Raw genomic sequence first — 57,404 nt, forward strand, 5'->3', positions numbered from 1 at the left:
GCGGAGGTGGTGGTTTCCGGGCTTCCGGATACGGGCGTTGCCGGTACCTACACGGTGACCTATAACGTGAGCGACGAGGCGGGAAACCCGGCCGATCAGAAGAGCAGGGAGGTAATCGTAAGCGAGGCCGCTGACACCACTCCGCCAGAGATTCTCTTGGTGGGGGGTACGGTGAACCTATTGGTGGGGGAGGCCTACGTCGAGCCGGGATATACGGCGACTGACGATGTTGACGGGGACCTAACCGCGGAGGTGGTGGTTTCCGGACTTCCGGATACGGGCGTTGCCGGTACCTACACGGTGACCTATAACGTGAGTGACGAGGCTGGAAACCCGGCCGACCAGAAGAGCAGGGAGGTAATCGTCAATACACCGGGCAATGAGCCTCCGACTGCTGATGTATCTGCCATTCCGACTTCCGGGGCAGCACCCTTAACGGTCCAGTTTATTAATAATTCCTCGGATTCGGAAGGGGCTATCAGCCATTTTTGGGATTTTGGCGATGGTGCTACTTCGAACCAAGTAAGCCCTTCGCATATATTCCCTGCCGCAGGGGTTTATGATGTTGTTTATACAGTCACTGATGATGGTACGCCCCCACTTAGCGATTCTCAAACGATAACGGTTACGGTGGAGAATACGGCTCCTATCGCCGTAGCTTCGGCCCCCAGTACTTCTGCTCCTGGTTCCGTTGTGTCCTTCATAGGGGATGGTTCATACGATCCAAATGGGGATGATTTAACGTATTCGTGGGATTTTGGGGATGGAAGTGGCCTGTCCAATTTGGTCAATCCAACGCATCAATATGTAAATGAGGGAGACTATGAAGTTGTATTGACCGTTGATGACGGGCACGGGGGAACGGACTCCATGACACTGAATATATTGGTAAGGATCCCCACTACCTTCGATCGGTCAACGGGCCGTCTTAACGCCTCTGCCGGATCTACGGTTACAATAAAAATTGTTTCTGCAGGTTCAGGAAAGGGGTCGGCTGAAATAAGCGTGAGTACTGAGCCCAATGGAGCTGGGACCGTATTGTCTGGTCTATCTACTTCTTGGAATGGTTTAAAGGATGAGTATTTTAATGAACAGGATACGGCCAGTTTTACCATGCCGGACAATGGGGAGGTTTATTTTGTAGGAAGGCATTTGGGCCTATTGGGAACATCTGATACCTACCTTACAATTAACGGTCTGGTTTTTTTACTGGATAATGGGAATCCTATTCCGGAATAAGGGATAATTGTTCAGGTATATGCTTTTTTTGGGTATCCACATTCCGAAGCCTTCGAAACTCGGGCTTTGCCCTTGTACGGGCCAGGCCAACTTGCCCCAAAAGAAAAAGCCACCAACTTTCGTTGATGGCTTGCCTTGTAGCGGGGACTGGACTCGAACCAGCGACCTTCGGGTTATGAGCCCGACGAGCTACCTACTGCTCTACCCCGCGATATGGGTTTCTTCCCACTTGTCTTACGACCGCAACCCATGACGTTGCCGAGAAGGCCGCTACTATTTGTAACGGGCGACAAATATACAACGGTTTTATGGTATTATCAAAACTTGTGGGCAGAATCTTTTTGTTGCCACTTTAAATTAAAATCGTTAAAATGCATACCTTCGAAACTTGCTAAGTATTTATGGAGCGAATTAACGATTTTATTGCCAGTGCCTTGCCGTATACCGAGTGGCCTATGTTTCTTTTGCTTATTGGGGGTGGACTTTTTCTAGTGTTCTATTCCAAATTTTTGCCCTATCGGTTTTTTGGCCATGCCATTGCCATTACGGCGGGCAAGTACGACGATAAAAACGCCAAGGGCGATGTCAGCTCGTTTCAGGCCCTATCGGCGGCGGTTGCTGCCACCGTGGGCTTGGGCAATATTTCGGGGGTCGCCATCGCCATACACGATGGTGGGCCGGGCGTTGTTTTTTGGATCTGGGCCACCGCCCTGATCGGTATGTGCATAAAATTCTATTCCTGTAGTCTGGCCGTTATGTTCCGTACTACCGATGCCGACGGAAAACTACAGGGAGGCCCCATGTATTACATTACGCAGGGGCTAGGGCCCAAAGCAAGGCCCTTGGCCACCTTCTTTGCGATTTGCGGCCTTTTTGGCTTCTTGGGCGTGTTTACGGCCAACCAATTCACCGAAACCTTCATGAGCGTGGTCGAACCCGAGGAAACCTTGTTCGCGGCAAGCGAACAGAATTGGAAGTTGGGCATAGGACTTGCATTGGCGGTAATTACCTCCCTGGTTATTTTTGGCGGACTGACCAAGATCGCCAAGGTGGCCTCGGCGATCGTTCCCTTTATGGTATTGGTATACCTTATTGCGGTGATCGTGGTAATGGTATTGAACTCTTCGCAGATCCTTCCCGCCCTTAAAATGATCTTTACCGAGGCCTGGAACTTTAAGACCGTGGTTACCGGAGGCTTTTGGGGCTTGGTGATCATCGGTATACGAAGGGCCATGTTCTCCAACGAAGCGGGCTTGGGTAGTGCGCCTATGTATCACGGACAGTCGAAAACCGATAGTCCCGTCAAAGAGGGACTCGTGGCCATGTTGGGGCCGTTTATAGATACCATATTGGTTTGTACCTTTACGGCAGTGGTTATTATTTTGAGCGGGGCGTATTTAGAAGACTCCAGCGGTATCGTAATGACGCTTTCCGCCTTTGAGACCACCCTGTTCGGTTTGGGCGACGATCTCTTGATGGTCATCGTAACGGCTTTCGCCTTATCGACCCTTTTTACCTATTCGTACTATGGCGTAAAGTGTTTGTCGTTTTTAACGAATGCCAAAATCGGTAAGTTTTACAATTGGTATTTTGTAATTATGATCGTTTTTGCCGCGGTGGCCTCCCTTGAGCTGGTGAAGAACCTGATCGATCTTTCGTACGCATTGATGGTGATACCCAATATGATTGCCGTACTTTTGTTGGCGCCAAAGGTAAACAAGGCTTCGGCCGAATATTTTAAAAAGTTAAAGGATGCAAAAGCATAAAGCAGGTTTTGTAAATATTATAGGTAACCCCAATGTGGGCAAGTCTACCCTTATGAATGCTTTTGTGGGAGAGAAGTTGTCCATTATCACCTCAAAGGCGCAGACCACAAGGCACCGCATCCTGGGCATTGTCAATGGCGACGATTTTCAGGTCGTTCTTTCCGATACCCCGGGCATTATCAAGCCGGCCTATGAGCTGCAGTCGTCGATGATGAACTTTGTAAAATCGGCCTTTGAAGATGCCGACGTACTGCTGTATATGGTAGAGATCGGTGAAAAGGCCCTGAAGGACGAGGCTTTTTTCGAAAAGATAAAGAACAGCAAAATTCCCGTGCTCTTGCTGTTGAACAAGGTCGACACGGCTACGCAGGAATTGCTCGAAGAGCAGGTACAGTACTGGCAGGAAATGCTTCCTACCGTTGAGCTGCATCCTATTTCTGCCCTGTCGAACTTCAACGTCAAGAATGTTTTCGAACGGATTATCGAATTGCTTCCCGAGGCAGCGCCCTATTACCCCAAAGACCAGTTGACCGATAAGCCGGAAAGGTTTTTCGTCAATGAGACCATCCGCGAGAAAATACTGGTACACTACAAAAAGGAAATTCCCTATTCGGTAGAAATAGAGACCGAAGAATTTCATGAAGACGAAGATATCATCCGGATGCGGGCGGTGATCATGGTGGAGCGCGATTCGCAAAAAGGCATTATCATCGGCCATAAGGGAAGTGCCCTAAAAAGGGTAGGGGTAGAGGCCCGTAAAGACCTGGAGAAGTTTTTTGGAAAGCAGGTGTACTTGGAACTTTATGTGAAAGTTAATAAAAACTGGCGAAGCGATGCCCGGCAACTCAAACGCTTTGGGTATAACCAAAACTGATTCATAACCTTAGCTTATTGATTAGGTTACCTTGGGGTCAAGGTGGTTTTTCATTTTTGTTGGAAATAAATAACCATACCAAAAAATGAAAAGATCCTTATTGATGGCACTCGTTGTGGGTGCCACCCTTTCTTCATGTATTAAAGATTATATAGGCACGCCTGGTGGAGGCCCCGATGCTTCCGAGCTTAGGTTTAACAAAATCGGCGGCTTTGCAAACGGCTCCGGTGACGAAGGCTTTGCAGAGATCAGTGCCTTCGATGCCAAGACGCAACGACTGTTCATTGTCAACCCCAACGAAAACGAGGTGTCCGTTTGGAATATCGCCGACCCTTCAAATGCGGTGAAACTATCGGGTATACCCCTCAACGGAACGCCGAACAGTGTGGCCGTACATGGTGGACTCTTGGCCGTGGCCGTTGAGAATGCGAATAAGCAAACAAATGGTGCTATTGCGACCTACGATACCGAGAGTCTTCAGTTGGTCGATTCGTATACCGCCGGGGCCCTTCCCGATATGGTTACCTTTTCCCCCAACGGCAAATACATAGTTGCTGCCAACGAGGGCGAGCCCAATGATGGGTATACCGTAGATCCCGAGGGTTCCATTACCGTCATCGATTTGAAAAAAAGGGAGGTCGGTACCCTGTATTTCTCCAATTTTGATGCCGGCCAGATCGGTAACGGTTTTAGGGTGTTCGGTCCAGGTGCTACTTTAAGCCAAGACGTGGAGCCCGAATACGTGGCCGTATCCGACGACAGCAAGTACGCCTACGTAACCTTGCAAGAGAACAATGGCATAGCGGTAGTAGACCTTAGGGCCATGGCCATATCCGCGGTTTATGGCCTAGGGACCAAGGACCATAGGTTGGGGAACAATACCATGGATGCCAGTAACAAGGATGGCCTTGTCGGCAATTTTCAAAATTGGCCGGTATATGGTTTCTATATGCCCGATGCCATTTCCTTTGCAAAAATCAAGGGAAGCGACTACCTGATTACCGCCAATGAGGGAGATTCCAGGGATTACGACGGCTATTCGGAGGAAGAAAGGGTAAAAGACCTCGATTTGGATCCGACGGCTTTTCCCGACGCCGAAGAATTGCAGCGTGATGAAAACCTGGGCCGCCTAAAAATAACCACCGCCAACGGCGATGTTGACGGGGATGGCGATTACGATAAGATCTATTCGTATGGAGGCCGGTCGTTTTCCATTTGGGATACCCACGGTAGCTTGGTGTATGACAGTGGGGACGATATCGGGAGAAAGACCTTCGAAATGGCCCCCGATTATTTTAACGCCGACGAAGGGGAGCCCGATGGGAGAAGCGATGACAAAGGGGCCGAGCCCGAAGCGGTAACCACGCTCAAAGTGGGGGGCACTACCTTGTTGTTCGTCGGCTTGGAACGAACGGGAGGCGTCTTGGTCTACGATATTACGAACCCGACGGCACCCGCCTTTTTAAATTGGATTTTCGATGTTCAAGACGTGGCGCCGGAAGGCCTGTTGGTAGTGCCGGCGAAGGATAGCCCCACTAAGGAAAACCTATTGGTCGTTACCAACGAGGTGAGCAATACGATTTCCATCTATGAAATAAAATAGTGTACATATAAGCCTTGTCGATAAGGGGTCATTGGGGCAGGATTAGGCCTCGATGACCCTTTTCATAAAATCGTAGAGCTCTTGCATTTGGGGCTTTCCCTTTTGCTTGCCCGCCCTTCCAAAAGCGTATAAAACGAACCAGAGCACGACCATAAAGACCATTAGGCCTAGATGGAGTCCATAGGGTTTGTCCAAAGATGCCCGCGAATAGGCCCAGATACCCAGTATGGTGAATAAAGTGGCTATCCCAAAGTGAAGGAACATAAAAAAGGTCCATAAGGTAGGGTTGGGGCCAAAAAGTCCGTAAACCTTACTTTTGCCATCTTCCATATTCTCCACTTCCAACTGCAATTGGGGCGACCAAAAATGAATATGGCCGGCATTGAACTTTATGAATACATGGTCGTCCAGACGTTTTATGACAAAGGGGGCTCGCCCTGATTTCTCGAAGGCCTGCAAAAGGGTTTCCTTCGCCGTCGCCAGTTCCAACTGAAATCGGGGGCGCAGAACGATGTCGTTGGGCAAGACTTTCATGGTCAATGACTTTTGTTAGAGAATAAGATACGTATTTCGTTAAAATATTAGTGGTACTTTTGTCGTAAAATTAAATGCAAATGAGTGCTATTGTAGCCATTGTGGGAAGACCAAATGTGGGAAAGTCCACTTTTTTTAACCGTTTGATCCAACGTCGTGAAGCCATCGTCGATGCCGTTAGCGGGGTTACCCGCGACCGCCATTACGGAAAAAGTGATTGGAACGGTAAGGAATTCTCCTTGATCGATACGGGAGGTTACGTTTTGGGTAGCGACGATATTTTTGAGCAAGAAATCGATAAGCAGGTCCAACTGGCCATCGATGAGGCCGATGCCATTATTTTTATGGTGGATGTCGAGGCAGGGATTACCGGTATGGATGAGGATGTGGCCAACTTGTTGCGCAGGGTCGACAAACCCGTTTTTTTGGCCGTAAACAAAGTAGACAATGCCAAAAGGGCCGAAGATGCCGTTGAGTTTTACGCCCTGGGGCTAGGGGAGTATTTTACCCTTTCGAGCATAAACGGCAGCGGTACGGGCGATCTATTGGATGCCTTGGTAAAAGTGCTTCCCGAAACCCATGGGGAAGAGACCGAATTGCCCCGTTTTGCCGTAGTGGGAAGGCCCAATGCCGGTAAATCGTCGTTTATCAATGCCCTTATAGGCGAAGAACGGTATATCGTAACGGACATCGCGGGTACCACGCGCGATAGCATCGATACGCGGTACAATCGTTATGGTTTCGAGTTCAACCTCGTCGATACGGCTGGCATTAGGCGAAAGGCCAAGGTAAAGGAAGACCTGGAGTTTTATTCGGTGATGCGCTCGGTAAGGGCCATTGAACATAGCGATGTATGTTTGCTGCTCTTCGATGCCACACGAGGCTTCGACGGACAGGTGGAAAACATATTTTGGTTGGCCCAGCGCAACAACAAGGGGGTCGTTATACTGGTCAACAAATGGGATTTGGTGGAAGATAAGGAGACCAATACCATGAAGCAGTACACCCAGCGCATTAAAAAAGCCATCGAGCCTTTTGTGGATGTGCCGATTATATTTATTTCCGCCTTGACCAAGCAACGTATTTTTAAGGCGATAGAAACGGCGGTAGAGGTGTACAAGAACAGGTCGAAAAAAATAAAGACCCGCAAGCTGAACGACGTTATGCTGCCCATTATTGAGCGTACCCCGCCACCAGCCTATAAAGATAAGTACGTTAAGATCAAGTTTATAACCCAATTGCCGACACCCTATCCGCAATTTGCCTTCTTCTGTAACCTGCCCCAATACGTGCGCGAACCCTACAAACGTTTTTTAGAGAACCAACTTAGGGAGAACTTCGATTTTACCGGGGTGCCCATTACCGTATTCATGCGAAAGAAATAAACGGGAAAGAGGGTGGAAGCTCCCCTTGTTGTGCATTGGTGAACGCTGAAGGCCTTACAGTTACATAAACTTTTGTTAATAGGTAACTAAGGTTTTAGTTGGAATGTTATTTTTGGTCCTTTCCTAGTGATCAAACCACCAAAACCAAAACCAAATGCACAAGATCTTGCCAGTTTTCGTACTGTGCACCTGCTTTTACTACAACGTTTGCGGACAAGAATTCAAAATCTCGGGCACGGTCATCGACGCCGCCTCCGAACAGCCCCTCGAAGCTACCACCATTTATGCCGAATCGCCCAAAGATAGTACCCTCGTGGCCTATACGATTTCCGATGAAAACGGGTATTTCGAGCTCGAAGATCGCTCCGCCTTAAAGAAAATGAACCTATTTTTTTCGTACAACGGCTATAAGACCCTTACCATGCAGGTGGAGGTAAAGCCCGAGGTGAAATTCGGCACCGTACGTTTAGAACCCCAGACCCAAGAACTCGAAGGAGTGGATGTCGTGGGCGAAAGGGTGCCCATAACCATCAAGAAGGACACCATGGAGTTTAACGCCGACTCGTTCAAGACCCGGCCCGATGCCAACGTTGAGGATGTGTTGAAAAAATTACCGGGAGTGGACATCGATAGCGATGGCAAGATAACGGTAAACGGTAAGGAGGTCAGCCAGGTATTGGTCAACGGACAGGTGTTCTTTAGCAACGACCCCAAGGTGGCGACCAAAAGCCTTCCGAAAGAGGTAATCGATAAAATACAGATCACCGATACCAAAACAAAAACCCAGGAGTTTACGGGTGAAGAAGGCGACGGGGAAACCAAGACCATCAACCTCACCATCAAAAAAGACAAGAACAAGGGGGTGCTGGGCCGGGTATCGGCAGGTTACGGTAGCGATGAAAGGTACCAGCTGAACGGCATTCTCAATTACTTTAACGATAGCAAGAGGGCAAGTGCAATTGCTAGCTCGAACAACATCAACAACTCGGGTTTTTCCTTTGATGAAATCTATGATATGGTAGGTAGGTCGAGGGGTGGGTACAATGGCGCAAGGGATGCGGGCCTGTTGAACAATTTCGGAAACGGGATTACGACCTCTTCCAATCTAGGGGCGAGTTACGCCGATGCCCAAAAGGGCAAGTATGAAATCGATGGAAACTATTTCTACGGCTATAGCGATAGCTACAACGACCAAAAGACCAGTCGGGAGAACATTTTGCCCGAGGGTCGGTTTTTTACCGATAGCGAGAACAAGTTTAGGGGCAGCACCAATTCCAACCGCGGGGCGGCCAATCTGGAGTTCGATATCGATAAGACCCTACGCGTAACCCTGGAGCCTTCGATGAGCGTCAACCGCACCGACTCCTACAATACAAACAGCTCGGTGTCTTACGATGGTGAGGGTGCCCAGATCAACCGGAACGAACGCACGACAACGGACGACGGGTTCCAGAGAAACTTCGGCAATCGCTTTAGCATTATTAAAAAGCTCGATACCATCGGAAGGTTCATAAGCCTGTCTTTTAGGAATACCAACAACGAAGACCGCACGCAATCCAACCTGTATTCGGTAAGCGAGGTCTTTGATGCGGATGACGGGACACAGGTGCTCGATCAATTTTCGGAGGTTGTCAATAAAAGAAATTTCTATGAGGTAAGTGGGGAGTATAGGCATCCTATTGCCGAAAAGACCTTTTTGGATCTTGAATATGCCTATAGCTATGACGATAGGGATAACAGGAAGGAAGTGTTCGATAGTGATGAAGACGGGACCTACAGCCTTTTTAACCAAGAGCAGAGTTCCAACTTCAATTTCAAGAATGTACAGCAAACCCCATCCATAGGAATAAGGAGAAATGGCGAAAAGTTTCACTTTAGGGTGGCGGCGGAATACAAGTTTAGTGAATTGGGCAATCAAGACTTTTTACAGAATACCGGTTTTACCAAATCGTATGAAAACCTGTTGTTCAATGCCAGGGTGCGCTATTCCTTTGGTAAAAATAAGCGATTTCGTGCCCGGTACCGAAGTAGTTTGAATTTTCCTTCGGTCAACCAATTACGGCCGGTTCCCAATATCAGCAACCCCCTGCACATCGTTATCGGTAATCCGGAACTATCTCCGGCGGTACGGCACAACATCAGTTTTAACTACAACGATTTTAATTGGAAAGAGCGTACCGGGATGTACGTTTATTTTAATATGGACGTGTACAAAGACAGGGTGTCGGGTATTTCGACTACCGACGAAAACCTGTTGAGAACCACAAGGTATGCGAATGTCGATGGCAACTACAACGGTTGGGCCGGATTCGGCTATTCAAAGGGAATCAAAAAAGACAGTACCCTTACCGCCAAATTCAACTTGCGGCCCGGTATCAATTTTGGCAGGCAGGTGAGTTTTAGCAACGGGGTGCGCCTAGAGGCCCAAAGCCTTGATGTATCGCCCTATATATCGGCCAATATCAACTACAAGGAACTGGTCGAGATCGAACCGGGGTATGGGGTTGCCTTCAACAATACCAACTACAACCTCGATAATTTTGAGGACGTCAGGTTTACCTCGCAGAACGCCAGCCTAAGAACCACCACCTATTGGCCCAAAAACGTAATCTGGGGCAACGATATCCGCTACACCTATAACGGCAACGTAGGAGAGGGGTATAAAAAGGATGCCGTTTTTTGGAACATGAGCTTGGGGCTCGAAATCTTAAAGAAAAAGGCAACGGTAAAGGTGTTGGCCTACGATTTGCTCGATCAGAACATCAATACCCGAAGAACGACCGGCGAAGATTTTATCCAAGATTTTCAGGGCACGGTGCTGACCCGCTATTTTATGGGCAGCTTTACCTATAAGTTTGATCAATTCGGGGGCAAAAAAGGCCCGAAAAACCGATTTAGAAGGTATTGAGCCTATTTTTTATTGACAAGCTTTTTGTGTTCAATTCTTATCTTTAGCCCAAGTTGAAAGCAATGTGGCATACCATTATGGATAACAAACACGAATTTTTTATGCACAGGGCCATTGAAATGGCGGCAAAGGGAATGAACTCGAATGCAGGCGGCCCCTTTGGCGCCGTAGTCGTAAAGAATGGCGAAATTATAGCCGAGGGGCACAATCGTGTCACTTCTACCAACGACCCCACGGCCCATGCCGAAATGGTCGTAATCAGGGAAGCCTGTAAAAAACTAAATACCTTTCAGTTGACCGATTGTGTGATCTATACCTCTTGTGAACCCTGCCCTATGTGCCTGGGCGCCATCTATTGGGCAAGGCCCAAGGCGGTATTCTACGCCTGTACAAAAGAAGATGCGAAGGCCATAGATTTCGACGACCAGTTTATTTATGATGAATTGGACAAGGAAATGGCCGATCGACAAATAAAATTTGTTCAATTGCTGCGAAACGATGCCCTTCCCGTTTTTAAAAGCTGGGAAGAAAAAAACGACAAAACGGAGTACTGAGTACAGTATCACTTTGATCTTGGCATGGACGGAACCTTGAACATAGAAGAAAGAAAACCGATTTGGACCGCGCTATCCGAATTCTATCGCGATACCGAACTTCAGGATGCCGACTTCAGGTATATGGCACGAAAAATTTTGGAAAGTCCCTATTCTTTTGAAGAAGTTAGGGTGATTGATAAATACGAAGTTTTTCCTGTCTTACGGTCGAATTTAATGGACGTTGCCGGGGTATGGGCCGGATTTAAGGAGGAGTGGTTGGTTAACAAGATACGGCAATCGCTATCAAAACGAAGCGCGGTAAAAATAATAGAGATCGAAACTTCTTACCGGGCCTTAAAATGGATGAATAGGGATTACTGGGGAAAACTTGAAAAAGTCTACAATGAAATAAAATCAAATACCCTTTAAAAGGTATTTGACAGAAGAACAAAAAGCACCCTGTTCCGGGGTTGAAACCCAAAAACCATTGCTTCATACGCCCGTAGCCAGAACCCTGGGCAAGGTCAAGAACCAAACATAGGCCTATACAGGTAACAACTCCACCAAAAAGTATACACCATTCGTAAATCTGTATAAGGGGGTATGGGCACCTTGCACCTACCTTTGTCCTGTTATTTGAAAAACAGGAAAAGATGAGTTCTAAAAATCAATTTGGCAAACAAGGGTGGACACCCGATAGAATTGGGTCACTCAAGGGAAAAACCTTTGTGATTACAGGTACAACCAGTGGTACGGGATTTGAGGCGGCCAAAATACTGCTATCGAAGCAAGCAAAAGTGGTGATGTTGAACCGAAACCCCAAGAAAGCGGCCGATACCCTGGCTACCTTGAAACAAGAGCTTGGCAATGCCATTGATGTAACCAATATACAAATGGACCTGGCATCGCTGGCTTCCGTAAGAAAGGCTGCGGAAGGAATAAAGAACACCGTTGCCCGAATCGATGCCCTCATGTGCAATGCGGCCATTGCCCAAGTACCCAAACAGACCTTTACCGTTGATGGTTTTGAAAGTCAGTTGGGCGTAAACCATTATGGTAACTTTTTACTTCAGGCACTGCTTTACCCCCAAATCGAAGCCTCTAACGGACGCATTGTTGTGGTAGGAAGCATGGGGTACAATTTAGGTATTAAAACCATACAGTTCGACGATATGAACTGGGACAAAAATTATAGTCCGAATGGGGTATACAGTCAAAGTAAATTGGCGCAGATCATGTGTGTCTACGAATTGCAAGACCGATTGAAACAGGCAGGCAATACGAAGGTAAAGGCATATGCCTGCCACCCTGGGGCATCTTCAACCTCACTGATCAAGACCAGTGGCAGCCTTTTGACAAGGTTCGTATGGCAAATCATGAAATTGACCCCCATGGTACAATCGGCCGAAAAAGGTGCCTACCCCGAATTGATGTGTGCCACGGAACCCGATTTGGACCAAGAGGGATTCTATGGTCCCACGGGCAAAAATTATTGGACGGGACCCGTTGGGGAATGTAAGCTAGAGCCCCATGCAAAAGACAAACCGGTGTTGGAGAAACTTTGGGAATTATCGGAAAGGGAAACGGGTGTACAGTGGAATTTGTAACTTAGTCAACAAGCTAAAAACTTTGGGGCAAGCCCTTCGGCGAAAACACCCCCACTTAATGGATAAATCAAGAATTCATAAATAATATCAACTATGGATATTTTAAAGGCAGCGACCGATTGGGCAAAGGCCGAACTTTTTTCAACGCCGTTTTTCATGCTCTTCGGAGTCGCGTTCTTGGTGGCTAGCTTGGGCTTTTGGCAACTGGGAAAAACAGAAATGGCCAGGGCCTACATTATTCCTACTTTGGTAGCAGGCACCTTGCTTTTGACCATAGGGCTGGGCTTGTTTTTTACCAACAAAACAAGAATCACCCAATTTGAAAAAGCTTATCAAACGGATGCAGCGGCATTTGTGGCTTCTGAGCTAGAGCGTGCCGACGGCACCTTAAAAGAATACAAGACCATTGTTTTTACGGCCATTCCGATACTTATCGCCACCTGTGCTTTGGTCTTGTTGTTCGTAAATACACCGATTTGGAGGGCAAGTATGATAACCACCATAGCCATGCTGGTCGTTATTCTATTGGTAGACGGTACGGCCTATGCGAGAATCGATGCCTACAACAAACAATTGTTATTAGTGGAAAAAGACTTAAAAAAGTAACATGCAGCATTTTAAAACCTTATCGGCCTATATGGATTATCTGGAACTTCCGCGTCCGGAACACCCGATGCTGAGCGTGTTTTCCGCTTCGGAAGGCGGTTTTTTGCCTTGTCCGAAAGAGAGCTCACCGCCCATCACCAACGATTGCTATTCCATTAGTTTAAAAAAGATTGTAAAAGGTAGCCTAACCTACGGTAGAACCAAATACGATTTCACCAACGGTGCCATGATTTTTCTTGCGCCAAGGCAGGTATTGCAGTGGGACAATAGTGCGGTGTTCGAACAAAAAGGCTTTTCCATCAACTTTCACGAAGATTTTCTGAAAGGGACGGAGTTGGCGCATCAAATCAAAAAATATGGCTTCTTTTCGTATTCGGCCAACGAGGCCCTGCATCTTTCCCCCAAGGAGGAAAAGCAGATAGAATCGATTGTAGGGAATATTGAGATCGAGTATCACAACAATCAGGACGAATTCAGTAAAGACATCATCATCTCGCAATTGAGCACTCTTCTAAAATATGCCAACCGTTTTTACGAAAGGCAATTTTTGCATAGAAAAGAACTTTCCAATAGCCTGTTGGAGCAGTTTAACCTGCAAGTATCCTCATATTTTGAATCGGGCCAATTGCAGGAAAATGGGATTCCTAGTATAGAACATATCGCCAATCAGATGTCGGTTTCACAACGCTACCTTAGCGATACGCTCAAAAAGGAAACCGGTAAGACCACGACCGAACATTTGCAGTTACGTTTGATCGACGAGGCCAAGAATAGGTTATTACAGCCCAATAAAAGTATAGCTGAGGTGGCCTATGAACTGGGCTTTGAATATCCACCCTATTTCTCGCGCCTGTTCAAAAAGAAAGAAGGCATCAGCCCTACGGCCTACCGGGAAAAATATAGCATGAATTAAACCTATGGTGCCAACGCTCATGGTGGCGGTCCTGTTCCGATATTTGATGGGTGACCGGGCGTCAAGTGTCCGCATCGTTCTTCTTGCCCCCGGCCAACAAGCCCAAAAGGGACAATAAGATCAGTAGGCTCACCAGGGCCAGGCTGGGATAGTAGGCGGAAAACATCCCTAGGGAAAACCACGACGCTACCCCCTTGTAAAAAATCAATACTTCGGTAAGGGCAAAGCCTGCGACATAGCCGTAAAAAAAGTTCTTTTTTATGGGTAGAAGTCCGAAAAAATCAAGGAAGACCCATAAGGCTATGCTAACGACACCTAAAAAGGTCAGGTGTAGGTAGCCGATGGTAATGTCCAAATAGGTGACCGCCAACTGGGCAAAATAGGGGATGGCACTCAATAACTGCATGGCCATCTTTATGCCCCATAATACGGCGACCAGTTTTAATAGCTTTTTGTGGAAGTTGGAAAATATAGGGGTGTCCGCGCCCAATAGGCTTCGGGTGGACTTTACTAAAATGTAAAAGGCCGCAAGCTGTAAGGCGGCACCCGATCCACCTAAAATATAGCAGGGGACGGGCGGTTTGGCGAACAAGGTGGATAGGAAGAAAGAAAGGACGATTCCTAAATTGAGCGTCCAGAAGAAGCGGTCGAAGGTCTTTGTGCCCATGTCAAGCCGGTGTTTTTCCAGAATGAAGAGAAAAACGGCCGCCAAGGCCATGATCATCCATCCGTTATACAAAAAATGAAGGTAGAAATAAATGGCCAGGCGGTACCAAACCGATTCGCTTCCAAGCGTAGTCATGATGCCCCCCAAGGCCCACGGGCCCAAGCTGGAGACCAACAAATAGCATAGGGCGGCCTTGGCGCATTTTACGGAGGGGGCCTTTTGAAACCTCGAAGGCAGGTGTTTGTAGAAAAACCAAGCGAACCAATAGGATGCAAATAAAAAAAGCGTCGAGAAAATTATGGAAAAAAGGGCATAGCCCTGAAAGGGAAAAGTAAGCAACATGCCAACCAAGGTAAGTTGCGTAAACCAGAAGATCTTATTGTATTTTTTATCGACCCCGGCCCCACTTAAGTAAAGCTTGTACAGCAATGTGGTGAGTCCCAAATACACCCAGCCCAGCAGGGCTATGTGCGAATGGGCGTGAACCACATACTTATAGGTTATGGGAATGTCGAAGACCCTGAAAAACCGAAGTACACATCCCAAAAGGGCCGCTATGGCAAAATAGAGCAAGGCTGTGCGGGCGTGTTTTTTTAGAGCTAGCATTTACCGGTCGTTTTACGGGTGCTAAGTTAGAAATCTTTCTCCTTGAAAATGCCTATACATGGCCAAATGACCAAATGTAAACCCTAGGTTTCCAACCATGGCCGTTCAGGCAAAAAGCACTAAATTTAACGACTTGGGACTTTTATGGCGAATGGCCCAAGCAAGGTTTACGCACAGGTAACAATCCGGTAGGGCAAACTTCACCATGGATGAAATAAGGGAATACTTTCGACAAATGGTTGACTTGGACGATGCCGACTGGCAAGTGTTTTCCTCGAAACTCAAAAAAAGCGAATACCGAAAAAAAACCATTCTTCTAAAACAAGGGGAGGTAGAGAACCATCTTAGTTTTATTGAAGAAGGTTCCGTGCGATTGTACGTTCCCAAAACAGAAAACGACCTGACCTTTGGCTTTTGCTTTAAGGGCGAGTTTATAAGTGCCTATGACTCGTTTTTGACCCGATCGCCCAGTTCCTACCAGACCGAGACCCTAACAAAGACCATCTTGTGGAGGTTGGATTTTAACGACCTGCAGGATATTTACAAGCGGACTAAAATCGGTAATGCCATTGGTAGAATAACGGCGGAAAGACTTTTTTTGATAAAATCGAGAAGAGAGCAGTCCTTGCTGGACGATACGGCCGAAGAAAGGTATTTGAAATTGTTCGCCGAAAGGCCCCAACTGATCAAGGAAGTGCCCCTAAAATACCTCGCTTCCTATATCGGCGTTACCCCACAGGCCCTGAGCCGCATCAGAAAGCGAATTTCTTAACTTGGGTTCATAGGAATGGCGGGCCGATATCCTGAAATTTGGCACAAAAAAGATGAAACCTCTTATAGTACTGTTGGCAACTTTCGCAATTTCATTGGTCGTGTTGAAATTGAAACGGGGTACCTGCGATTACGCCCTCTCTGCCCGTACGGGCATGACCGTAATGTTACTGTTTACGGCCATGGGGCATTTTATGTTTACGAAGGGAATGGCCCTTATGGTTCCCGATTTCATTCCTTTCAAAACGGAAATGGTCTATTTTACCGGTTTGGTCGAAATACTGGCCGCCTTGGCACTTCAAGTTCCTAGACTTAGGGTGGTTACGGCGTGGTTGCTGATACTCTTCTTTGTACTGATGTTACCTGCCAATATCAAAGCCTCCTTGGAAACCATCGACTATCAAAAAGGCACTTATAACGGAAACGGTCCAATGTATCTATGGTTCAGGATTCCCCTACAGGTATTCTTTGTTTTGTGGGTTTACCTAAGTGCCATAAAAGCTTCCTGGCAATAACGCGCTTTTCGGCCATACTTGGTGTAAAAAGGGAACCCCGGCCAATGATGGGCAAAAATCATCACTCCTCCACGGTTGCGTTTTTATTGGTTTTTTAGCTTGCTAAACAGAGATGTAATCCTTCGCTGAAAGGCGGCTCGATAATTTCTATTTACCCTTTTCGCCTAGAATTCAGTAGGAATATGTAATTTACCAATACCACCAAAAGCCCCAATAGCACTACCGCCGATGAGTGCAAGGCGTTCAATACGATAAGGTTGGTACTCGCCCCCGACAAAAGGGCATACCAGAAAAAGGGACAGAATACCCCTACGAGCGAAATATTCCGTCCTGTCTTCATTCCCTTCCTAAACCTTGTTGCCTTATCGTCGTACTTCAGATCCGTGGTTTTTTTGCCCTTGAATACAGCCCTACATTGTCTTCCCACGAAAGTGTAGGGGCAGGCCTTGATCAATGATTTGATAAAGTGGGTTAAGGTCTTCATACTAGAATAAAAAGTAAAATATAAATCCACCGACAATTGCCATGGCCATTACCGAAACAATGAAGGCTATGATCGCCCTGGTTTTTAACATCGACGAGATAATGGCTATTTCGGGTAAGCTTGCCCCGGTTCCGCCTATGATAAGGGCCATGGCCGCTCCCATGCTCATGCCCTTGGCGATAAGTGCGCTTAGAATGGGAATCGCCATTTCAATTCGCAAATACAGGGGTACCCCGATGAAGGCGGCCAGGGGAATGGCAAGGGGACTGTCGTTGCCCAAATATTCCTGTACCCATGCATCGGGTACGAAGATGGCCGAAATGGCACTGATAAGGGCCCCGAGCAGTACATAGGGGAAAATGCGCTTGAACAAGGCCCAGGCAAATGACAGCGCCTCGTTCAGTTTGGTGTTCGAAGGATGGGTTTGGCTGCATGCGGAAGCCGGCGATCCCGAGGGCATGGAAGAGCAGGATGTTTGATTTGAATCGGCCTTCGATAGCTCTGGGCACGCCGTTGTTGTGGCCCCACAGGTGGTTTCCGGTTGCGGGGTGCAGGGGGCGGAAATTGAGTATATTCGTTTTACTTCATGCTTCAATGATGTTTTTCCCACAAGCGAACCTATCAATACGGAACCTATGAAGACAATAAGGAAATAGGTCAAGGCGATCTGCCAACCAAAAACACCGAAAATAAAGCCTACTACCACAAAATTGGCCAGTGGGGCCGAGAGCAAAAATGAAAAGACCATGGCAAACGGGGCGCCCATTTCGATCATGCCCATGGATACCGGAACCATGGAAGCACTGCAAAATGGGGTTGGTATACCGAGCAAAGCCCCGGTCAAGCCACTGTATTTGCCGGTTTTTGACAGTCTTTTTTGAAGTTTTTCCTGGGGTATAAATGCCCTGACCAAGCCCGTTAGTATCGATACCAGGGCAATAATAAAAATCAATACTCCACCTACGTGTATAAACTCCTGTAGGGCCGAATTCAATTTTTCGTTCATAATTGGAAACTTATTAAAGGTTGATGTTAATTATATGTTTACATGCGCATGTGTGCATATATTGTGATAAAAAAAAGGATTTATGGCTTTCCCGAACCCTATGTGCCAGGGTACGGAATATCGTCGTCCTTCGTCCGCAGGGCCAGTTTCACTTTACACCTGGTCATTTCCTTGGTCATTTCCGTTTCAGGGATGGAGCAGATGGCTTTGTGGACAAACTGTCCAAATTCACCCTCGAGAGGGGAGAGGTGATAGAAAACCCATTTCCCTTCCTTTACTTCATTGATCAACTTGGCATCCTTCAATATCCTTAAATGCCGCGATACGTTGTACTGGTATACCTCCAAAACATCAACAATTTCCGAAACACAGACTTTTTCATCAATATTGAGGAGTAACCACATGATCTTCAATCGGGTCATGTCCGATAGGGCCTTGAAGACTTTGATGTAATCATCCATTTCCTTTTCTATATTATACATATGTGTTTTTGCGCATATGTAGAACGGGAGCGAATTTAAAAATACTTTTTTAAATCCCAAGGTGTTTTTTCGCTTTTTGCGAAAAACGGGGCAGGTAGGTCCAAGAAACTAGTCCTAAAATGTTTGGGGCTTGGTCAAAGGGTTGCGTTATGCGTACGGGTAGGCCCGTTTGATCGTGTCTTAGCGTCTTAAAGGGTCTGCAGTTCCCGATTTTGGAGAATGGGTTGTTACCACCCTCCCGAGGCACCGCCGCCGCCAAAGCCGCCACCTCCGAAGCCACCGCCAAAGCCACCTCCGAAGCCACCACCTGAACTTCCGCCAAAGCCGCCCGACCCGCTGCTGCGGCCCATGTTGCTGAGAATGATCATGTCCCAAATATCGAGACCTCCAGAGCGTTTGCCGCCGTTTCGCCCACCACCTCGCTTATTGCGGTTCGAAAGGATGATAAGGATGACGAAAAAGATGATAAAGGGGAGTAGGGAAGACAGGGGAAACCCTCCACCATCGTCAAAGGTGCGTTCTTCGTCGAACTCACCGTTCAATACTTGAAAAATGGCATCGGCCCCTTGGTCGAGTCCGCCATAGAAATCGCCATTTTTAAACCGGGGCAGGATAATATTTTCAATAATCCGACGCGACATGGCATCGGTTAGGCTGCCTTCTACCCCATACCCGGTGTTGATCGCTATTCGACGATCGTCCTTGGCCAATAAGATCAGCACCCCGTTGTCTTTTCCGGCTTGGCCAATACCCCATTTCTGGCCCCACTGGGCCCCGAGATAGGTAATGTTCTCACCTTTGGTGGAACTGATGATGGCCACTACGATCTGGGTCGAGGTGCTGTCGGAATAACGGACCAATTTTTGTTCCAGGGCCTTTTCCTGTCCGTCCGGCAAAAGGTCTATGTAGTCGTAGACACTGGTTTGTTTGGCAGGTTTTTCGGGTATCTCGAACTGTGCCTGTATAAAGCCGAAGCAAAGGAGAAAAAGGAAAAGTATGCTAGCCTTTTGATATCTCATTGCTCAGTTCGTTTTCATCGTCTTCTTGCCATGGGAAATGGGTGCGGAGTTCTTGTCCGGCCTTTAAAATACCGTCTATTATCCCCTGTTTGAAATTGCCTTGTTTGAATTGTGCCTGAATGGCATCCTTGGTCGTGTTCCAAAAATCGGCAGGTACCACCTTGTCGATGCCACGGTCGCCATAAATGGCGAATTTCCGGTCGTTGACCGCCACGTATATGAGCACGCCGTTGTCGTCTTTGGTATTGTCCATCTTCAGCAAATGGAAAACCTGCTTGGCGCGCTCCATAATATCAAGGCGGGTGTGGGCCTCGATATGGACCCGGATCTCGCCCGAAGTATTTTTTTCGGCTTCAAGTATGGCCTGCACAATTTCTTGTTCCTCTTCGGCCGTTAAAAAATCCTCTACTCGCGACATAGTTTAATTGAACTCGAAGTTGACATCGGGGGCATTCTCGGAACCGGGGTCGGCCTTGTATCGGGCCATTTCCTCAAAACCGAAGAGTCCCGCCAATAACTTGCCCGGAAATTTAGTGGTGTGTATATCGTAAAGGTTCACTTTTTCGTTAAAGCGGTCCCGGGCCACGTTGATGCGGTTTTCGGTACCTTCCAACTGCGACTGTAGTTCGAGAAAGTTCTGGTTGGCCTTGAGGTCGGGATAGCGTTCAACCACGACCATCAACTTGCTTAGGGCCCCGGTCAGTCCGTTCTGTGCTTCTTGGAAGGCCGCTATGTTTTCGGCACTTAGGTTGTTGGCATCAATATTGGTCGAGGTGGCCTTGGCCCTTGCATCGATGACATCCTTGAGGGTACCTCTTTCAAAATCGGCCGCACCCTGTACGGTCTTGACCAAGTTTCCGATAAGGTCGTTTCTCCTTTGGTAGGCGCTCTCTACGTTAGACCATGCGGTCTTGGCATCGGCCTGAAGCTCTACGGCCTTGTTGTTGAAACCAACGGCCCACTGGTAAATACCGATTGCAATAACACCGAGTACAATAAGTGCGATTAATCCTTTTTTCATTGTTGCGTGTTTTAGTGAATATGTGCTATGTAGTTATGGTTCTTGATCGATAAAGGCAACTTTGTCCTATGGGACGGGAATAGAGCCGATTCGTTACAGCTGTTCCTTGATTTTTACGAGTTCTGCCTTGATTCGCTCCAGTTTGTCGATGATCTCGAATTTATCGAGGGTCTTCTGGCGGTTTTCTTTCAGGTGGATCTTGGCCCCCTCCAGGGTAAAACCGCGTTCTTTGACCAAATGGTAGATCAATTTTAGGTTGTTGATGTCCTGTGGAGTGAACTTGCGATTGCCTTTGGCATTTTTCTTAGGTTTAAGGGCATCGAACTCCTTTTCCCAAAAACGGATGAGGGAGGTGTTTACACCAAAGGCCTTGGCCACTTCGCCAATACCGTAATACCTTTTTTCTGGGAGCTCTATTTGCATTAATCTAAAGATTGATTTTCCTGTGCGGCGTATTTGAGCATGTTCTCAAATTCCTTGGCCGTTAAACTACCGTAGTAGAAATTGATGGGATTGATCCTTTCGCCGTCCTTCCATACTTCGTAATGAAGGTGGGGTGCTTCGGAACGCCCTGTGTTGCCTACAAAGCCGATAAGGTCGCCCCTCTTCACGCTTTGTCCTTTTTTTACATTGTACTTGCTCAAATGGCCGTACAGGGTTTTATAGCCATAGCCATGGTCTATGCGGATGTGCTTTCCGTAGCCCGAAGATCCGTTGTCGGCACGGATTACCTTTCCGTTTCCCGTAGCGTAGACCGGTGTGCCCTTAGGGGCCGAAAAGTCCATGCCGCGATGCATTTTACGCGCTTTGGTAAATGGATCCGAACGCCAGCCGTAACCCGAGGCCATTCGTTTGAGGTCCTCGTTCTTTACCGGTTGGATGGCCGGGATGGCCATTAACAGTTTTTCCTTTTCCTCGGCCAGTTTGGTAATCTCGTCCAACGACTTTGACTGAATGGCCATCTGCTTTTTGATGATGTCGAGCCTTTTGGTGGTGGCCTTGATCATTTCCGAATTGTTGAAACCCTCCAAGGATTTGTATCGGTTGACCCCTCCGAAACCGGCGCGCCTTTGCTCTTCCGGTATGGGATTGGCTTCAAAATAGAGACGGTAGATATTGTTGTCACGGTCTTCGATATTGGCCAAAACCTCTTCCATTTGCTGCATCTTGCGATTGAGAAGCTCAAACTGGAGTTCGTAGTTCTTTACCTCCCGCTGTAGGGAAAGCTCCCTAGGGGTGTTGATCAGGTTGGTGTTCATCAAAAGCACCAAGGCCAGTAATCCAAAGAGAAAGGAACCTAAAAAGAAAAAGGCGATATTACGATAGCGCCTCGTTTTCTTGGGCTCAATTTTTCGATACGACAGGGTATCGGGATCGTAATAGTACTTTACCTTAGACATGAATCTATTTTATCCTATTTTTGTGGCGTTTTAACGTAACAAACAAATATAAAAATAGTTTTGTTTATAACGTTAAAATTTATAAAACCTTATAACTTTCTATGACTTCCAAAGACATCCGAAAACAATTCTTGAGTTTTTTTGGGGACAAGGGACATAAAATCGTTCCCTCGGCACCCATGGTTATCAAAGACGACCCGACCTTACTGTTTACCAATGCGGGAATGAACCAGTTCAAGGAGTTTTTCCTGGGCAACAGTACCATCAAGAACCCGAGGGTGGTCGATACCCAAAAATGCCTTCGGGTGAGCGGTAAGCACAACGATTTGGAAGAGGTGGGCAAAGATACCTACCACCATACCATGTTCGAGATGTTGGGCAATTGGAGCTTTGGCGATTATTTTAAGGAAGAGGCCATCAAATGGGCATGGGAGCTGTTGACCGAGGTGTTCAAGATCGACAAGGACAGCCTATACGTCTCGGTTTTTGAGGGAAGCGACGACGCCGACCAATTGGGAATCGACCAAGAGGCCTATGATCTGTGGAAGGCCATCGTGCCCGAAGATCGGATCATAATGGGCAATAAAAAGGACAATTTTTGGGAAATGGGCGATCAGGGACCCTGTGGACCCTGTTCCGAAATTCATGTAGATCTCCGATCTGCCGAGGAAAAAGCCCGGGTCTCCGGTGCTTCCCTCGTCAATGCCGACCATCCCTTGGTGGTCGAGATATGGAACCTCGTTTTTATGCAGTACAACCGCAAGGCCGATGGAAAGCTCGAATCCCTTCCCGCCAAACACGTCGATACGGGTATGGGCTTTGAGCGCCTCTGTATGGTGCTGCAAGGGGTGAAATCGAACTACGATACCGATGTCTTTAAACCCATTATTCGCGAGATAGAGGCAATTACCCACAAAAAATACGGGGCCGACGAAAAGACCGATATTGCCATACGGGTTATTGCCGACCACATTAGGGCGGTTTCGTTTTCCATTGCCGACGGACAATTGCCGAGCAATACGGGGGCGGGTTATGTAATTCGTAGAATTTTGCGCCGCGCCATTCGCTATGGCTTTACCTTTTTAGATACCAAAGGGCCCTTTATGTACCGCTTGGTGAACATCCTTACCAATACCATGGGCGAGGCCTTCCCCGAGCTGAAGGAGCAGAAACAGTTGATCGAAAACGTGATCAAGGAAGAGGAGCATTCCTTTTTGAACACCCTGGAACAGGGCTTGGTACTTTTAGATCAGGTAATAGCCGGTACCAAGGGCACCGAAATCGACGGCAGAAAGGCCTTTGAGCTGTACGATACCTATGGTTTCCCTATCGACCTGACCGCCTTGATCCTCTCGGAAAAAGGCTATAGTTTGGATGAAGCGGGCTTTGAAAAGGCCATGCAGGAACAAAAGAACCGTTCGAAGTCGGCTTCCGAGGTTTCCAAGGAAGACTGGGTCGTGCTTGCCGATGATGTAGAGCAGGAGTTTGTGGGCTACGATATGCTCGAAGCCAACGTAAAATTGGTCAAGTATCGAAAGGTGACCTCAAAGAAGGCGGGCGAACAATACCAATTGGTGTTCAACCTTACCCCGTTCTATGCCGAAGGCGGAGGTCAAGTGGGCGACAAGGGCTATTTGGAGGCGCCCAATGGCGATGTGATCTATATTCTCGATACCAAAAAGGAGAATAATGAAATCATCCATTTTGCCAAAAACCTGCCCAAAAACCTGAACGAGACCTTTAAGGCGGTCGTCGATAAAAAACAGCGCCGGCGAACCGAGGCCAACCATACGGCCACACACTTGCTGCACCAGGCCTTGCGACAGGTGTTGGGTACCCATGTAGAGCAAAAGGGCTCTGCCGTGCATTCGAAATACCTGCGTTTTGATTTTTCACATTTCGCCAAATTGACGGCCGAGCAATTAAATGAGGTAGAGAATTTTGTGAACGCCCGAATAGAGGGCAGGCTGCCCTTTGAGGAAAACCGCAAGGTGCCCATGAAGGAGGCGCTAGAGCAAGGGGCCATGGCCCTGTTCGGCGAAAAATACGGCGACACGGTGCGCACGGTGCGCTTCGGCCAATCGATCGAACTGTGCGGGGGTACACACGTTAAGAATACGGCCGATATCTGGCATTTTAAGATCAAATCGGAAAGTGCCGTGGCGGCCGGTATACGCAGGATCGAGGCCATTACCTCGGATGCCGTAAAAGATTTTTTTGAAGAGAACAACAAAACCCTACAGGGCATTAAAGAGGTACTCCACAATGCCCAAGACCCGATAAAGGCGGTATCGTCGCTCCAAGAAGAGAATGCCCGGCTAAAAAAGGAAGTGGAGAACTTGCTGAAGGAAAAGGCCAAAAACCTGAAAGGGGAACTGAAGAACGAACTGGAAGAGGTGAACGGGGTGAAATTTTTGGCCAAGAAGGTCGATTTGGACGCCGGCGGCATCAAAGACCTTTCCTTTGAGATGGGCAATAACGAAGACAACCTCTTTTTGCTGTTCGGTACCGAACAGAACGGAAAGGCCCTGCTTTCGTGCTATATCTCCAAAAACCTGGTGGCCGAAAGGGAATTGAATGCGGGCGTTATAGTCCGTGAACTGGGTAAATACATCCAAGGCGGCGGGGGCGGCCAGCCCTTCTTTGCCACGGCCGGGGGTAAAAAACCCGAAGGAATCGATGAGGCCTTGGCCAAGGCTAAAGATTATATAAAGTAAATTATAACAACGCTTCGCTCATTTAGGCGAGGCGTTTTTCTTTTTATTTGGTGTTGGAACGGAAACCTAAGCGTATCGAATGGGTCGGGAGCATGTGGTAAAAATAAAGTAACTTACTATAAGCAATCATAATAGCAAACATAATCAGCCGTCCGACTACCATACCTGAAGTGCTCCGTCAATTGGATGTTATAATTGATACCGCCATTGCGACCAACAGCCGCATGGGCTTGTTCGCCTATGTGTACAGAAGGACAACGGCCCAAATACTAAAAGAGGTCGAGCTCGGAAATTTCGAGGATAATGACCGAATGGTAAAATTCGACGTCGAATTCGCCAATTTCTATCTCGACGCCTACCACGCTTATTCAAATGGCCTCGAGGTAAGCAGGTCGTGGGATTTTGCCTTTAAAAACGCAAAAGAGCCCTTGACCATTCTACAGCACGTTATGCTCGGAATCAATACGCATATCAATCTTGATCTGGCCATGGCGGTAAGTACCGTTATGAGGGAAAGGGAGTTGGCGGAAATAGAAAACGACTATAACACGGTAAACCGTATCCTTTCCGATATTGTCAATGAAATGCAAGACAGGCTTGGCCGTGTGTCCCCTTTACTTTTTATGTTGGATTGGGCAGGGAAAAATTCAGACGAGAAGATTATCGATTTTAGTATGGCCAAGGCCCGGGAGGTATCGTGGGGCAATGCGAACTTACTTTGGGGCTTGGGAATTGAACATCAAGGGGAAGCGATTAAAAATATCGATGGGGTAGTGCTGAAATTGAGTGAATTCATTAAGGCGCCCCAATCTAAGATTATCGGTTTTTTGCTCAGCCTCATAGGCCGGTTCGAGGAAAGGAATATCGGTAAGGTCATCGCAACCTTACGGGAAGACTGAATGGATTTGCCCTTGGTTTCGGGAGAAAAGAATAAGAATTAGGTATATGGTTTGCACGATTTTATCCTTGTTTTTGGCCTTTGTCTTCTTTGTGTTGGGAGGCTTTCATGTCTATTGGCTCTTTGGGGGTGTTTGGGCTGTGGAAAGAGTAATTCCGACAAAAGCGGGCGGGGAAGACTTGCCGGCGATTCCGAGAACGGCAACATTGATTGTGGGCCTTGTCCTAATTCTGTTTGCTTGGATGTACCTCATGAAATCGGGACTTGTCCCTGTCCAAGTTCCCAAGGGGATCATGAATTATGGATATTGGTTTATTCCTTCTATTTTTATTTTACGGGCCGTAGGCGATTTTAATTATGTGGGCTTTTTTAAGAAAATAAAACATACCGCATTCGCTAAGGCGGACTCAAAGGTATTTATTCCGTTATGTTTGGCCATTGGTATAATGGGAATACTGATTCAATTAATGGATTAAAAACAATAAGGAAGCGTAGAAATGAGGTAAGTCGCTATTTTTGAATGCGAGCCGGAAAATAAATGATAATGAAACTCCAAACACAAATACCTTTACAAAAGGCCGAAAAGCAAATCGATTATGAAAGTCGCTTGGTTTTTCTGGGGTCTTGTTTTTCGGAAAATATCGGGGAAAAGTTCACTTACTTCAAGTTTCGGTCGCTCCGGAACCCCTTCGGTATTTTGTTTCATCCCTTGGCCATTGAAAATTTGGTATCGCGGGCCCTTCGGAAGAAGCGGTATACCCAAGACGATATATTTTACCATAACGAACGCTGGCAGTGTTACGACGCCCATTCCGATTTAAGTGCCCTTTCCCAAGAAACCCTATTGGGGGCGCTCAATAATGGACTGGAAAAGACGGCGGAACATTTGGCAACCGCTACCCATATCGGTATCACTCTGGGAACGGCATGGGTGTATCGCCACTTGGAAACCGATACGGTGGTGGCCAACTGCCATAAAGTCCCGCAGAGGCAATTCTCAAAGGAGCTGTTGGGCATTGCGGAAATGATGGTGGCCCTGAATACCATTATGGACTCCGTTCGTTCGATAAACCCGAAGGCGCAGTTTATTTTAACCGTATCGCCCGTACGGCATCTAAAGGACGGTTTTGTGGAGAACCAGAGAAGTAAGGCACGTTTGATTTCGGCGGTCCACGCGGTTTTGCAAGAGGGGGTGTCTTATTTTCCTTCGTACGAGATCCAAATGGATGAGCTTAGGGATTACCGCTTCTACAAGGAGGATATGGTGCACCCCAATCGGTTGGCAGTTGAATACATCTGGGAAAAATTTAGTGCCGTCTGGATTGTCGAAAAGGCAAGGCCGGTCATGGATCGGGTGGATGCGGTTCAAAGGGGACTCTTGCACCGGCCGTTCTATCCGGATTCCGAACAACATCGGAAATTTTCAGAAAACCTGGAAAAAAAGATGGAAAACCTGCGGGAAGAGTTTCCGTTTATGGATTTTTAGCGGATATGGGCCAACCTTGGACCCCAAGACGGTTTTCGAATCTGATTTTCTGTTGTAACTTGTTCCTATGAAAAGAGTTCTTTTGGGGGCGGTCATTACCTTGGCCGCGGTATTGGTCTTTCGGTCCTGTGCGAAGGAAAAGGAAGCGCAATCGATTTTGACAGAAAATTCAATGCTCATACAGCAGCAAATCGAAAATGTCTCCAAATTGGTGGTTACCGAAGGACATTTTGCCGAAGTCTACAATTACAAGGACTCCAAAATGCTTTTCGGACCCTTTATCTCTGCCGAAAAGAAGGCCCTGGTCGTGGTCAACGCGGATGTTACCGTGGCCTATGACCTCGGGCAAATTGAGTTCGAGGTCGATGCAGCAAGCAAAACCCTCCGCATAAAAAGCATTCCCGAGCCGGAGGTAAAGATCAGCCCCGATTTTGAATATTACGATGTAAGTTCGGATTACTTGAACATGTTCGAAGCTTCCGACTACAACAAGATCAAGAAAAACGTGACCGCCTCGCTAATGAAGAAGGTAGAAGCGTCATCGTTGAAAAAGAACGCGCAAAACAGGTTGTTGAGCGAGTTGCAAAAGTTCTATATCCTTACCCGTTCGATGGGGTGGACCCTGGTCTATAGGGATGAGGTTGTGGAACAAGGCCTGCCCGAGGCCCTGTTCAACGACTGAACCTTTTTATGCCCCGGCCCCTTGCTATTTAACAAAGGTTTTCGCCCAGGTGATGTATTGCTCCCAATCGTAGTCGGTTACGTCGTGTTTGCCGCTGCGTATGTGGTAGGCCACCGTATTCTGCAAGGGTTGGTCAATGGCCGGCATTTCGGGGGAGTCGATTCCCTGCTTGCCGTAAAGGGCGTAAACCTTGGAAGCGTGATAGGCGGAAAGAAATTCGCCCTTGGGATCGGCCCATCGGTCTTCGGCCGCGCTGGCAACGTAAAGGGGCCTGGGGGCGACCAGGGCCAAGAGTTGGTGCTGGTCTACGGGCAGGGTACGCTCGTTGTTGCCGTATTTTTTGAAACTGCCCGCAAACCAATGCGGAAAGGAGTTGTTGATGCGGGCGACGGTCTCCCCGAATTTTCTCTTGGATAGGGCCGCACCCCCACATCCCGAGTTATTGCTAATGACCCCCGCGAATCGTTTATCGGTGGCTCCGGCCCACAGCGCGGCCTTGCCCAAACGCGAATGGCCGAATACGATGACGTCGCTAATATTGGTGTCGTTTTCGAGGTAATCCATGGCCTTGCTCAGGCCGAAGGCCCATGCCGCTATACTGCCCCATTCGTTCGTTTTTGGCTTTACTTGGCCGTCTTTGTAGAATAGTTGGTGTAACCCGTCGGAAAAATCATTTTTGTCGGGGTCGACCTCGCCATAATGGATGGTAGCCAATCCGTAGCCGTTGTCGAGCATTTTTTCAATGGCCCACCGGTGTTTTCTTACCCCTCTGGTAGCTTCGGTCGCCTTATGGTCGGTTATGCCGAAGCTTTCGTTGTTCGATACCCAAGCCTTGGTGATGGGCACCTTGGGGTCGTCGGTGACCGTATGGTTTCCGTAGAAATTATAGCCTAGAAAAACGGGGGCCTTAGGATTGCCTTTTGGAAGGTATATCAATAGGTTGTAGGTTATGGTACGTTTGTTCTTGGTCAGGCTTATGGCCACTTGTTTGCGGCGTGCCTTGCCGCCATAGGCATCATCGCTTTCTTCCCATAGTTTAAAGGAATACTCGTCGAGTCGGTCGGGAACCTTGCCGTAGACCTGCCGCTCAAAAAATTGGAAAATTTCGAACCTACGGTTTTCTTCCCATTGTGTTTTGTTCGCTATGGGATTTCCGCTAAAGGTGGTCAACGGATCCGGAAGTGGGAACTTGGGAACCTTTGATTCGTCGTAATTGGCTTCGGGTTGGGCAAAGATCATAGGACTAAGAAGTAAAATGGCGATCGTAATGAGGTTTTTCATGGTGTTCAATTTGGTTGTTGGGCGTAGGGTTAAAAGCGGTCGGTTGGGCGTCATTCCAATTGCTGGGATTGAAATGCCTTGTCGACGAGTTGAAGACCGTCATCGATCAAACGGCCGAATTTAGGGTTGTTTTGTTTTACGGTTTCCAAATGGTCGGCGATTTCTTGGGCGAAATCGCTGTCGCCGTTGGTCTGGGCCAATTCGTACAGTTCAACGGACAGAAGCCAGTCGTCGGGGAACTGGGCCCTTAGCGCCTCGAAGACCTTATGGCGCGAAATGGTTGTGTTGTTGCCTTCGCGAAAATTCCGGATCTGCCCATAGAATTGTTCGAGTTGTGCCTTTTCATCGGGCTTGTTCGTTTTTACGGGGGTAGGTGAGATCGAATGTGAAACCAGGTCAAAACTGTTGAGGTCGGCGACCCCATGATAGGCCGAAACCACTTTTTGGCCTACGGCCATACTATAAAGCCCATCGCCTTTCGAGGCGAATAGTACACTGTCTTTGTGTTTGACCACGCAGTTCTTAAAGGTTACCAAAAGTATTTGCCCTTGAAGGTTTCGGGTGCCCGTAATTATTTCGCCCGAAATTCTAATGTCTCCCTCAAATTCCAATGTTACCGTGCGGCCTTCATAGATATTGTAGGCCTTCAGGTCTCTCGGGCCCATATCCTCTATGGCGATATTGATGCCCTTAAGCTTCCCCAAGGGGGAACCGAAGCCGTTGGCATGGCGTTGCGTACCGTGGCCTACCAGTTCCTTTTCGCGAAAGGCCAAGGCCGTTTTTCCCTTGGTCTTTACGTATACGGGGCGGCCCTCGTGTTCGATTACACTTTCAAAGTTGCCCGAAATTTGCAATCCGGTACTCAGTTCTATGGTTCCGATTTCCTTTGACTCAATTAGTTTTTTTATTCCTTGCAAACCACCGGTCCGTAGTGCCATGGTATTGGCAAAATCCTCCAAAACCTGACTTAAAAAGGCAAAATCGGGCGTGACGAAGAGTTGGGGTTGGGGTTGGGTAATATCGAAGGGTGTGTAGGCCGCCTCTATGCTGTAGGGGACCTTTTTTACCTGATCGGTCATGCACCACGCACTTTCCCCGATCGACGATAAAAGTCCGGCACCGTAGATCTTGGGGTTTTCCAGGCTACCTATTAGGCCGTATTCGACCGTCCACCAATGCAGGTTGCGGATCAAGGCCATCTCACTGGGCTCGCCCATGTTTTTTTGTAGCTCGTCGATGCGTTTTTCGGCCGTTTCGATTTCGGTTTTGGGTGTGTCGGCGGCTTCCTTTATGATCGACAGGTGCCTTACCGCCTCGTAGAGTTCGAAATCTTTGGCATTGGAAATGGCCTTGCATCCTATTTCCCCGAACCTTCTTAAATACTCGGCGTACTCGGGGTTGGCGATGATAGGGGCATGGCCGGCACCTTCGTGTATGATATCGGGTGCGGGGGTATATTCGATATGTTCGAGCTGCCTGATATCGGAAGCTATGACCAAGACATTGTAGGCCTGAAACTCCATAAAGGCCGAAGGGGGTATGAACCCGTCGACGGCGACGGCCGCCCAACCGATTTCCTTAAGAATGCGGTTCATGCCGTACATGTCCGGGATATGGTCGACCGAAAGCCCCGTTTTTTTTAGCCCTTCAAGGTAGGATCCGTGGGCCACCTCGCTGAGGTAATCGACGTTTTTTCGCATCACATAGCGCCATACCGCCTGGTCTATTGCCGTGTAGTCGGCATAATTCTGCGGTTTGATGTACTGCCTTAAATGTTGGGGCAATTTGTCTAAAACAGGATTGCTTTGGTACGACATGGCATAGGGTGTTTACACAAAGTTACAAAAAGCCTAAAATAAGATAAGTTGTTCGTATCAAGGTGCTTCCGTATTTAAAAAAAGCCCTCCTTTGTCTTGAAAGAGGGCTTTATGTCGTTTTTTTGAATACATTGGCGATTATCGGGCCGCAACCTTGTTGGGGGGGTATTGCATAAGAATTTCGGATACGAACTCTTGAATACGGGCCTCCTTCTTTTCGATGTTGTTGATGTTGCCCAAATTGCCTACACCTTTGCCCTGCCAGACGAGTTCCTTGCTTTTGGCGTCGATAAGGTCTATGTACAAGGATCCCTCGGTTCGGGTGCTTACATTGTTTCCGCCCCATCCCGGACCCCAGTAATAAGGGCTCCAGCCCCAGCCGTACGGGCCGCCCCAATAGTTGTTGTAAATGTCGACCTGTTGTTTTTCCTTGGTAAAGATGCTTACCAAAATATCGGGGTTTTCAGACTTTGTAAAACCGCGTTTAGACATTTCCGACTCGATGGCACGGAGGATCCGTTTTTTGTCCAAATCCGAAATCTGGGCCTTATCGATACCGGTTTTGTAAAAGGCATAGGTGTTGTATGAATTAAAGTCGGCTTCCTTATCATAGTCGGAAAGTACTTGGACCGAGGAACATGAGCTCAAGAACAGCAGAATGAGCATCGGAACCACCAAAAATGTATTCTTTTTCATAATGTTTCAATATTTGCAGTTAACGAAATGTATAAACCAAGTCTCAAAAATCATGCCGAAGACCCTTGTTTATCGAGGTCCTTTCTTTATGTCAAATCCGTAAGGGCAGTGCCTACAGCCACTTTCGCAACAATACCCCCTTTTTTGTAAATACTGGGCCGTAAAAACCCTGTACCCTTCTTTCGAATAATAATAGTCGCCCGCTTCGAGGGGTATTATTTTCTTCATTTAAAGCTCTTTTTTAATCACCTTCGTTCGAGCCTGGTGCAATGGGCGATATGAAATTGTCCCGAAAAGCAAGATCCAGATTCCTTAAGTTACAAATTAATGGCAACGAACAATCAAATTTAAATCCAAAATCGTATATTTTATGGGTATTTGGCGTTATTTTAACGCGTATAGGCAACCGACGGCGACCTTGTTCCGTTATCGAAAACCGGGGTCGACCTACAATTAACGCTGTTTTCGGCCGTTTAACCTTCGATTATGATCTTAGTTTTTAAACATCTCTTTTACAAGAACTATGTCGGACTTTCACTTTGGCCGTTTATCATCCTTAAGGACGATACGCTTAAAAACGATATTGTTTTGATCAATCACGAGCGTATTCACCTAAGGCAACAGCAAGAGTTGCTGATTGTTTTTTTCTACATTTTTTATATTTCCGAATGGCTTGTTCGAACCATGTGCTATTTGGATAGTTACAAGGCCTACCAGAACATTAGTTTTGAACGTGAGGCCTATGCCAATGAGAAGAACCTCGAATATATTGCCGCCCGTAGGCCTTTGGCCTTTATTAAATATCTTTGGCGCACAGAATAGCCCTTGTGAACGCCCTTACCCAATACATACAGCTCCCCCTTTTGACCGAAAAGAAGGTCGATCTGGCCATTAAACGGGAAGATTTGCTGCATTTGCATATATCGGGCAATAAGTACCGTAAGCTCTTCTACAACCTGAAGGAGGCCCGGGAACAGGGGCATCATACCTTGCTGACCTTCGGGGGCGCCTATTCGAACCATATTGCGGCCACCGCCTATGCGGGCAAAAAATATGGTTATAAGACCATTGGGGTCATTCGGGGAGAGGAACTGGCCGATAAATGGCGGCATAACCCGACTTTGCAATTGGCCCATGACCATGGTATGCATTTCACGTTTGTGTCCAGGGACGAATACCGCAGCAAGGACGATCCGTCGTTCATCGCGCGCCTGGTGACGGAATGGGGCGCGTTCTACCTGCTTCCCGAAGGAGGAACCAATACCTTGGCCATTAAGGGATGTGAGGCTATATTGAACGATGGGGATCGCGGTTTTGATCATATCGCTTGTGCGGTCGGAACAGGGGGGACCATTGCCGGAATAAGCAATTCGGCCCGCAAGGGACAACAGGTTTTGGGCTTTCCTGCCCTAAAGGGCGATTTTTTAAAGGAAGATATTCGTAAATTTGCCCTAAAGGAAAACTGGAGCTTGTTTTCGGACTATCATTTTGGGGGCTATGCCAAGGTGAATGCCGACTTGGTCCACTTTATCAATTGGTTTAAGGAAAACACCGGAATTCCTTTAGATCCGATTTATACCGGCAAGATGATGTTCGGTATCTTTGATTTGATAAAACGGGATTATTTCCTTCCCGGCTCCAAGATTTTGGCCGTTCACACGGGGGGTCTACAGGGCATAAAAGGAATGAACGAGAACTTGAAAAAGAAAAACCTTCCATTGCTATGCGTGTAATACGTAAACTTCTATTGCTGTCCGTTCTGGGTGTATTTTTTATAGGGTGCAAGGCCAAACGTACCGTTTCACAAACCCGACACCACGAGCGGGCCAAGACCGAAACCGTCAGGGTCGTGAAAGAGAAGAGGAAAGCCGATGACGGACTTTATCCCATGCCGGAAGATACGGGGAAATTTGTACGGTTCAATATCGACTCCCCCGAAGAGTATATCGAAACATTTTCGGAAATAGCACAGATGGAAATGAAGGCCTTTGGAATACCGGCCAGCATCACCTTGGCACAAGGCCTTTTGGAAAGCGGCTTCGGCAAGGGAGCCCTGGCCCTTAAGACGAACAACCATTTTGGTATCAAATGCCATACGGGTTGGGATGGGGACTACGATTTTCACGATGATGACGAAAAGGGGGAGTGCTTCAGAAAATACAACCACCCCATGTACTCCTATCGAGACCACAGCCTTTTTTTAAAGAACAGGTCGCGCTACGCCTTTCTGTTCGATTATCCTTCCGACGATTACAAACGCTGGGCCAAGGGCTTAAGGCAGGCCGGCTATGCTACGGATAAGCGCTATCCCCAAAAGTTGATTTCACTTATCGAACGGCATCAATTGTACCGTTATGACAAAGCGGTGCTGGGCGATGCCTATGGTAGGCGAAGCCAGCAGGCGGTGGCAGTGAATACGGCCCCTAGCTTTCATGTGGTACAGCCGGGCGATACCCTGTATTCGCTGTCAAAACGATACTCGGTTTCGGTAGACGAGCTGATGCGCTGGAACTACATGTACGATACCAACCTTTCCGTAGGGCAAAAACTTACCGTTAAGACCGAGAATTATAACAAGTAGTCTTCGTAGGGGGGACCCCGGTCTATGAAAACCATAAGTCAAAACAAAAATTTCATTTATGATCTATAAAAGAAGTAGTGCCCTTTTTGCCGAGGCCCAAAAGTATATACCCGGAGGTGTCAATTCCCCTGTAAGGGCCTTTAAGGCCGTTGGCGGGGATCCCATTTTTGTAAAAGAGGCCAAGGGGGCCTACCTCTACGACGAAGATGGCAACCGTTTGATCGATTATATCGCTTCGTGGGGTCCGCTTATTTTGGGCCATGCCTACGGGCCGGTAATCGAGGCGGTCATCGATAAGGCGAAAAAAGGGACCTCGTTCGGAATGCCTACGCAAATAGAGACCGAATTGGCCCGATTGGCCGTTTCGATGGTGCCCAACATAGACAAGATACGCTTCGTAAATAGTGGCACCGAGGCCTGTATGAGCGCCATTCGCCTGGCGAGGGGCTATACCAAAAGGGATAAAATCATCAAGTTTGCGGGCTGTTACCACGGCCATTCCGATTCGTTTTTGATCCAGGCAGGAAGCGGGGCGGTTACCTTTGGTAGTCCGAACAGCCCAGGGGTAACCCAGGGTACGGCCAAGGATACCCTATTGGCCAAGTACAACGATTTGGAAAGTGTTCGCGAATTGATCAGGGCCAACCAAGGTGAAATAGCCGCAGTTATAATCGAGCCCATAGCGGGAAATATGGGGTGTATCGTTCCTTCGGAAGATTTTATCAAGGGACTCAGAAAGCTTTGTACCGAAGAGGGCGTTCTATTGATTTTCGATGAGGTAATGACCGGTTTCCGATTGGGAAGGGGAGGTGCCCAGGAAGCCTTGGGCATCGATGCCGATATCCTTTGTTTTGGAAAGGTTATCGGGGGAGGCCTGCCCGTCGGGGCCTTTGCCGCCAGGGCTGAAATTATGTCCTATTTGGCTCCCGAAGGTCCCGTATACCAAGCAGGGACCTTGAGTGGGAACCCCTTGGCGATGGCCGCTGGCCTGGCCATGTTGACCGAACTGAACAACAGGCCCGAAGTATTCAAAAGCTTGGAAGACAAGACGGCCTACCTACATGAGGGGTTTGACAAGGTGTTAAAGGACAAAGGGGTACCTTACCGGATAAACCGATATGGCAGTATGATGTCCGTTCATTTTACCGAAGGACCCGTGGTCGATTTTGAAACCTCTGCCAAGGGCAATAACGAAACCTTTAAGAAATTCTTCCACGGTATGTTGGATCAAGGGGTCTATTTACCGCCCAGCGCATTTGAAAGCTACTTTTTGAACGATGCCCTAAGCTATTCGGATTTGGACGCCACCATTGAGGCCCTCGATAAGATCGACCTGTAACCCTAAGCCCTTTACGGGCGTATGTTCAAATAATCCATAACCGCTTCGTTGCCCATTAAGGCCGATTTGGGCATGGGGTTGTTCGGGGTAAAGACTTTGAGGTCGTCGGGAGGCAAAATCGTTACAAAATCTTCTTGATATCCCTCGTCGTAAGGCACGTTGCCCATGCTTAAATCTAAATGGTGGCCAAAGAAATTGTAGGCGGACGTTCGTTTTGAATAACCGTAATCGTGCTTTTCGGTCGGTAGGTGAACGTTTTCCACTTTGTGTTCCGCATCGTACAGGGCATATACTTTTTGCACATAGGGATATTCGACCCTGGGCGTGTTTCTCGTCCAATCGGCGCCATCCGATACCATCAACATGGGGCGCGGCGCGCATAGGGCCGCGATTTCGACATTGTTCGTCTGGTGGTCCTCGCTTTTGTGAATGGGCATTCCGCTTTCGCAAACACAACCTCCGAAGAAATGTGCCGAAACCTGTACCACGGGGGCCGATGCCTTGATCCGGTCATCGATGGCCGTCAGTACAAAGGTTTGGGTGCCTCCGCCCGAACCTCCCGTCATACCGATTCGCTCAGGGTCTACATCGGGTCTGGACAATAGATACTCCAGCACCCTCTTGCTGTTATAGGTTTGCAGTACGAGTGCAATGGGTATTTTGTGCTCGACCTGCTTGCTTTCCCCGTAGCCTACCATGTCGTAGGCGAAAACAATAGCCCCCATTCGCGCCAAAACGGCGGCTCTTTTTTGAATGTAGTGCGTAAAGCGTTTATCGGCAAGGTGACCGTGCGGGGAAAGAATACCGGCGTATTTTTCCCTTTTCAGGGTTGGGCGGTAGAGGTTTCCGGTTATGTAGAAGCCCGGAAAACTTTCAATGGCAATATTCTCTACAATGTAACCGTCCATCTCCCTTGTGTTGCGGATTATAGCATTGAAGTTGCCGTTTGATTTTGGCATTTTGTTCAATTGCATCCCCTCGATTATCCCTTGTTTTATTCGTTCGGATCGGGCCTCCCAGCTTGGCAGGTCGTTCCATTCGGAGGCAAATTTTTTAAGCATAAGGTTGCCTTGGTCTTCCGACCAATAACGACCTACGCATAACATGTTGTCTTGGGCTTGAAAACTGCTGATAAAGAGTAAAAAAGCGGAAAGGGTCAAAAATGTCTTGCGTTTCATAATTTGGTTATTCTATTTTGGTGTTACTTATAAAGGCTATATGCTTGCTATCGGGCGACCAACTCGGTACGTTGATCGTTCCCTGCCCTCCGTATAGGTAGGCCACTACCTTTATTCGTCCCCCGTTTACGGGCATGGTTCTCAAGTATACTTGTTTGTAAAAAGGATGTGCACCGGGGTCGACCTCGGGGGCGTACGATAGAAAAACCAGGGTTTGTCCATCAGGTGAAATATGCGGAAACCAATTCTGGAAGCGATCGTTGGTAAGCTGTTCTTGTTGGCTCCCGTCAGGTTTCATACGCCAAAGTTCCATTGAGCCCGTTCTGGCGGAGTTAAAATAAATATATTTTCCGTCGGGACTGTACTCCGATCCATCGTCCAAGGTGGGTTGGTTCGTCAATTGTATTTCCTTGCCGCTACCGTCGGAAGCGATCTTGTAAATATCGTAGATGTTGTTGCGGCCGCCGGTATAGGTCAGCCACTTGCCATCGGGAGACCACCCGTGCAGGTAACTCGGGCCGGTTGAGGTAATCCTCTTCGGTTTTCCTCCGCTGACCGGAAGGGTGTATATCAGGGATCCGTATTCCTCTTCCCCGCTGGCACTGCTAATGCCCAACATCTGGCCATCGAATGAAAGTACGTGGTCGTTGTTATTGTTCTGAACGAAATCGGTGTCGAGTTGGGCTATCTTTCCCGTGGCCAAATCGTAATGGTAGATAAGGCCCTCGCTGTTGTAGATAAGGCTTTTGTTGTTCGGTGTCCAGTTCGGAGCCTGAATCGAATTGGTCGAGGTATGGAGAATTTTCCGTTTACCGGTGGCTACCTCCATTCGCTCCAAGTGGCTGCCGATGTATTCTTTGTAGGGCACTAAATTTTTGGGCGCGGGCAATACAATTCGCACGTTTTCAAAATCGGCGCTCTCTATCACATCGGCGTTGTGCGAGCATACAAAAAGCCCCGTAAAAAGTTCTTCCGGGAATTCGAAATGCGGAAGTTCAACGGTCCAGAATGGATCGCCATATTTGGCAACGCTTAACAGAAAGCTTCCGTTGCGTCTTTCGAGCTGAATTATATCGGGCCCTGTAACGGGCGATTTAATTTCTTCTGCATCGGCCCCGTGCTTTTTTCGGTATTGGAAGGAGGTGAGTCCGTCGCCATGAACCGTTGCACAGACCATTGGCGATCCGGTGTCCAGACCGGTACGCACCATCCAACCCAATTTGCGGTGCGGGTCTATTCCTTCGCCAATAAATTTAGCGCGGGTACGAACGATAAAATCACCGGTGAGTTTTTTGTACGCAAAATGAAATTCATCTTTGTCGAACCAGATGTTTCCTCCTGCCCCCGAAAGCCTGTAGGTTTGCGACCCACTGTCGTATACCGTTTTTCCTTTGTGTATTACGGCCCCTACATCATCGGCGTTCTCGAATAGGCCCACTGGGTTTTGTGCATGAGCTAAGAGGGTCATGCAACAGACGAGTAGCACGGGCATAATTTTTTTAGTATCCATTTTTCAATAGTTAAGCCGGTGGGCCCTAAAATGCCTTAGGGCAAAGTGCTGTTTTTGAGGGAATAACTAAAGATAAGGGATTGTATTTAAAGTTCGGATAAAAAAATGGGGGCGATTTTGATTTCGCCCGAGGGAGTAAGGAAAACTTGGGTTTTTTGGATAAAGCAAGGCAGGGCATGTTTTAAACATGCCCTGCCTTGTCAAATGGTTAGTGCAAGTACACAAGCCTATTGAGCCACGGTTTTTTTATAGTATTTCTTTCTTGCCCATAGGGCTACTTTTACGAGTAGGATCAAGGCCGGCACCTCGATCAGGGGGCCTATGACGCCCGTAAAGGCCTGCCCTGAGTTCAACCCGAAAACGGCAATGGCAACGGCAATGGCCAGTTCAAAATTGTTTCCGGCAGCCGTAAAGGCTACCGCCGTCGTCTTGTCGTATTCGGCACCCGTTGCCTTGGTGACAAAGAAGCCGATAAGGAACATAAGGGCGAAATAAATCAACAAGGGTACGGCAATGATGAGTACATCCATAGGGATCTGAACGATCAGTTCGCCCTTTAACGAGAACATGATCACTATGGTGAACAAGAGGGCGATCAGGGTAAGGGGCGAGATGGTAGGAATGAATTTTTTGCTATACCATTCCTCTCCCTTTAACCGTACCAATACGGATCGGCTTAGAATACCCAATAGAAAGGGAATACCCAGATAGATGGCTACGCTCTCGGCTATGGTCCCGATGCTGATATCGACGATGGCCCCCTCGAAACCGAAATAGGGGGGCAGTACGGTAATGAAAATCCACGCGTAGAAACTATAGGCGAAAACCTGAAAGATACTGTTCAGGGCCACGAGTCCGGCACCGTATTCACTGCTTCCCTCGGCCAGGTCGTTCCACACCAATACCATGGCAATGCAGCGGGCCAGGCCGATCAAGATCAGTCCGACCATGTACTCCGGGTAGTCGCGAAGAAAGATGATGGCCAAAAAAAACATGAGTACGGGCCCTACGATCCAATTCAAGAGCAATGAAATGGAGAGTATTTTGACATTCTTGAAGACCTTGGGCAGAAGGGCGTAGTTTACTTTGGCCAAGGGCGGGTACATCATCAGGATCAGCCCAATGGCAATGGGTATGTTGGTGGCCCCACTGCTCATTGAATTGACAAGGTTCGGAAACGTAGGGAAAAAATAACCTATGCCTACTCCTAGGAGCATGGCGACAAAAATCCATAAGGTCAGGTTTCTATCGAGAAAACCCAGTTTTTTTCCAGCCATAATCAGGGTTTGATTTGAGAGAAAACGTAAAACAATTCCGTAGCGATCTGCATACTCCTTTCCTGGTACTTTTCGGCCTGTTGCGGGGTGTTGTCGAATGCTTTCGGGTCTTCGAAAGTGATCGGGATACGCTTTTCCGCCCCTGCGATAAACGGACAACCATTATCGGCCTGCGAGCAGGTCATTACAGCCGCAAAATGGGATTTTGGGTTAAATTCACTATCCAGCTTTTTGGAAAATCCGATAATGGGATGCTCGTTTTCGTCGTATTTGATGCTATAGACCGGGTTGTCGTCGGTTTCGGAGATTTTAAAGACCTTGAAACCAGCCTGCTTCAGGGTTTCGGCCACCATGGGAAAGAGCGCCGTACTTTCGGTGCCCCCCGAATAGCAGGATACATTGCCTATGTTGAAATAGGAGGCAAGGGCCTGGGCCCAAACTTGGGACAAATGGCTTCTACGCGAGTTGTGGGTACAGATAAAATTAATACGTACGGTCTCTTTGCGGTCTACTTTTCCCTGTATGAATTCAACCAGGGGTCTTAAGGTATTTTTACGGGCCTCCGCGATACTTTCAACGTTGAGACGCGATAGGGTCTCCTCTATTTTCTTGTACAAGGGTATGGGTTTTTCAAGTGAAACTTAGGTTAGCAGCATCCGCTTTGGGGAGAGCAACATCCGCCGCTCGATTGTAGTTCCGATAATTTGACCTTGGGTTTTTCCTCTGGGATACCACACTTGTCCTTGGCCAGGCAATCGGTCTGCTTGGTGGTAAGCAGGAAGTGGGTACCGTCGAAGTCCAAACCGAATTTTTCGATTGTGCGGCCTTGGTATTCCACCTCGATTTCCAAGTCGTCCAAATCCAAGGTCTTTTGTGAAAGTTCGATGATGTGGGTCAGTTTTTCGGGGTGTAGTCGATGGTCGTAGTCATTGGCGTCCCACAGTTGAAAGTTGGCCACTTCCTCTTTTCGCACCGTACCGCCACAGTCGATAAAATGCTTGGTTACCCTACCTACCTCGGTTACGTGAAAATGCCTGGGCACCAGTTCGCCGTTGGGCAATTGGAAGGCAATTTGATCTAGTTTTGACAAATGTTCCTTGATTTCTGAAAGTTTCATAACTATCCTTCTTTTATTGTAATGTTACGATTAAATAGGTTAAAATTTTTTTAACAGCAATCTTCTTTTTTTGAGATGTCTTGGTTGAGGAACTCGAGCATGGTTTCCTTCATACCTGTCCAGCTTTCATTATCGATGCAATAACAAACACTGGTTCCCTCGACGTTGCCTTTTATCAGCCCGAGCTGCTTGAGTTCTTTAAGATGTTGTGAAATTGTGGGTTGGGCCAAACCGATTTCATCGACCAAGTCTCCGCAGATACAGGCATTGATCTTAAAAAGATGCTGTAATATGGCTACCCGTGCCGGATGGCCGAAGGCCTTGGCGAACAGTGCAATCTGGTTTTGACGATCGGTAAATATCTCAGTTTTTGCTAAGCCCATATTCCATATTGTTATATTGCAATATTACGATTAATAATCGAAGTACCCAAAAATATCGACTTTATTTGAGTGCTCTGCGGGGGCATCGGGGCTTCCATGAAGCATGGAGGTATGTTCAAATGCCCGACCTGGGTCATGGGGCGCTTATTTGAGCGCCTTATTGATGTCGCCCCAGGTAATCAGTTGTATTTGGTTTTTGTCGATTAGGCCCTTGTTCCGGTCATTGGTAAAAAAATCAAGGTCTATCTGCCTCCATTCCGACCCAAAGTTAGGGTGGTCGACCGTAATGCCCTTCATTTCCTTATCGTCAAATGCCGGGTGAATCAATAAGAGGTTAAGGCCACAGGGCAGGTTTTCCATTATATCCCTGTAGTGTTCTGAGAGCCGGCCGTTTTCAAAATGCTCGAAATTGCCAAAGTGGGCGTTGTCGATGGTAAAATCATGTAGTTCCAAATTCGATTTTGGGTCGAGTTGGACCATTTTCATCAGTTGCCCGTTCATCAGAACCGGAAGGCCGAACTTCTGGCCCATGCTCCGGTAGACCTTGAAAAAGTCGGGGTGGGCGCCCACGCTGTACATATGGGAATCGAGATGGGTGGGATGGAGCCCGAAGGCAAGGGCCTTTTCGATTTGGGCCTGTAGCTCCTTGGCCACATCGTCGGGTGAGGCCTTTCTTCGAAGCTCTTCGCGTGTTTTGTAAAAATAGCCGTTTTCGTCGACCAGGCTGGGCACTTCGGAAACGGGCAGTACGGGGCCGAATTTGTATTTCGCCCATTCGCAGGTCAGGGTCAGGTGGATTCCGTAATCGTATTGCGGGTTTTGTTTGGCATATAAGGCTATTTCATAAAACCACGGGCAAGGTACCATAATGCTGTACGAATTGACAAAGCCCTTTTCGAGGGCCTGGATCGTTGCCCGGTTTTCGGAATGGGAAAGTCCGGCATCGTCGGCATGTATGATCAATAACTTCGCATTCTGGGCAAACCCCAGTTTTTGTATGATATCCATAAGAAAGATAAGATTTGTGTTCGTATGGGATTTAAGGGCGAAGTTAACAAATTGTATGGGCTATGGCCTCCTTGTTTCCGTTGAGGTAGGGGGCAATAAAAAGGCCGCCCGATCGGGCGGCCTTAAAAATGCTTTTAAGAAAGGAATTACCTTCTCGAATGACGTTCCTTCCCTCTTCGGTCTCCATCCTTTTTCTTTCTGTTATGGGCCATTTTCTGCCATTTTTGATATTGCTCCTCGGATAGGATCTTCTTCATTTCGGCCTTGTGGGCGATCATTTTGTCCAAACGCTCGTTTTGCATGGCGTATCGCTCTTCCGCAGTGGGTTTCTTGGCCTCTCCTTTTTCCCTGGCGGCTTTGCGTTCTTCCATCTTGGCTTTTCTTTCCTTGGCCTGTTCTAGGTTAATGGCCTGTATTTTTGCTTGCTGCTCTTGGGTGAGGTCGAGGGCCAAGGTCATTTTTTTGGTCTGTAGCGTGGCTACTTGTTCCGGACTCAGGTCTTTCATGCCCCTGTTTCCTCTTTCTCCTTTCTGGGCCATCGCTGTCAGGCCCACCATGCACAATACTATAACAAATACTTTCTTCATTTTTTTATGTTTTAGAAATTACACCTATATGACGGCCCCAATGGGTTTTGGTTTAATGCATCCTCTAAAATTATAAATTGTTTAACAGGTGGTACCGAGACTTTTGGGCATAAAAAAAGAGTGTGAAATCACACCCTTGCCTAGTAGGTTTTGGTAATATATGTCTTTAGTCCCCTGCCTTATCGGTGGCAACGTGTTCGATATCGGCCGATGCCATTTCCGGACCTTGGGAAGCCTCTTCGGTGTTCGTTTCGCTATAGTAGAGTATGGATGCTAAAATGAATGCGGCTAAGTAAAGGGAACTTTTGAATCTTTCTGACATGGGACGTGTTTTTTTGATTTCTGATACTAAAGTAGACAAAAGTGGTGCACGAAATTGTAAGTTGTTGTGTAGGCCGCTTGGTATGTGGTCAAAAAGCCTAAAAATGTGGTATGCATGGTTCGTACATCGATGAATTATGTATTTCGTCGGCAAATCCGACATTTGATAGGGAGCAAAGATCGACTGCAAAGTACGGTAGTTGAACCTTGTGGTTTATCGGTTATGCAAAACCCGTTATTTGGGGTTTAGAATCAAGTCTATTCGGTGTTCGATATCCTGAAGGTGGTATTTGCTCATGCTGTCGGAAGTCCTGCCGATGGCATTCTTTACCATACGCTCCAAGGCGACGAGTTCGGCCCGGGCCACCGAACGGATGTCCGATTGGCTGGTATTGACTACGGTAGATTTTTGATAGCCATCGTATTTGGGCTGCTTCGTCTGGTTTTCGGCCGTCATCAAGTAGGCCAGGCGGTCTACGTGGGCCTTTTGCAGGTTGCGTCGGTAAGTGTCGATGGACTTCCCGGTCTTCAATTCGGCCCATATCCCGTTGCGCAAATCTTCCATCAAACGGGTAAAGCGATAGGCCTGGTCACCGTTGGCGGTCTCGTTCTCTATGATCCGTTGCAGTTTGCCCAGGCTTAAGATGTTGTTCAAGACGCGGACCTGCATGGTGCGTACCTGTTCCAGGAAACCGGAGTATTGGATCTTGTTGAAAATATTTTGGTCCAACAACCATTCGGGGGTTTCAAAAAGTTGTTCCTGTATAAACTGCACACAGTTTTCTTGATGTTCCTTGGCGACAGGTGTATATACGGCCCCTTCTTGGTCGTAGGTTTTGTACCGTTCGTATACGCCCCCGATATTGTTTGACACGTGGCCCATATACCGGTTGAACTGGCTGATAACCTGTTCGTACAACTTGCCCAGGTCTTCATAGTTCTTTCCCTTTTCCTGTGTCCATGTAATCAGGTTGGGCACGATGCGCTTGAGGTTTTCGATGCCGTAGTAACTGGCCTTGATGGCGTCGTCGCCCAGGTCTTCGGTTTGTGAGCTGGGATCGACGACATCGCCCACTTGTTGATGTCCAAAACGGTACAATGGGTCATCGGCATGCTCGAGGATCCATTGGTCCAATACCGGTTTTTCTTCTTCGGCGGTCTTGTCGGGAATCGGTCGGTAGCCCCACCTTATGGCATACTTATCGTAAATACCTATGTTGGGCATTAGGGCGACGTCCCCATCTTCGGGTTGTGCGATGTAGTTGAACCGGGCATAGTCCATAATCGAAGGGGCCGTGCCGTACTTTTTGGTAAACGATGCCGAGCGTAGCGAGTCTACCGGATAGGCGGCACTACTGCCCATATTGTGCGGGAGGCCCAAGGTATGGCCCACTTCATGGGAAGAAACAAAGCGGATCAGGCGGCCCATGATTTCATCCTTGAATTCGGTTCCGCGGGCTTCGGGGTTTATGGCCGCTGTTTGTACAAAGAACCAGTTGCGGAGCAGGGTCATTACGTTGTGATACCAGTTGATGTCCGATTCCAAGATTTCGCCACTTCGCGGGTCGCTCACATGCGGTCCGTTGGCATTGGGTATGGGGGAGGCCAGATAGCGCACCACGGAATAGCGTACATCTTCGGGCGACCAATCGGGGTCTTCCTCGGGGCTCGGCGGGTCTTTGGCGATAATGGCGTTTTTAAAACCGGCTGCCTCAAAGGCTACCTGCCAATCTTCTATTCCTTGCTTTATATAGGGAATCCATTTTTTTGGCGTGGCCCTATCTATGTAGTAAACGATGGGCTTTTTGGGCTCGACCAGTTCGCCGCGTTTAAATTTCTCCATATCCTCTTCCTTTACCTCCAGACGCCAACGATCTAAATATTTCACGGTCTTACTTTCCTGTACATCGAGTCCGTAATCGGTCTGTCCACTGGTAAACCAGCCGACGCGCTCGTCAAAGTACCTTCGTTTCATCGGCGTTTCGGGAAGCAGTACCATAGAATTGTTGATTTCTACCGATATAGACCCCAGGCTTCCGTTGCTGGGCGGTTCTTTGGCCAAATACGTTTTAACGTGTCTGTTTTCAACGTTCATCGGAAAGCTCTTAATACTTTCTATATAGCTGCGGGACTCGTCGAGGCGCGAAACTTTATGGCGTTCGCGGTACCGCTCGGGCAGGCCCATAGCCATTACGTCCTTTTCGAGAAAGTCGTTGACCTGTATCACCGTTGAGGGGTTCAGCGAATCTTTTTTGACCGCCTTGATATCGAAAGCCTGCAGTATGGGCTCAAAATTGGAATTGACCACGGCCTCATGTATCGGTAGGGAGTCGGCGGCGTAAATATTGTAGCTGACCACGCGCAGCAGCACCTTGGTCGGTTTTCTCTCCCAGCGCAATACCTGGGTGTTGATCTTGCCACCGCCAAAACCGATGCCCGTTGCGGTTTTCGAGATACGGCTGACCATCAACATTTCCTTGTTGAAAAGCGAATCGGGTATTTCGTAGAAATAGTCTTCGTCTACGATATGAACGTCAAAAAGGCCCTTGTCGGTCTTGGCATCCTTGGTAATGACCTTGCCGTAGGGCTTTATCTTGTCTTTTTTACCGTCTTTCTTGTTTTCGGAGGTTTCAGGCTTGTTCTTTTTGAAGATTTGTGCCTCGGCATGGGCCGTGTTCAGGACAAACAATAACAGGGCAAGTCTTAAAAAGGTCGTCTTCGGCATGTTTTGATGGTTGGGTCGATTCTTAAAAAGGATAAACGAAAGACCAAAGAACTGAAAAAAAAACATATGATTTTGTTAATCAAATCATAAGCTGTTCCCTGCCCAACAAGGCGGTTTTGTCTTCGCTTTTTAAAATACTGTGGCAAGAAGGGAGCCACTTTGGGTCTTTGGGTACTGCCGTCCGTTTATGAAATGATGGCACGGGATCAGGGGTAGGGAAAGACAACCGCAGTGCCGTGCTATGCGTTGAATGTCCTAAAAAAACCGGTAAACGGTTGAAGTGTAATTTGTTGTGTGCCACCGAATGAAAAAATATCAAAAAAAATGGGCTTAAAAATACAGTCCTTTTTCTGTTAAGATGCCATTTGCTGAAATGGGAAAGTGCGAAGTTGGCATATTTACGGGCCGCAGAATGCGAATTTGCTGTTTTTGCGAAGATTGCCCCATCGGGGGCGCAATGATAAAATGCAATATTGAAATAATACGGCGTTATATAGACTCATGTGACAAACCTACAAATGTTATGAACAAAAAGAATATTAAGGTAAGTGTATTAATGGCGTTGGTCTTTGCCAACGGAGTATTTGCATCGGGCCCTAAAAGTGAGCGGGACGATTTGGTAATCAACTCCGTTTCCTATATCGAAGACGATACCGATTATGATTTGGGCTTCGATACGGCCGATTATCTTCCGGAAGATTTTGATCCCTATAAGTTATATGTCGATTTGGATGCGATCGATTTCATCGAAGATGAAGAGAACTTGGGCATCGATACGAAAAAATACCTTCCCAAAGGTTTTGACGCCTATGCCTTTCCGAAGCACGTGGCCGATTTCAACTATATAGATGAAAATGACTACGAAGTCATAAATTTTGATACCAAAGAACATCTACCGGAGGGTTTTGATCCGTATATAAGGAAGAATTAGTAAGTTCTTTATATTTGAGTAAGCTAGCCAAAACCCCTGTATTTAATGCAGGGGTTTTGCTTTTTATACGGTTTTTGCAGGGTTAGAAAAGTAGGGGGATCACAAACTGGAACATCGCTATCAGTATAACAATGGCAATACAGTTCAGAACGATGCCCACCCGTGCCATTTCGCCTACCTTGACATAGCCGCTGGCAAAAACTATGGCGTTCGGCGGTGTGGCCATGGGAAGCATAAAGGCACAGCTACTGGCTATGGTGACCGGAATAAGGAGGTACAGTATGGGCAGTTCAAGGCCGATGGCGATGCCCGCGACCACGGGTGCGAGTACAGCGATAAGGGCCACGTTGCTCATCAATTCCGTCATAAAGAGGATCAGGGTCGTCAAAAGTATGGCGGTGAACAGGATGCCTATGTCGCTTTCGGCAATGGCGCCCGAGACGACGTCTACGATACCGCTTACCGACATGCCCTTGGCGAGGGCCAGTCCGCCCCCAAAAAGAATTAGAATGCCCCAGGCCAGTTTTTGGGTATCCTTCCAGGTGAGTATAAAATCCCCTTTCCTTAAATTATAAGGGATGGCGAATATGGCTATGGCAGCCGTTATACTGATCATGGTGTCGTTGAGTTTCAAGGCCGGGAAAATACCGTTGATCACCGTCCTGAAAATCCAAAGAAAAACGGTAACCCCAAAAATGGCCAGCACCATTTTTTCCTTGCCGTCCATCGGGCCCAATTTTTCGAGCTCTTGGTCAATTACCTCTTTGGAGGCGTTGAATTTTAGCTGTTTGTTCGGATACATCCATTTGACGAGCACTAGGTAACTGATTCCTATCATTAGGGCCGAAAAAGGTAGGCCCAGAACCATCCATTTTAAGAACGATATCTCGATGTTGTATTCGTTTTCCAAAAGGCCGATCATCACCGAGTTGGGCGGCGTTCCGATGACAGTGGCAACACCCCCGGCATTGGCCGAAAAGGCAATGCCCAGCATTACGCTGAGCGCAAAGTTACGGTCGTTCTTCGTAAAGCCGTCGGCATCGTTGACCAAGAGGCCGATGACCGACATGGCGATGGGGAGCATCACTACGGTCGTGGCGGTATTGCTGATCCACATGCTCAGTGAGGCCGTGGCGATCATAAAGCCGAGGACCACCTTGTTGGGAGTGGTTCCCGTGATTTTTATGATGTTGAGGGCAATGCGTTTATGGAGGTTTACTTTTTCGAGGGCCAAGGCCAGTACGAATCCTCCGAAAAAGAGAAAGATGATGGGACTCCCGTAATTGGCGCCTACCTCGCCGATATCCATAATCTTTAAAATCGGGAGCAGGAGCAGGGGGAGAAGGGCCGTGACCGATATACTAACGGCTTCGGTAATCCACCAAGTCACCATCCAAACGGCGACGGCAATCACACTGTCGCCTTGTTCGGAGACGATTTCAAAGGGTAGGCCTAGAATGATGAAAAATAAAAGGGGGCCTAAAAAAAGGCCTGCTTTTTTGCTTGGTTCCATGGGTAGTTATTGTTTGCCCTAAGCTATGTTATTTCTTTTGGTTTTAAAAGAGGAGTGTTCTTTTGAACCCGATTTTTGTCAATAAACGATTGAATCGGAAGGAATGGGGGGCAATTCATAATTGCCGAAATCAATACTTATTTCTCCCCCTTTTAGACTGCGAACCCCGTTGAAATTCGTTTTTGTCTTATATAAAAAGACCTTTTTCAAGTTTTTGAAGTCTGAAAACACCTGAATGTCAGCTTGAAAATCACTTCCTGTCAGATTGATTGTCCTTAAATGCCGTAGGTCTTTCAATGCCCCAATGTTCTTGCCTGTAATTTTAGTGTGGTCTAACTTTAAAACCGTAAGGTTGGGAAGGGATCTCAGTTGTTCAACAATGGCATCGGTAACCTGCGTGCCTCCCAGATCTAGTCGTGAAATTTGGTTCTTGATAGGTAGCAGTAGGCCAAGGTCGGTATCGACAAAATTGGGTTGGTTGATACAGGATACACTTAGAAAGTTGGTCGTTGCGCTTATGGGGTCTACATAGATCCCTGTTTCTTTTATGGCCTTGATGCTGTCTTGTGAAGCGGCCGTAATCTCGATATCGGGATGGTCGGTATCGTGTTTTTTCGGGAAAAACGGAATGAACAATTCTTTCTTCAGGCCTATTTCGCCTACGGTTCCCTCAAACGGATGTCCTGCCGCTATCCATGCCTCGATCAATTGTATTTCTTCCTTGGTGGGCTGGGTCTTTCCCTCGGGGGGCATATGGTCGTCGTCGTCCATGGGCAGGGTCATACGGGAAAAAATCTCGCTTTTGGAAGCATCGTGGGCTATAACAACCTGCCCGCTCTCGCCACCTTTAAGAATGCCTTCCTGGGAATGGAGCAACAAATCGCCTTTGTTCTTTTTGGGGTTGTGGCAACTGACACATTTGTTGTTCAGAATGGGCATTATTACATCTTCGTACAATAAGGCACTCTGCCAATTCCCTTCGGTGAGGCTTATTTGTTTTTCTTCGAAGGTATCGTAGCCCAAGGCCGATTTGATCGAATTTGGCAAGGGCTCGACCAAGTAATCTTCGCCATGGGTTATGTTGCCCCCTTGGTGGCCCGTAAACGAAATGAGGGCTAAAACGAAAAATGAGGAAAGGGCCATAGGCACTTTGGAAAGAAAAGCGGCTTTTAGTTTTCCGTACATTAAAAAAGAAAATACGGCCGTGGCAATACCCGACCACAAATGCCGTTCCACGGTTTCAAAGGAATAGCCCTCGCCCATATATTGAAGGTAGCCCGTAATACAGGCCAAAGTTGCCGTGATGCCGGCCCACAGGTATACGAAGGCAATTATTTGTGCATACTGGCCTTGTTTGCGATCGTACCATTGTAAAAGCAATCCCATCATTATAAATCCTATGGGAAGGTGTACGACCAAGGGGTGAAGTCGCCCTAAAAGTTGTTGTAGAACATCCATGGTTTGCTATTCAATATTCAAACGTTCCCTTAAAGCTTTCATCATATAGGTGTTGGCCTTCCATTGATCGGAAACCGGTACCCGGGTATAGGGCAGCGTGGGCATATAATCTGGCGGGCCAAATTCCGTAGTAACGGTAAAGAAATCTTGGGTCTCCCATTTTTTTCTAATGATTTTTTCCCAGATATCGAGGTGGCGTCCGACCGCTTTTTTCCATTCGGGAGCTTCCGGGTCGCTTACTTGAGGTCCTTCGGCATGACCGACCCTGGCATGTATGTGCGAAGATCTATCGATGATCTCATTTAATTCGGAATCTTGTGATTGCAGTAGGGATTCGTGGACCACCATCCAGTGACTGATATCTAAAGTGAGTTTTAGTTCGGGAATGGCGGACAAGTACTTTTGGGTGTCGGGAAGGTTAAAGCTGAATCGGCCCCTATGGGTCTCATGATAGATCCTGACCTTGTTTTTCCTTGCTATTTTGTTCGCGGCATCGATAAAGGCCTTGTTTTGTTCAAAGCTAAAGAAATCGCTTCCCGTATGACAATTGATATAGGCCGGTTTCCAAGCAATGATGTTCTTGAAGTTCTCGGTATAGGCCCTTAGGCTTTCCTCGAACGGAACGGATTTGTCGGTTCCGTTCAAGAAACCCACCTGTAAGTCGTATTTGTTCAATGCCTCCCGTAGTTCCTCAGCTTCCCTTTCATCTTTGGGAAACCAGGTTTCAAGTCCGTCATAACCGGCGGCTTTGGTTTTTTCGCAGAAGGCATCCCAAGAGGTCGAGCGTCCCCAATCCGTTTGAAAGAATAAGAGTTTTTTCTCTTGCGAATAAACATTAAAAGTGGTGAGCAACACCGCAAAAAAGGTGTGTAAATGGTATTTTTTCATATGGGTTGGTTTGGACAATCTATACTAGGCCAAAATCTCTTTAATGATTTCGCCTTCTACATCGGTTAAACGAAACGGTCTTCCCTGAAATTCATAGGTGAATTTTTCGTGGTCGAAGCCCAATAGGTGCAAAATGGTGGCGTGTACATCGTGAACCGATACCCGACCATCGACCCCAGAGAACCCGATGTCGTCTGTTTGGCCGTGCGAAGCGCCTTTTTTTATACCGCCTCCGGCCATCCACATGGTAAAGGCGTCCCCGTGGTGGTCGCGGCCCTTATAGGCCATTTCCTTATTGCCCCGGTTTTCTTGCATGGGGGTCCGGCCAAATTCGCCTCCCCAAACAATTAAGGTGTCTTCCAATAGCCCCCGTTGTTTTAAATCTAGGATCAAGGCGGTGATGGGCCGGTCTATTTCCCGGCATTTATTGCGGAGGCCCATATCTATTGAACCTTCCCGTACGTTTCCGTGGGTGTCCCAGCCCCAATCGAACAGTTGGACGAACCGTACCCCGTCCTCGACCAATTTTCGGGCAAGGAGGCAATTATTGGCGAACGACTCCTTCCCTGGTTCGACCCCGTACATTTGTTTTATATGTTCCGGTTCGTTGTTGATGTTCATGACCTCCGGTACGGCAATTTGCATTCGGTAGGCCATTTCGTACTGGTTGATCCGGGCCAGGATTTCGGGATCGGCGTATTTGGCGTATTCCTCTTTGTTGATTTTGTTGATGGCATCGATGGTACGCTTTTTCAGGTTGCGCGACATGCCGTCGGGATCTTCGATATAAAGTACGGGATCTCCTTTTGAGCGGCATTGCACACCTTGGTAAACCGAGGGCAAAAAGCCGCTTCCCCAAACACTTTTTCCGGCATCGGGGGTATTGCCCCCTGAGGTAAGTACAACAAAACCGGGAAGGTTCTGGTTTTCGGACCCGAGACCATAGGTTGCCCAAGACCCTATGCTGGGCCTTCCTAGCCGCGGGCTACCGGTATGCATGAACAATTGGGCAGGCCCGTGATTGAATTGATCGGTGTGTACCGCTTTCAAAAAAGCCACTTCATCGACTACTTTTTTAAAGTGGGGCAGAAAATTGGAGACCCAATTTCCCGATTCACCTTCTTGCTTGAATTCCGCCTGCGGTCCCATCAGCTTTGGGGTTCCTTTGATGAAAGCGAATTTTTTGCCTTCGAGAAGCGATTGCGGGCAGTCTTGGCCGTCGTATTTATGGAGTTGCGGCTTGTAGTCGAACATCTCCAATTGCGAAGGCGCCCCGGCCATGTGCAAGTAAATGACCGATTTGACCTTTGGGCTGTAATGTGGGGGTAGGGTAGATAAGGGGTTGAGGTCTCTTTCGGTCAATCCGTTCGCCGTTCGAACCTTGGGTTTGCCCAAGGGGTCGCATCCCATAAAGATGGAACTAAGGGCAAGGCCTCCCATACCTTGGGCACAACTTTTAATAAAATGACGGCGGGTTCTGGCCTGGGTCTCACGTTCGAGTTTTTCCCTGAGCAAGCGATTTACTATATCTGAATGGTGTTTCACGTCTTTGTTTTTATGCTTTCGTTAGAAATTCATCCAAATTCATAATGGCATTCGCTACGACGGTCAATGCACTCAGTTCTGGTGAGGGCCTATTGTCGAAGTGGAGGAATAATTCCGAAGATTCAGGATTGTCCGTGAATTCTTGTAACGAATTTTTATAAAGTTCCTTCAAGGTCTCAAGCGCTTTTGGCTGAATTTTTTTAAGGGTGGCCCTTGAATAGGCATTGGCAATGCTTTGGTCGATATCCGAAGCGACCCTGGTATTCTTGGCCAGCCAGTACGATGCCTCTAGGAAAACCGGGTCGTTGAGGGTGACCAAAGCCTGCAAAGGGGTATTGGTTACGGTTCTTCGAATGGTACAGACCTCACGGCTTCCTGCGTCGAAGGTCAGGAACGAAGGGTAGGGGCTTGTGCGTTTCAAATAGGTGTAAATACCTCTTCGATATCGGTCCTCTCCTTTGCTCTCAACCCATTTGGCACCGTTGTAGACAGTTTGCCAAACCCCTTCGGGTTGGGGAGGCATTACGCCAGGGCCGTACATTTTGTAGCTCAAGAGACCGGAAACGGCCAAGGCTTGGTCCCTGATCTGTTCTGCCCCTAGCCTGACCCTGGGCCCGCGGGCATAGAGTTTGTTCTCGGGGTCTAGGCGGTACATTTCGGGGGTGCTCTCGGAGCTTTGGCGATAGGTTCCTGAAAGCACGATTTCCTTGATCAGGGCTTTAATGCTCCAGTCCATCTCGTTCATAAAACGAAGGGAGAGCCAATCCAACAGGGCCGGATGTGAGGGAGGCTCCGACTGTGACCCAATGTCCTCTACGGTAGAAACGATTCCCCTGCCAAAAATTTGGTGCCATACCCGATTGACCAAGGTTCTGGCCGTTAATGGGTTTTTCTTGTCCACTATCCATTTGGAAAGTCCCAACCTGTTGTCGGGCCAATTTTCGTTCCAGTCATTCAGTATTTCCGGAATACCCGGCTCTACCGTATCGGTTTTCGTCAACCAACTTCCCCGGTCGAACAATTGGGTAGTGCGTTTCATGTACACAGGATTCTCTGCCATGATCGGAACGGTAATGGGCCTCGTGTTAAGGGCTTCCATCAGGGCCGTGTTTACCGCGGTCCAACCGGGGAGGTCCTTTTTCGGTAAATCCGGGATAAAGCCTACCCAGTATAGGTTCAGTAGGTTTACCTCCCGCGCCACGGCGTTGTTTTGGGTTTCGATATAGATATCGGTTTTTTCCGTAATTTTTTTGATGGGAAATTTAACAATGCTGTTTTCCTTGGATTTATTGATGGTAAACTGTCCTAGAATTTCACCATCGGCATTTTTTTTGCGAATGGTCATTTGGGTGCCCCTGTAATGCGAACGATAGTTGAGGTATACATAGCTGGCCCCATCGGTATAGGCATTTTCAATGATGCAGTTTCCATCGTCCCAAAACACTACCGAGGCATGGTCGTCGTAAACGCTGTTCTCAAAATTTTTAAAAAAGTGTGATTTGTATACCGGTTCCGTAAATAAGAGAAAGTCCTTATACTTTTTGACCAACTTTTCATCCCCGTACTTGCTCGCCCATTCGATTACCCTATCGACATTCTTTTGTTGTGCGGGAGTGTATAATTTAAGTATGGGCGATTCGTCGGGAGTATCTTCATCGCGCGTATTGTTAAAAAAGGCCATTAGATTGTAATATTCTTTATGCCTAAAAGGGTCGTAGGGGTGGCTGTGGCACTGTACACAACCGATTGTGGTACTCTGCCATACCTCAAAAGTGGTGTTCACCCGATCAATGACCGTGGCAACGCGGTATTCCTCGTCATCGGTGCCCCCTTCGTCGTTGTTCATCGTGTTCCTATGAAAGGCCGTGGCAATCAATTGGTCGATGGAGGGTTGGGGCAATAGGTCTCCTGCCAGCTGTTCAATGGTAAATTGGTCGTATGGCATATCGGAGTTAAAGGCATCGATTACCCAGTCGCGGTATTTCCAAATTTCGCGTCCCATGTCCTTTTCATAGCCTTTTGAGTCGGCGTAGCGGGCCAGGTCAAGCCACCAGGTTGCCCATTTTTCACCGTAGGTGTTTTGCGACAAAAGGGAGTCTACCAGGTTCTCATAGGATATTTTACCGGCCTCGAAACGGTTGAGCAATTCGGGCGAAGGGGGCAGGCCGACAATATCCATGGCCAACCTTCGGGCAATTATGTTCTTTTTAGCAGGGGAATTGGGCCTTACGTCCTCATCGATAAGCTTTGTGAGTATAAAATTATCGATGCCGTTCTTTAAAAAACCTGTTGTGTTGTCGGCGGCAAAGCCCGCTTCGGAATTAATCGGGGGAACCCCTACCTTTTCGGGGAGGGAATAGGCCCAATGTTCGCCCCATTCGGCCCCTTGGTCTATCCATCGGGTCAGAAGGTCGATTTCCTCGTCGGACAGTTTGGGTGCCTCATAGGGCATGCGGAGTTCGGGGTCTTCTTCATGCAATCGTTTGATCATCTCACTGGCCGATGCGTCGCCCCTAATGATGGCGGGTTTGCCCGATTTGGTGTTGGCAAAGGCTTCCTCTTCGAAGAGCAAACTAAAGTCTCCGCTTTTCTTTATGCCCCCATGGCACGAGATGCACCTTTTGTTTAGGATAGGTTTTATCTGTGTGCTGAAGTCAACAGGGGGAGTAGACTGGCACCCGCTTAACAATAAGACGGCTAAAATTAAAAGATGCCAAAAACCACGATTCATTGTCCTCTTGTTCATACTTAGGTCCTGTGTTTCCTTATAAATCAATCTTCAATATAGAAAATTCGAAAAGTTGAAAACCCAAAAATCTATGCAACATGTGCAACAGCGTTTTTTGGGGATATTTAAAAAAAACAAAGGTGATATTGTCAAATTTGTTGCCACTTTCCTTTTAAAGGTAATGAATATCATTGGAAAATAATTAGGCCACTTGATTATAGAAGGAAGGAATGGTAGGCCCAGGGGCAGTGGCTGGATAGCTTCCCCAAGAATACAACAGAGAAGGACGAAGATCTGGGCTAGGGTATTTGCTCTCGGATGAAAGGAAAGGAGGTGCAATTTTCCCCAAAAAGAAAGAACCAATTCATTGTACTGTGAATTGGCTCTTTGTATTGGCGTATGTACTGTTTTGCTAATTTAGGGTAACGGTTTTGTTGTCACCCGCTACATTTACTTTTACCAGTCCGTGCTTCGACAAGGCCTTCATCGATTTGTCCCATTTTTTACCGCTGAGTCCGGCCTGGGATTTAAGCTCGCCCAACTCCATGCTTCCGGTAGGTTTGAGCAGGTCTACGATAACTTTCTCTTCCTGGGTGAGTTCTACCTGTTTTTTCTCGGGTCTCATTTGCGGAAAGAACAGTACTTCCTGAATGGAGGAGTTATTGGTCATTAGCATCACCAAGCGGTCGATACCGATACCGATACCCGATGTCGGGGGCATACCGTATTCAAGGGCACGCAAGAAATCTTGGTCGATGAACATGGCTTCGTCATCGCCTTTTTCAGAGAGTTTCAATTGCTCTTCGAAACGCTCGCGCTGGTCGATGGGGTCGTTCAGCTCCGAATAGGCGTTGGCCAATTCCTTACCGTTTACCATCAACTCAAAACGCTCGGTAAGCCGCGGGTTGTCGCGGTGTTCCTTGGTCAAGGGACTCATTTCCTTGGGGTAGTCGGTAATAAAGGTGGGCTGTATGTAGTGGTGCTCGCACTTTTCGCCGAATATCTCATCGATCAATTTGCCGACGCCCATGGTCTCGTCGACCTCGATACCCAGGTCGAGGGCCGTTTTGCGAAGCTCCTCCTCGTCCATTCCCGAAACGTCGATCCCGGTATGGATTTTTATGGCTTCCAAAATGGGGACCCTGGGGTAGGGGGCCTTAAATTCTATTTCGTGGTCCCCTACGGTAACCTTTGTGCTTCCCGTGGCCTCGATCGCTATTTTTTCCAATAGCTGTTCGGTGGTATCCATCATCCAGTGGTAATCCTTATAGGCCACATAAAGCTCCATTACCGTAAACTCGGGGTTGTGGGTGCGGTCCATTCCCTCGTTGCGGAAGTCCTTGGCAAACTCATAGACACCGTCAAAACCGCCTACGATGAGCCGTTTTAGATAGAGTTCGTTGGCAATGCGCAGGTACAGGGGTATGTTCAGCGCATTGTGGTGGGTTAAAAACGGACGAGCCGCAGCACCTCCGGGTATGGGCTGTAAAATGGGCGTCTCTACCTCTAGATATCCTTTTTCGTTATAAAACTGGCGTATGGTATTGGTGATCTTGGTGCGCTTGATAAAGGTTTCCTTTACCTTTGGGTTGACTACCAGGTCGACGTAGCGTTGGCGGTAACGCTGTTCGGGGTCGTTGAATTCGTCGTACACATTGCCTTCGGCATCTTTCTTGGGCAGGGGCAGGGGCCTTAGCGATTTGCTCAAGAGCGTAAAATTTTTCACCATAACGGTTATCTCGCCTACCTTGGTGGTAAACAGCTCGCCTTCTATACCGATGATGTCCCCGATGTCGAGCAGCTTTTTATAAACCTCGTTGTACAGGGTTTTGTCGTCGCCCGGGCAGATCTCGTCCCGGTTAAAATAAACCTGAATGCGGCCTTCGCTATCCTGGAGTTCGGCGAAGGAGGCCTTGCCCTGTATCCTTCGCGACATCAACCTTCCGGAAAGAACTACCTTTCGCCCTTCGGCATAGTCTTGTTTGGCATTCTTTGAGGTAGTGTCTACAGGGTAGAGTGCAGCGGGATAGGGGTCGATGCCCAGGTCCCTTAATTTGTTCAATTTTTCCCTTCTAATTAATTCTTGTTCCGAAAGTTGCATGTGCGTCTGAATTGAGCCTGCAAATATAGGTACAATACGCTAATTTTTCAATGGGGAAGCGATTATTGGCCACGTGGCTCTAACCCAGGTTTTGTGGGCCCTGTCAAAAGGGAGCAAACGGACGGCGGACATGGGCTTGTTTTCTCTTTTTGCCTAGGCCTGCCGATAATGGGAACCTAATAGTGGGACATGTAGGTAGGCCTTAACGGGGGCGTATTCCGACCCTTTTGGTTATTTGGGGGGTATTTGTAACAAAACCGGAACGTTTACGTCTAATAGGTGGCCCGTAATGGTATGGGACATCAATCAAAATCAATCGCATTGTTATGAGTTTTTTTAGAGTACTGTTGGCTATTTTGTTTCCACCCCTGTCGGTCATCGGAAAAGGTTGTGGTTCGTTTTTAATTGTTCTACTTTTGACCTTTTGCGGCTGGGTGCCCGGAGTCATTGCCGCATTGATCATATTGAACAACCCTAACTAGATATCGAGTTTTATGAAATTTTTTAAAGTCTTGGCTGCAGTTGCTACTGTAGCCCTTTTTGTTGCCTGTAACTTTACCGAAGAAATCTATTTTAACGAGGATGGAACGGGAAGGATGAACATTGGTATGGATGGGAGCGAAATGCTTCAAATGCTTCCCCCTTCCGATTCTACCCAAATGGAGGAAGTTATAGATTCGACCCTTGTTTTTAAG

The 57,404-nt window shown here is 47.7% G+C and carries 55 protein-coding genes and 1 tRNA gene (1 of these 56 running past the window's edge); 25 read left to right on the top strand and 31 right to left on the bottom strand.

The window, feature by feature from the left end; all coding sequences use genetic code 11:
• Positions 1-1,239 (top strand): PKD domain-containing protein (locus tag BUB37_RS19265; protein ID WP_139278145.1); only part of this gene is annotated, 1,239 nt, incomplete at its 5' end.
• A 138-nt stretch (positions 1,240-1,377) separates the two neighbouring features.
• Here the strand turns inward: BUB37_RS19265 and BUB37_RS19270 are convergent.
• Positions 1,378-1,450 (bottom strand) — tRNA-Met (locus BUB37_RS19270).
• A gap of 190 nt (positions 1,451-1,640) precedes the next feature.
• On the opposite strand from BUB37_RS19270, the gene BUB37_RS19275 reads away from it, so the two are divergent.
• The 3 genes from BUB37_RS19275 (at position 1,641) to BUB37_RS19285 (ending at position 5,482) form a co-directional block, all read left to right on the top strand.
• The gene (locus BUB37_RS19275; RefSeq protein WP_072995474.1) at positions 1,641-3,005 is read left to right on the top strand and encodes an alanine/glycine:cation symporter family protein; all 1,365 of its coding nucleotides are present in this window, start codon (positions 1,641-1,643) and stop codon (positions 3,003-3,005) included.
• Complete coding sequence (gene era, locus BUB37_RS19280) at positions 2,992-3,879, top strand: GTPase Era (protein WP_072995475.1); 888 nt, start codon at positions 2,992-2,994, stop codon at positions 3,877-3,879. The genes BUB37_RS19275 and era overlap by 14 nt, the downstream gene beginning before the upstream one ends.
• An 85-nt stretch (positions 3,880-3,964) precedes the next feature.
• Complete coding sequence (locus BUB37_RS19285) at positions 3,965-5,482, top strand: choice-of-anchor I family protein (RefSeq protein ID WP_072995476.1); 1,518 nt, start codon at positions 3,965-3,967, stop codon at positions 5,480-5,482.
• Between the two features lie 42 nt (positions 5,483-5,524).
• Here the strand turns inward: BUB37_RS19285 and BUB37_RS19290 are convergent, their stop codons facing one another.
• A complete protein-coding gene (locus BUB37_RS19290; RefSeq protein WP_072995536.1) occupies positions 5,525-6,016 on the bottom strand; it encodes a GTP-binding protein in 492 nt (163 codons plus the stop codon).
• Positions 6,017-6,096: 80 nt separating this feature from the next.
• On the opposite strand from BUB37_RS19290, the gene der reads away from it, so the two are divergent.
• From der to BUB37_RS19325, 7 genes are all read left to right on the top strand, one after another.
• Positions 6,097-7,401, top strand: coding sequence for a ribosome biogenesis GTPase Der (gene der, locus BUB37_RS19295; protein WP_072995477.1), 1,305 nt, complete (start codon positions 6,097-6,099; stop codon positions 7,399-7,401).
• Positions 7,402-7,555: 154 nt separating this feature from the next.
• On the top strand, positions 7,556-10,309 hold the full coding sequence (locus BUB37_RS19300) for an outer membrane beta-barrel protein (protein ID WP_072995478.1): 2,754 nt from the start codon (positions 7,556-7,558) through the stop codon (positions 10,307-10,309).
• A 77-nt stretch (positions 10,310-10,386) separates the two neighbouring features.
• Positions 10,387-10,863: a nucleoside deaminase gene (locus tag BUB37_RS19305; RefSeq protein WP_047245513.1), complete on the top strand. Its 477-nt coding sequence runs from the start codon at positions 10,387-10,389 to the stop codon at positions 10,861-10,863.
• A 36-nt stretch (positions 10,864-10,899) separates the two neighbouring features.
• Complete coding sequence (locus BUB37_RS19310) at positions 10,900-11,274, top strand: DUF7079 family protein (protein WP_139278146.1); 375 nt, start codon at positions 10,900-10,902, stop codon at positions 11,272-11,274.
• 224 nt (positions 11,275-11,498) lie between these two features.
• Positions 11,499-12,452, top strand: coding sequence for an SDR family oxidoreductase (locus BUB37_RS19315; protein ID WP_072995480.1), 954 nt, complete (start codon positions 11,499-11,501; stop codon positions 12,450-12,452).
• Positions 12,453-12,545: 93 nt separating this feature from the next.
• Positions 12,546-13,058 (top strand): hypothetical protein, encoded by a 513-nt coding sequence (locus BUB37_RS19320; protein ID WP_072995481.1) that lies wholly within the window; start codon positions 12,546-12,548, stop codon positions 13,056-13,058.
• A 1-nt stretch (position 13,059) separates the two neighbouring features.
• The gene (locus BUB37_RS19325; protein ID WP_072995482.1) at positions 13,060-13,971 is read left to right on the top strand and encodes a helix-turn-helix domain-containing protein; all 912 of its coding nucleotides are present in this window, start codon (positions 13,060-13,062) and stop codon (positions 13,969-13,971) included.
• Between the two features lie 61 nt (positions 13,972-14,032).
• On the opposite strand, the gene BUB37_RS19330 is transcribed toward BUB37_RS19325, so the two are convergent.
• Entirely contained in the window at positions 14,033-15,244 is a 1,212-nt protein-coding gene (locus BUB37_RS19330; RefSeq protein WP_072995483.1) for a hypothetical protein, read from the bottom strand.
• Between the two features lie 205 nt (positions 15,245-15,449).
• Between BUB37_RS19330 and BUB37_RS19335 the strand changes: the two genes are divergently transcribed.
• Both BUB37_RS19335 and BUB37_RS19340 read left to right on the top strand, forming a co-directional pair.
• A complete protein-coding gene (locus tag BUB37_RS19335; RefSeq protein ID WP_072995484.1) occupies positions 15,450-16,016 on the top strand; it encodes a Crp/Fnr family transcriptional regulator in 567 nt (188 codons plus the stop codon).
• Between the two features lie 52 nt (positions 16,017-16,068).
• The gene (locus tag BUB37_RS19340; protein WP_072995485.1) at positions 16,069-16,530 is read left to right on the top strand and encodes a DoxX family protein; all 462 of its coding nucleotides are present in this window, start codon (positions 16,069-16,071) and stop codon (positions 16,528-16,530) included.
• Positions 16,531-16,681: 151 nt separating this feature from the next.
• On the opposite strand, the gene BUB37_RS19345 is transcribed toward BUB37_RS19340, so the two are convergent.
• The 8 genes from BUB37_RS19345 to BUB37_RS19380 all read right to left on the bottom strand — a co-directional run bounded on the left by BUB37_RS19345 (position 16,682) and on the right by BUB37_RS19380 (position 21,942).
• Complete coding sequence (locus tag BUB37_RS19345) at positions 16,682-17,014, bottom strand: hypothetical protein (RefSeq protein WP_072995486.1); 333 nt, start codon at positions 17,012-17,014, stop codon at positions 16,682-16,684.
• Between the two features lies 1 nt (position 17,015).
• Positions 17,016-18,020 (bottom strand): permease, encoded by a 1,005-nt coding sequence (locus tag BUB37_RS19350; protein ID WP_072995487.1) that lies wholly within the window; start codon positions 18,018-18,020, stop codon positions 17,016-17,018.
• A gap of 98 nt (positions 18,021-18,118) precedes the next feature.
• Positions 18,119-18,502, bottom strand: a complete 384-nt coding sequence (locus BUB37_RS19355; protein ID WP_212635331.1) for an ArsR/SmtB family transcription factor — start codon at positions 18,500-18,502, stop codon at positions 18,119-18,121.
• Positions 18,503-18,729: 227 nt separating this feature from the next.
• Positions 18,730-19,521, bottom strand: a complete 792-nt coding sequence (locus tag BUB37_RS19360; protein WP_072995488.1) for a TPM domain-containing protein — start codon at positions 19,519-19,521, stop codon at positions 18,730-18,732.
• On the bottom strand, positions 19,502-19,939 hold the full coding sequence (locus tag BUB37_RS19365; RefSeq protein ID WP_072995489.1) for a TPM domain-containing protein: 438 nt from the start codon (positions 19,937-19,939) through the stop codon (positions 19,502-19,504). Before BUB37_RS19365 ends, BUB37_RS19360 begins: the two co-directional genes overlap by 20 nt.
• 3 nt (positions 19,940-19,942) lie before the next feature.
• Positions 19,943-20,542, bottom strand: a complete 600-nt coding sequence (locus tag BUB37_RS19370) for a LemA family protein (RefSeq protein ID WP_072995490.1) — start codon at positions 20,540-20,542, stop codon at positions 19,943-19,945.
• Between the two features lie 93 nt (positions 20,543-20,635).
• Positions 20,636-20,965, bottom strand: coding sequence for a MerR family transcriptional regulator (locus BUB37_RS19375; protein ID WP_072995491.1), 330 nt, complete (start codon positions 20,963-20,965; stop codon positions 20,636-20,638).
• Positions 20,965-21,942 carry a M23 family metallopeptidase gene (locus BUB37_RS19380; RefSeq protein WP_072995492.1) on the bottom strand — a complete coding sequence of 326 codons (978 nt, stop codon included), beginning with the start codon at positions 21,940-21,942 and terminating at the stop codon, positions 20,965-20,967. The genes BUB37_RS19375 and BUB37_RS19380 overlap by 1 nt, the downstream gene beginning before the upstream one ends.
• Before the next feature lie 101 nt (positions 21,943-22,043).
• Between BUB37_RS19380 and alaS the strand changes: the two genes are divergently transcribed.
• The 5 genes from alaS to BUB37_RS19405 all read left to right on the top strand — a co-directional run bounded on the left by alaS (position 22,044) and on the right by BUB37_RS19405 (position 27,725).
• Entirely contained in the window at positions 22,044-24,659 is a 2,616-nt protein-coding gene (gene alaS, locus BUB37_RS19385; RefSeq protein WP_072995493.1) for an alanine--tRNA ligase, read from the top strand.
• 170 nt (positions 24,660-24,829) lie between these two features.
• Positions 24,830-25,558 carry a DUF5995 family protein gene (locus BUB37_RS19390; RefSeq protein ID WP_262987432.1) on the top strand — a complete coding sequence of 243 codons (729 nt, stop codon included), beginning with the start codon at positions 24,830-24,832 and terminating at the stop codon, positions 25,556-25,558.
• 73 nt (positions 25,559-25,631) lie between these two features.
• Complete coding sequence (locus tag BUB37_RS19395; RefSeq protein ID WP_170863195.1) at positions 25,632-26,033, top strand: DUF3995 domain-containing protein; 402 nt, start codon at positions 25,632-25,634, stop codon at positions 26,031-26,033.
• Between the two features lie 68 nt (positions 26,034-26,101).
• Positions 26,102-27,043, top strand: coding sequence for a GSCFA domain-containing protein (locus tag BUB37_RS19400; RefSeq protein ID WP_072995496.1), 942 nt, complete (start codon positions 26,102-26,104; stop codon positions 27,041-27,043).
• 67 nt (positions 27,044-27,110) lie between these two features.
• Complete coding sequence (locus BUB37_RS19405) at positions 27,111-27,725, top strand: DUF4230 domain-containing protein (protein ID WP_072995497.1); 615 nt, start codon at positions 27,111-27,113, stop codon at positions 27,723-27,725.
• A gap of 24 nt (positions 27,726-27,749) precedes the next feature.
• On the opposite strand, the gene BUB37_RS19410 is transcribed toward BUB37_RS19405, so the two are convergent.
• The 4 genes from BUB37_RS19410 to BUB37_RS21715 form a co-directional block, all read right to left on the bottom strand.
• Entirely contained in the window at positions 27,750-29,006 is a 1,257-nt protein-coding gene (locus BUB37_RS19410; RefSeq protein WP_072995498.1) for a glucuronyl esterase domain-containing protein, read from the bottom strand.
• Between the two features lie 50 nt (positions 29,007-29,056).
• Positions 29,057-30,823 (bottom strand): aromatic amino acid hydroxylase, encoded by a 1,767-nt coding sequence (locus BUB37_RS19415; RefSeq protein ID WP_072995499.1) that lies wholly within the window; start codon positions 30,821-30,823, stop codon positions 29,057-29,059.
• A gap of 138 nt (positions 30,824-30,961) precedes the next feature.
• Complete coding sequence (locus BUB37_RS19420; protein WP_072995500.1) at positions 30,962-31,519, bottom strand: DUF4136 domain-containing protein; 558 nt, start codon at positions 31,517-31,519, stop codon at positions 30,962-30,964.
• A gap of 69 nt (positions 31,520-31,588) precedes the next feature.
• On the bottom strand, positions 31,589-31,747 hold the full coding sequence (locus BUB37_RS21715; RefSeq protein WP_170863196.1) for a C1orf53 family protein: 159 nt from the start codon (positions 31,745-31,747) through the stop codon (positions 31,589-31,591).
• Between the two features lie 258 nt (positions 31,748-32,005).
• Between BUB37_RS21715 and BUB37_RS19425 the strand changes: the two genes are divergently transcribed.
• From BUB37_RS19425 to hemL, 4 genes are read left to right on the top strand one after another with little or no spacing between them, the layout of a single operon-like run.
• Positions 32,006-32,341 (top strand): hypothetical protein, encoded by a 336-nt coding sequence (locus BUB37_RS19425; RefSeq protein ID WP_072995501.1) that lies wholly within the window; start codon positions 32,006-32,008, stop codon positions 32,339-32,341.
• Positions 32,326-33,252, top strand: coding sequence for a 1-aminocyclopropane-1-carboxylate deaminase/D-cysteine desulfhydrase (locus BUB37_RS19430; RefSeq protein WP_397459885.1), 927 nt, complete (start codon positions 32,326-32,328; stop codon positions 33,250-33,252). The genes BUB37_RS19425 and BUB37_RS19430 overlap by 16 nt, the downstream gene beginning before the upstream one ends.
• Positions 33,243-34,100 carry a glucosaminidase domain-containing protein gene (locus BUB37_RS19435; RefSeq protein ID WP_072995503.1) on the top strand — a complete coding sequence of 286 codons (858 nt, stop codon included), beginning with the start codon at positions 33,243-33,245 and terminating at the stop codon, positions 34,098-34,100. Before BUB37_RS19430 ends, BUB37_RS19435 begins: the two co-directional genes overlap by 10 nt.
• Before the next feature lie 58 nt (positions 34,101-34,158).
• A complete protein-coding gene (hemL, locus tag BUB37_RS19440) occupies positions 34,159-35,439 on the top strand; it encodes a glutamate-1-semialdehyde 2,1-aminomutase (protein WP_072995504.1) in 1,281 nt (426 codons plus the stop codon).
• Between the two features lie 11 nt (positions 35,440-35,450).
• Here hemL and BUB37_RS19445 read toward each other — a convergent pair whose 3' ends face one another.
• The 10 genes from BUB37_RS19445 to BUB37_RS19485 form a co-directional block, all read right to left on the bottom strand.
• Positions 35,451-36,617 carry an alpha/beta hydrolase family protein gene (locus BUB37_RS19445; RefSeq protein ID WP_072995505.1) on the bottom strand — a complete coding sequence of 389 codons (1,167 nt, stop codon included), beginning with the start codon at positions 36,615-36,617 and terminating at the stop codon, positions 35,451-35,453.
• 7 nt (positions 36,618-36,624) lie between these two features.
• Positions 36,625-38,127 carry a TolB family protein gene (locus BUB37_RS19450; RefSeq protein WP_072995506.1) on the bottom strand — a complete coding sequence of 501 codons (1,503 nt, stop codon included), beginning with the start codon at positions 38,125-38,127 and terminating at the stop codon, positions 36,625-36,627.
• A gap of 227 nt (positions 38,128-38,354) precedes the next feature.
• A complete protein-coding gene (gene arsB / locus BUB37_RS19455; protein ID WP_072995507.1) occupies positions 38,355-39,404 on the bottom strand; it encodes an ACR3 family arsenite efflux transporter in 1,050 nt (349 codons plus the stop codon).
• Positions 39,405-39,406: 2 nt separating this feature from the next.
• Positions 39,407-40,021 carry an arsenate-mycothiol transferase ArsC gene (locus BUB37_RS19460; RefSeq protein ID WP_244526907.1) on the bottom strand — a complete coding sequence of 205 codons (615 nt, stop codon included), beginning with the start codon at positions 40,019-40,021 and terminating at the stop codon, positions 39,407-39,409.
• Positions 40,022-40,050: 29 nt separating this feature from the next.
• A complete protein-coding gene (locus tag BUB37_RS19465) occupies positions 40,051-40,521 on the bottom strand; it encodes a DUF6428 family protein (RefSeq protein WP_072995509.1) in 471 nt (156 codons plus the stop codon).
• Between the two features lie 50 nt (positions 40,522-40,571).
• Entirely contained in the window at positions 40,572-40,904 is a 333-nt protein-coding gene (locus tag BUB37_RS19470; protein ID WP_072995510.1) for an ArsR/SmtB family transcription factor, read from the bottom strand.
• 144 nt (positions 40,905-41,048) lie between these two features.
• Positions 41,049-41,912 carry a polysaccharide deacetylase family protein gene (locus tag BUB37_RS19475; RefSeq protein ID WP_072995511.1) on the bottom strand — a complete coding sequence of 288 codons (864 nt, stop codon included), beginning with the start codon at positions 41,910-41,912 and terminating at the stop codon, positions 41,049-41,051.
• A gap of 146 nt (positions 41,913-42,058) precedes the next feature.
• A complete protein-coding gene (locus BUB37_RS19480; RefSeq protein WP_072995512.1) occupies positions 42,059-42,499 on the bottom strand; it encodes a Spy/CpxP family protein refolding chaperone in 441 nt (146 codons plus the stop codon).
• 166 nt (positions 42,500-42,665) lie between these two features.
• Complete coding sequence (locus BUB37_RS21720) at positions 42,666-42,821, bottom strand: hypothetical protein (protein WP_170863197.1); 156 nt, start codon at positions 42,819-42,821, stop codon at positions 42,666-42,668.
• 234 nt (positions 42,822-43,055) lie between these two features.
• Positions 43,056-45,545 carry a zinc-dependent metalloprotease gene (locus BUB37_RS19485; protein ID WP_072995538.1) on the bottom strand — a complete coding sequence of 830 codons (2,490 nt, stop codon included), beginning with the start codon at positions 45,543-45,545 and terminating at the stop codon, positions 43,056-43,058.
• Positions 45,546-46,068: 523 nt separating this feature from the next.
• Between BUB37_RS19485 and BUB37_RS19490 the strand changes: the two genes are divergently transcribed.
• Positions 46,069-46,476: a hypothetical protein gene (locus tag BUB37_RS19490; RefSeq protein WP_072995513.1), complete on the top strand. Its 408-nt coding sequence runs from the start codon at positions 46,069-46,071 to the stop codon at positions 46,474-46,476.
• A gap of 82 nt (positions 46,477-46,558) precedes the next feature.
• On the opposite strand, the gene BUB37_RS19495 is transcribed toward BUB37_RS19490, so the two are convergent.
• The 6 genes from BUB37_RS19495 to lysS all read right to left on the bottom strand — a co-directional run bounded on the left by BUB37_RS19495 (position 46,559) and on the right by lysS (position 56,709).
• Entirely contained in the window at positions 46,559-47,989 is a 1,431-nt protein-coding gene (locus BUB37_RS19495) for an SLC13 family permease (protein WP_072995514.1), read from the bottom strand.
• Between the two features lie 78 nt (positions 47,990-48,067).
• A complete protein-coding gene (locus BUB37_RS19500) occupies positions 48,068-49,447 on the bottom strand; it encodes a c-type cytochrome domain-containing protein (protein ID WP_072995515.1) in 1,380 nt (459 codons plus the stop codon).
• A 6-nt stretch (positions 49,448-49,453) separates the two neighbouring features.
• Positions 49,454-50,335 (bottom strand): sugar phosphate isomerase/epimerase family protein, encoded by an 882-nt coding sequence (locus BUB37_RS19505; protein WP_072995516.1) that lies wholly within the window; start codon positions 50,333-50,335, stop codon positions 49,454-49,456.
• Between the two features lie 24 nt (positions 50,336-50,359).
• Positions 50,360-51,880 carry a DUF1501 domain-containing protein gene (locus tag BUB37_RS19510; protein ID WP_317616559.1) on the bottom strand — a complete coding sequence of 507 codons (1,521 nt, stop codon included), beginning with the start codon at positions 51,878-51,880 and terminating at the stop codon, positions 50,360-50,362.
• 10 nt (positions 51,881-51,890) lie between these two features.
• Entirely contained in the window at positions 51,891-54,626 is a 2,736-nt protein-coding gene (locus BUB37_RS19515; protein WP_072995517.1) for a PSD1 and planctomycete cytochrome C domain-containing protein, read from the bottom strand.
• A gap of 394 nt (positions 54,627-55,020) precedes the next feature.
• Positions 55,021-56,709 carry a lysine--tRNA ligase gene (gene lysS, locus BUB37_RS19520; protein ID WP_072995518.1) on the bottom strand — a complete coding sequence of 563 codons (1,689 nt, stop codon included), beginning with the start codon at positions 56,707-56,709 and terminating at the stop codon, positions 55,021-55,023.
• 326 nt (positions 56,710-57,035) lie between these two features.
• Here lysS and BUB37_RS19525 point away from each other — a divergent pair, with 326 nt between their 5' ends.
• Together BUB37_RS19525 and BUB37_RS19530 are read left to right on the top strand one after the other, a co-directional pair.
• Entirely contained in the window at positions 57,036-57,191 is a 156-nt protein-coding gene (locus BUB37_RS19525; RefSeq protein ID WP_072995519.1) for a YqaE/Pmp3 family membrane protein, read from the top strand.
• Between the two features lie 12 nt (positions 57,192-57,203).
• On the top strand, positions 57,204-57,404 hold the start of the coding sequence (locus tag BUB37_RS19530) for a hypothetical protein (protein WP_072995520.1). Its footprint extends 537 nt past the window's final position; the window shows 201 of its 738 coding nt (coding positions 1-201); it begins with the start codon at positions 57,204-57,206; the stop codon falls past the right edge of the window.

The sequence above is a fragment of the Pseudozobellia thermophila genome, assembly GCF_900141855.1.
In the GTDB taxonomy this organism is placed as follows: Bacteria; Bacteroidota; Bacteroidia; order Flavobacteriales; family Flavobacteriaceae; genus Pseudozobellia; species Pseudozobellia thermophila.

Bases quoted from the DNA above. Each gene is read 5' to 3' on its own strand.
- BUB37_RS19275 (WP_072995474.1), top strand. From the start codon at position 1,641: ATGGAGCGAATTAACGATTTTATTGCCAGTGCCTTGCCGTATACCGAG.
- era (WP_072995475.1), top strand. From the start codon at position 2,992: ATGCAAAAGCATAAAGCAGGTTTTGTAAATATTATAGGTAACCCCAAT.
- BUB37_RS19285 (WP_072995476.1), top strand. From the start codon at position 3,965: ATGAAAAGATCCTTATTGATGGCACTCGTTGTGGGTGCCACCCTTTCT.
- BUB37_RS19290 (WP_072995536.1), bottom strand. From the start codon at position 6,016: ATGAAAGTCTTGCCCAACGACATCGTTCTGCGCCCCCGATTTCAGTTG.
- der (WP_072995477.1), top strand. From the start codon at position 6,097: ATGAGTGCTATTGTAGCCATTGTGGGAAGACCAAATGTGGGAAAGTCC.
- BUB37_RS19300 (WP_072995478.1), top strand. From the start codon at position 7,556: ATGCACAAGATCTTGCCAGTTTTCGTACTGTGCACCTGCTTTTACTAC.
- BUB37_RS19305 (WP_047245513.1), top strand. From the start codon at position 10,387: ATGGATAACAAACACGAATTTTTTATGCACAGGGCCATTGAAATGGCG.
- BUB37_RS19315 (WP_072995480.1), top strand. From the start codon at position 11,499: ATGAGTTCTAAAAATCAATTTGGCAAACAAGGGTGGACACCCGATAGA.
- BUB37_RS19320 (WP_072995481.1), top strand. From the start codon at position 12,546: ATGGATATTTTAAAGGCAGCGACCGATTGGGCAAAGGCCGAACTTTTT.
- BUB37_RS19325 (WP_072995482.1), top strand. From the start codon at position 13,060: ATGCAGCATTTTAAAACCTTATCGGCCTATATGGATTATCTGGAACTT.
- BUB37_RS19330 (WP_072995483.1), bottom strand. From the start codon at position 15,244: ATGCTAGCTCTAAAAAAACACGCCCGCACAGCCTTGCTCTATTTTGCC.
- BUB37_RS19335 (WP_072995484.1), top strand. From the start codon at position 15,450: ATGGATGAAATAAGGGAATACTTTCGACAAATGGTTGACTTGGACGAT.
- BUB37_RS19340 (WP_072995485.1), top strand. From the start codon at position 16,069: ATGAAACCTCTTATAGTACTGTTGGCAACTTTCGCAATTTCATTGGTC.
- BUB37_RS19345 (WP_072995486.1), bottom strand. From the start codon at position 17,014: ATGAAGACCTTAACCCACTTTATCAAATCATTGATCAAGGCCTGCCCC.
- BUB37_RS19350 (WP_072995487.1), bottom strand. From the start codon at position 18,020: ATGAACGAAAAATTGAATTCGGCCCTACAGGAGTTTATACACGTAGGT.
- BUB37_RS19355 (WP_212635331.1), bottom strand. From the start codon at position 18,502: ATGTATAATATAGAAAAGGAAATGGATGATTACATCAAAGTCTTCAAG.
- BUB37_RS19360 (WP_072995488.1), bottom strand. From the start codon at position 19,521: ATGAGATATCAAAAGGCTAGCATACTTTTCCTTTTTCTCCTTTGCTTC.
- BUB37_RS19365 (WP_072995489.1), bottom strand. From the start codon at position 19,939: ATGTCGCGAGTAGAGGATTTTTTAACGGCCGAAGAGGAACAAGAAATT.
- BUB37_RS19370 (WP_072995490.1), bottom strand. From the start codon at position 20,542: ATGAAAAAAGGATTAATCGCACTTATTGTACTCGGTGTTATTGCAATC.
- BUB37_RS19375 (WP_072995491.1), bottom strand. From the start codon at position 20,965: ATGCAAATAGAGCTCCCAGAAAAAAGGTATTACGGTATTGGCGAAGTG.
- BUB37_RS19380 (WP_072995492.1), bottom strand. From the start codon at position 21,942: ATGTCTAAGGTAAAGTACTATTACGATCCCGATACCCTGTCGTATCGA.
- alaS (WP_072995493.1), top strand. From the start codon at position 22,044: ATGACTTCCAAAGACATCCGAAAACAATTCTTGAGTTTTTTTGGGGAC.
- BUB37_RS19400 (WP_072995496.1), top strand. From the start codon at position 26,102: ATGAAACTCCAAACACAAATACCTTTACAAAAGGCCGAAAAGCAAATC.
- BUB37_RS19405 (WP_072995497.1), top strand. From the start codon at position 27,111: ATGAAAAGAGTTCTTTTGGGGGCGGTCATTACCTTGGCCGCGGTATTG.
- BUB37_RS19410 (WP_072995498.1), bottom strand. From the start codon at position 29,006: ATGAAAAACCTCATTACGATCGCCATTTTACTTCTTAGTCCTATGATC.
- BUB37_RS19415 (WP_072995499.1), bottom strand. From the start codon at position 30,823: ATGTCGTACCAAAGCAATCCTGTTTTAGACAAATTGCCCCAACATTTA.
- BUB37_RS19420 (WP_072995500.1), bottom strand. From the start codon at position 31,519: ATGAAAAAGAATACATTTTTGGTGGTTCCGATGCTCATTCTGCTGTTC.
- BUB37_RS21715 (WP_170863196.1), bottom strand. From the start codon at position 31,747: ATGAAGAAAATAATACCCCTCGAAGCGGGCGACTATTATTATTCGAAA.
- BUB37_RS19425 (WP_072995501.1), top strand. From the start codon at position 32,006: ATGATCTTAGTTTTTAAACATCTCTTTTACAAGAACTATGTCGGACTT.
- BUB37_RS19435 (WP_072995503.1), top strand. From the start codon at position 33,243: ATGCGTGTAATACGTAAACTTCTATTGCTGTCCGTTCTGGGTGTATTT.
- hemL (WP_072995504.1), top strand. From the start codon at position 34,159: ATGATCTATAAAAGAAGTAGTGCCCTTTTTGCCGAGGCCCAAAAGTAT.
- BUB37_RS19445 (WP_072995505.1), bottom strand. From the start codon at position 36,617: ATGAAACGCAAGACATTTTTGACCCTTTCCGCTTTTTTACTCTTTATC.
- BUB37_RS19450 (WP_072995506.1), bottom strand. From the start codon at position 38,127: ATGGATACTAAAAAAATTATGCCCGTGCTACTCGTCTGTTGCATGACC.
- arsB (WP_072995507.1), bottom strand. From the start codon at position 39,404: ATGGCTGGAAAAAAACTGGGTTTTCTCGATAGAAACCTGACCTTATGG.
- BUB37_RS19465 (WP_072995509.1), bottom strand. From the start codon at position 40,521: ATGAAACTTTCAGAAATCAAGGAACATTTGTCAAAACTAGATCAAATT.
- BUB37_RS19470 (WP_072995510.1), bottom strand. From the start codon at position 40,904: ATGGGCTTAGCAAAAACTGAGATATTTACCGATCGTCAAAACCAGATT.
- BUB37_RS19475 (WP_072995511.1), bottom strand. From the start codon at position 41,912: ATGGATATCATACAAAAACTGGGGTTTGCCCAGAATGCGAAGTTATTG.
- BUB37_RS19480 (WP_072995512.1), bottom strand. From the start codon at position 42,499: ATGAAGAAAGTATTTGTTATAGTATTGTGCATGGTGGGCCTGACAGCG.
- BUB37_RS21720 (WP_170863197.1), bottom strand. From the start codon at position 42,821: ATGTCAGAAAGATTCAAAAGTTCCCTTTACTTAGCCGCATTCATTTTA.
- BUB37_RS19485 (WP_072995538.1), bottom strand. From the start codon at position 45,545: ATGCCGAAGACGACCTTTTTAAGACTTGCCCTGTTATTGTTTGTCCTG.
- BUB37_RS19490 (WP_072995513.1), top strand. From the start codon at position 46,069: ATGAACAAAAAGAATATTAAGGTAAGTGTATTAATGGCGTTGGTCTTT.
- BUB37_RS19495 (WP_072995514.1), bottom strand. From the start codon at position 47,989: ATGGAACCAAGCAAAAAAGCAGGCCTTTTTTTAGGCCCCCTTTTATTT.
- BUB37_RS19500 (WP_072995515.1), bottom strand. From the start codon at position 49,447: ATGGATGTTCTACAACAACTTTTAGGGCGACTTCACCCCTTGGTCGTA.
- BUB37_RS19505 (WP_072995516.1), bottom strand. From the start codon at position 50,335: ATGAAAAAATACCATTTACACACCTTTTTTGCGGTGTTGCTCACCACT.
- BUB37_RS19515 (WP_072995517.1), bottom strand. From the start codon at position 54,626: ATGAACAAGAGGACAATGAATCGTGGTTTTTGGCATCTTTTAATTTTA.
- lysS (WP_072995518.1), bottom strand. From the start codon at position 56,709: ATGCAACTTTCGGAACAAGAATTAATTAGAAGGGAAAAATTGAACAAA.
- BUB37_RS19525 (WP_072995519.1), top strand. From the start codon at position 57,036: ATGAGTTTTTTTAGAGTACTGTTGGCTATTTTGTTTCCACCCCTGTCG.